At 63.5% G+C, this 47,154-nt stretch carries 54 protein-coding genes; 19 read left to right on the forward strand and 35 right to left on the reverse strand.

The window, feature by feature from the left end:
• Positions 1-40: 40 nt before the first annotated feature.
• From rplT to pheT, 4 genes are all read left to right on the forward strand, one after another.
• Positions 41-445, forward strand: coding sequence for a 50S ribosomal protein L20 (gene rplT, locus VGO04_RS25050; RefSeq protein ID WP_275022268.1), 405 nt, complete (start codon positions 41-43; stop codon positions 443-445).
• 145 nt (positions 446-590) lie between these two features.
• Positions 591-1,358 carry a serine/threonine protein phosphatase gene (locus tag VGO04_RS25055; protein ID WP_327498666.1) on the forward strand — a complete coding sequence of 256 codons (768 nt, stop codon included), beginning with the start codon at positions 591-593 and terminating at the stop codon, positions 1,356-1,358.
• Positions 1,359-1,416: 58 nt separating this feature from the next.
• Positions 1,417-2,499, forward strand: coding sequence for a phenylalanine--tRNA ligase subunit alpha (pheS, locus tag VGO04_RS25060; protein WP_327498667.1), 1,083 nt, complete (start codon positions 1,417-1,419; stop codon positions 2,497-2,499).
• A 31-nt stretch (positions 2,500-2,530) separates the two neighbouring features.
• Positions 2,531-4,957, forward strand: a complete 2,427-nt coding sequence (gene pheT / locus VGO04_RS25065; protein WP_327498668.1) for a phenylalanine--tRNA ligase subunit beta — start codon at positions 2,531-2,533, stop codon at positions 4,955-4,957.
• A gap of 67 nt (positions 4,958-5,024) precedes the next feature.
• Here pheT and VGO04_RS25070 read toward each other — a convergent pair whose 3' ends face one another.
• The 3 genes from VGO04_RS25070 to VGO04_RS25080 form a co-directional block, all read right to left on the reverse strand.
• Complete coding sequence (locus VGO04_RS25070; RefSeq protein WP_327498669.1) at positions 5,025-5,423, reverse strand: VOC family protein; 399 nt, start codon at positions 5,421-5,423, stop codon at positions 5,025-5,027.
• Positions 5,420-5,782 (reverse strand): nuclear transport factor 2 family protein, encoded by a 363-nt coding sequence (locus VGO04_RS25075; protein WP_327498670.1) that lies wholly within the window; start codon positions 5,780-5,782, stop codon positions 5,420-5,422. Before VGO04_RS25075 ends, VGO04_RS25070 begins: the two co-directional genes overlap by 4 nt.
• Positions 5,783-5,882: 100 nt before the next feature.
• A complete protein-coding gene (locus VGO04_RS25080; RefSeq protein WP_327498671.1) occupies positions 5,883-6,878 on the reverse strand; it encodes an aldo/keto reductase in 996 nt (331 codons plus the stop codon).
• A 233-nt stretch (positions 6,879-7,111) separates the two neighbouring features.
• Here VGO04_RS25080 and VGO04_RS25085 point away from each other — a divergent pair, with 233 nt between their 5' ends.
• Positions 7,112-8,002, forward strand: coding sequence for a LysR family transcriptional regulator (locus VGO04_RS25085; RefSeq protein WP_327498672.1), 891 nt, complete (start codon positions 7,112-7,114; stop codon positions 8,000-8,002).
• Between the two features lie 89 nt (positions 8,003-8,091).
• On the forward strand, positions 8,092-8,727 hold the full coding sequence (locus VGO04_RS25090) for a hypothetical protein (protein WP_327498673.1): 636 nt from the start codon (positions 8,092-8,094) through the stop codon (positions 8,725-8,727).
• Here the strand turns inward: VGO04_RS25090 and VGO04_RS25095 are convergent.
• Both VGO04_RS25095 and VGO04_RS25100 read right to left on the reverse strand, forming a co-directional pair.
• Positions 8,679-9,152: a GNAT family N-acetyltransferase gene (locus tag VGO04_RS25095; protein ID WP_327498674.1), complete on the reverse strand. Its 474-nt coding sequence runs from the start codon at positions 9,150-9,152 to the stop codon at positions 8,679-8,681. The two genes, VGO04_RS25090 and VGO04_RS25095, sit on opposite strands and share 49 nt — an antisense overlap.
• A 24-nt stretch (positions 9,153-9,176) precedes the next feature.
• The gene (locus tag VGO04_RS25100) at positions 9,177-10,121 is read right to left on the reverse strand and encodes an aldo/keto reductase (RefSeq protein WP_327498675.1); all 945 of its coding nucleotides are present in this window, start codon (positions 10,119-10,121) and stop codon (positions 9,177-9,179) included.
• 200 nt (positions 10,122-10,321) lie between these two features.
• Between VGO04_RS25100 and VGO04_RS25105 the strand changes: the two genes are divergently transcribed.
• On the forward strand, positions 10,322-11,308 hold the full coding sequence (locus tag VGO04_RS25105; RefSeq protein WP_327498676.1) for a Gfo/Idh/MocA family oxidoreductase: 987 nt from the start codon (positions 10,322-10,324) through the stop codon (positions 11,306-11,308).
• A 69-nt stretch (positions 11,309-11,377) separates the two neighbouring features.
• Here VGO04_RS25105 and VGO04_RS25110 read toward each other — a convergent pair whose 3' ends face one another.
• On the reverse strand, positions 11,378-11,782 hold the full coding sequence (locus tag VGO04_RS25110) for a hypothetical protein (RefSeq protein ID WP_327498677.1): 405 nt from the start codon (positions 11,780-11,782) through the stop codon (positions 11,378-11,380).
• A 128-nt stretch (positions 11,783-11,910) separates the two neighbouring features.
• Here VGO04_RS25110 and VGO04_RS25115 point away from each other — a divergent pair, with 128 nt between their 5' ends.
• A complete protein-coding gene (locus VGO04_RS25115) occupies positions 11,911-12,690 on the forward strand; it encodes a helix-turn-helix domain-containing protein (RefSeq protein WP_327498678.1) in 780 nt (259 codons plus the stop codon).
• A 5-nt stretch (positions 12,691-12,695) separates the two neighbouring features.
• Here the strand turns inward: VGO04_RS25115 and VGO04_RS25120 are convergent, their stop codons facing one another.
• The 4 genes from VGO04_RS25120 to VGO04_RS25135 are packed head-to-tail and all read right to left on the reverse strand — an operon-like array spanning position 12,696 to position 15,033.
• On the reverse strand, positions 12,696-12,905 hold the full coding sequence (locus VGO04_RS25120) for a hypothetical protein (RefSeq protein WP_327498679.1): 210 nt from the start codon (positions 12,903-12,905) through the stop codon (positions 12,696-12,698).
• Positions 12,906-12,925: 20 nt separating this feature from the next.
• Positions 12,926-13,294 (reverse strand): transporter, encoded by a 369-nt coding sequence (locus tag VGO04_RS25125; protein ID WP_327498680.1) that lies wholly within the window; start codon positions 13,292-13,294, stop codon positions 12,926-12,928.
• A 3-nt stretch (positions 13,295-13,297) separates the two neighbouring features.
• Positions 13,298-13,996 carry a class I SAM-dependent methyltransferase gene (locus tag VGO04_RS25130; protein ID WP_327498681.1) on the reverse strand — a complete coding sequence of 233 codons (699 nt, stop codon included), beginning with the start codon at positions 13,994-13,996 and terminating at the stop codon, positions 13,298-13,300.
• A complete protein-coding gene (locus VGO04_RS25135) occupies positions 13,993-15,033 on the reverse strand; it encodes a glycosyltransferase family 2 protein (protein ID WP_327498682.1) in 1,041 nt (346 codons plus the stop codon). The genes VGO04_RS25130 and VGO04_RS25135 overlap by 4 nt, the downstream gene beginning before the upstream one ends.
• Before the next feature lie 170 nt (positions 15,034-15,203).
• Here VGO04_RS25135 and VGO04_RS25140 point away from each other — a divergent pair, with 170 nt between their 5' ends.
• The 3 genes from VGO04_RS25140 (at position 15,204) to VGO04_RS25150 (ending at position 19,430) form a co-directional block, all read left to right on the forward strand.
• Complete coding sequence (locus VGO04_RS25140; RefSeq protein WP_327498683.1) at positions 15,204-17,024, forward strand: hypothetical protein; 1,821 nt, start codon at positions 15,204-15,206, stop codon at positions 17,022-17,024.
• Positions 17,025-17,145: 121 nt separating this feature from the next.
• Positions 17,146-18,753 (forward strand): exodeoxyribonuclease VII large subunit, encoded by a 1,608-nt coding sequence (gene xseA, locus VGO04_RS25145; protein WP_327498684.1) that lies wholly within the window; start codon positions 17,146-17,148, stop codon positions 18,751-18,753.
• 86 nt (positions 18,754-18,839) lie between these two features.
• Positions 18,840-19,430 (forward strand): NAD(P)H-dependent oxidoreductase, encoded by a 591-nt coding sequence (locus tag VGO04_RS25150; protein WP_327498685.1) that lies wholly within the window; start codon positions 18,840-18,842, stop codon positions 19,428-19,430.
• Between the two features lie 6 nt (positions 19,431-19,436).
• On the opposite strand, the gene VGO04_RS25155 is transcribed toward VGO04_RS25150, so the two are convergent.
• Entirely contained in the window at positions 19,437-19,919 is a 483-nt protein-coding gene (locus tag VGO04_RS25155) for a MarR family transcriptional regulator (protein WP_327498686.1), read from the reverse strand.
• 100 nt (positions 19,920-20,019) lie between these two features.
• On the opposite strand from VGO04_RS25155, the gene VGO04_RS25160 reads away from it, so the two are divergent.
• The 3 genes from VGO04_RS25160 to VGO04_RS25170 all read left to right on the forward strand — a co-directional run bounded on the left by VGO04_RS25160 (position 20,020) and on the right by VGO04_RS25170 (position 22,023).
• Positions 20,020-20,898, forward strand: a complete 879-nt coding sequence (locus VGO04_RS25160; RefSeq protein WP_327498687.1) for an EamA family transporter — start codon at positions 20,020-20,022, stop codon at positions 20,896-20,898.
• A 72-nt stretch (positions 20,899-20,970) separates the two neighbouring features.
• A complete protein-coding gene (locus VGO04_RS25165) occupies positions 20,971-21,603 on the forward strand; it encodes a sigma-70 family RNA polymerase sigma factor (protein ID WP_327498688.1) in 633 nt (210 codons plus the stop codon).
• A 21-nt stretch (positions 21,604-21,624) separates the two neighbouring features.
• A complete protein-coding gene (locus VGO04_RS25170; RefSeq protein WP_327498689.1) occupies positions 21,625-22,023 on the forward strand; it encodes a VOC family protein in 399 nt (132 codons plus the stop codon).
• An 80-nt stretch (positions 22,024-22,103) separates the two neighbouring features.
• On the opposite strand, the gene VGO04_RS25175 is transcribed toward VGO04_RS25170, so the two are convergent.
• The 3 genes from VGO04_RS25175 to VGO04_RS25185 all read right to left on the reverse strand — a co-directional run bounded on the left by VGO04_RS25175 (position 22,104) and on the right by VGO04_RS25185 (position 25,088).
• A complete protein-coding gene (locus VGO04_RS25175; RefSeq protein WP_327498690.1) occupies positions 22,104-23,357 on the reverse strand; it encodes an aminopeptidase in 1,254 nt (417 codons plus the stop codon).
• 87 nt (positions 23,358-23,444) lie between these two features.
• Complete coding sequence (locus VGO04_RS25180; RefSeq protein ID WP_327498716.1) at positions 23,445-24,323, reverse strand: MBL fold metallo-hydrolase; 879 nt, start codon at positions 24,321-24,323, stop codon at positions 23,445-23,447.
• Between the two features lie 84 nt (positions 24,324-24,407).
• Positions 24,408-25,088, reverse strand: a complete 681-nt coding sequence (locus VGO04_RS25185; protein WP_327498691.1) for a glutathione S-transferase family protein — start codon at positions 25,086-25,088, stop codon at positions 24,408-24,410.
• Between the two features lie 81 nt (positions 25,089-25,169).
• Here VGO04_RS25185 and VGO04_RS25190 point away from each other — a divergent pair, with 81 nt between their 5' ends.
• Positions 25,170-25,625 (forward strand): MarR family winged helix-turn-helix transcriptional regulator, encoded by a 456-nt coding sequence (locus VGO04_RS25190; protein ID WP_327498692.1) that lies wholly within the window; start codon positions 25,170-25,172, stop codon positions 25,623-25,625.
• 59 nt (positions 25,626-25,684) lie between these two features.
• On the opposite strand, the gene VGO04_RS25195 is transcribed toward VGO04_RS25190, so the two are convergent.
• The 5 genes from VGO04_RS25195 to tatA form a co-directional block, all read right to left on the reverse strand.
• On the reverse strand, positions 25,685-26,272 hold the full coding sequence (locus tag VGO04_RS25195; protein ID WP_327498693.1) for a dual specificity protein phosphatase family protein: 588 nt from the start codon (positions 26,270-26,272) through the stop codon (positions 25,685-25,687).
• Between the two features lie 82 nt (positions 26,273-26,354).
• Entirely contained in the window at positions 26,355-26,828 is a 474-nt protein-coding gene (gene ybaK / locus VGO04_RS25200; RefSeq protein WP_327498694.1) for a Cys-tRNA(Pro) deacylase, read from the reverse strand.
• Positions 26,829-26,859: 31 nt separating this feature from the next.
• The gene (locus VGO04_RS25205; protein WP_327498695.1) at positions 26,860-27,213 is read right to left on the reverse strand and encodes an ArsC family reductase; all 354 of its coding nucleotides are present in this window, start codon (positions 27,211-27,213) and stop codon (positions 26,860-26,862) included.
• Between the two features lie 121 nt (positions 27,214-27,334).
• On the reverse strand, positions 27,335-27,967 hold the full coding sequence (locus VGO04_RS25210) for a YitT family protein (RefSeq protein ID WP_327498696.1): 633 nt from the start codon (positions 27,965-27,967) through the stop codon (positions 27,335-27,337).
• A 7-nt stretch (positions 27,968-27,974) separates the two neighbouring features.
• Positions 27,975-29,144: a tyrosine aminotransferase gene (gene tatA, locus VGO04_RS25215; RefSeq protein WP_327498697.1), complete on the reverse strand. Its 1,170-nt coding sequence runs from the start codon at positions 29,142-29,144 to the stop codon at positions 27,975-27,977.
• 197 nt (positions 29,145-29,341) lie between these two features.
• Here tatA and VGO04_RS25220 point away from each other — a divergent pair, with 197 nt between their 5' ends.
• A complete protein-coding gene (locus tag VGO04_RS25220; protein WP_327498698.1) occupies positions 29,342-29,815 on the forward strand; it encodes an Lrp/AsnC family transcriptional regulator in 474 nt (157 codons plus the stop codon).
• A gap of 15 nt (positions 29,816-29,830) precedes the next feature.
• Here the strand turns inward: VGO04_RS25220 and VGO04_RS25225 are convergent, their stop codons facing one another.
• Positions 29,831-30,889, reverse strand: coding sequence for a succinylglutamate desuccinylase/aspartoacylase family protein (locus VGO04_RS25225; protein WP_327498699.1), 1,059 nt, complete (start codon positions 30,887-30,889; stop codon positions 29,831-29,833).
• Positions 30,890-31,060: 171 nt separating this feature from the next.
• Here VGO04_RS25225 and VGO04_RS25230 point away from each other — a divergent pair, with 171 nt between their 5' ends.
• A complete protein-coding gene (locus tag VGO04_RS25230) occupies positions 31,061-31,687 on the forward strand; it encodes a glutathione S-transferase family protein (protein ID WP_327498700.1) in 627 nt (208 codons plus the stop codon).
• A 54-nt stretch (positions 31,688-31,741) separates the two neighbouring features.
• Here the strand turns inward: VGO04_RS25230 and VGO04_RS25235 are convergent, their stop codons facing one another.
• From VGO04_RS25235 to VGO04_RS25250, 4 genes are all read right to left on the reverse strand, one after another.
• Positions 31,742-32,155, reverse strand: coding sequence for a GFA family protein (locus VGO04_RS25235; RefSeq protein WP_327498701.1), 414 nt, complete (start codon positions 32,153-32,155; stop codon positions 31,742-31,744).
• A 120-nt stretch (positions 32,156-32,275) separates the two neighbouring features.
• Positions 32,276-32,743 carry an SRPBCC domain-containing protein gene (locus tag VGO04_RS25240; protein ID WP_327498702.1) on the reverse strand — a complete coding sequence of 156 codons (468 nt, stop codon included), beginning with the start codon at positions 32,741-32,743 and terminating at the stop codon, positions 32,276-32,278.
• Positions 32,740-33,069, reverse strand: a complete 330-nt coding sequence (locus VGO04_RS25245; RefSeq protein WP_327498717.1) for a metalloregulator ArsR/SmtB family transcription factor — start codon at positions 33,067-33,069, stop codon at positions 32,740-32,742. The genes VGO04_RS25240 and VGO04_RS25245 overlap by 4 nt, the downstream gene beginning before the upstream one ends.
• 125 nt (positions 33,070-33,194) lie before the next feature.
• A complete protein-coding gene (locus VGO04_RS25250; protein ID WP_327498703.1) occupies positions 33,195-33,953 on the reverse strand; it encodes an alpha/beta hydrolase in 759 nt (252 codons plus the stop codon).
• 150 nt (positions 33,954-34,103) lie between these two features.
• On the opposite strand from VGO04_RS25250, the gene VGO04_RS25255 reads away from it, so the two are divergent.
• Positions 34,104-34,550 carry a MarR family transcriptional regulator gene (locus VGO04_RS25255; protein ID WP_327498704.1) on the forward strand — a complete coding sequence of 149 codons (447 nt, stop codon included), beginning with the start codon at positions 34,104-34,106 and terminating at the stop codon, positions 34,548-34,550.
• Positions 34,551-34,624: 74 nt separating this feature from the next.
• Here VGO04_RS25255 and VGO04_RS25260 read toward each other — a convergent pair whose 3' ends face one another.
• The 5 genes from VGO04_RS25260 to VGO04_RS25280 all read right to left on the reverse strand — a co-directional run bounded on the left by VGO04_RS25260 (position 34,625) and on the right by VGO04_RS25280 (position 38,657).
• Entirely contained in the window at positions 34,625-35,368 is a 744-nt protein-coding gene (locus tag VGO04_RS25260; protein ID WP_327498705.1) for a class I SAM-dependent methyltransferase, read from the reverse strand.
• A 12-nt stretch (positions 35,369-35,380) separates the two neighbouring features.
• On the reverse strand, positions 35,381-36,943 hold the full coding sequence (gene guaA, locus VGO04_RS25265) for a glutamine-hydrolyzing GMP synthase (protein WP_327498706.1): 1,563 nt from the start codon (positions 36,941-36,943) through the stop codon (positions 35,381-35,383).
• Between the two features lie 94 nt (positions 36,944-37,037).
• Positions 37,038-37,676: a 5'-methylthioadenosine/S-adenosylhomocysteine nucleosidase gene (locus tag VGO04_RS25270; protein WP_327498707.1), complete on the reverse strand. Its 639-nt coding sequence runs from the start codon at positions 37,674-37,676 to the stop codon at positions 37,038-37,040.
• Positions 37,673-38,125: a PaaI family thioesterase gene (locus VGO04_RS25275; RefSeq protein ID WP_104662563.1), complete on the reverse strand. Its 453-nt coding sequence runs from the start codon at positions 38,123-38,125 to the stop codon at positions 37,673-37,675. Before VGO04_RS25275 ends, VGO04_RS25270 begins: the two co-directional genes overlap by 4 nt.
• Positions 38,126-38,204: 79 nt before the next feature.
• Positions 38,205-38,657, reverse strand: a complete 453-nt coding sequence (locus VGO04_RS25280) for a TspO/MBR family protein (protein ID WP_327498708.1) — start codon at positions 38,655-38,657, stop codon at positions 38,205-38,207.
• An 85-nt stretch (positions 38,658-38,742) separates the two neighbouring features.
• Between VGO04_RS25280 and VGO04_RS25285 the strand changes: the two genes are divergently transcribed.
• Positions 38,743-39,297, forward strand: a complete 555-nt coding sequence (locus VGO04_RS25285) for a GNAT family N-acetyltransferase (protein ID WP_327498709.1) — start codon at positions 38,743-38,745, stop codon at positions 39,295-39,297.
• Positions 39,298-39,309: 12 nt separating this feature from the next.
• On the opposite strand, the gene VGO04_RS25290 is transcribed toward VGO04_RS25285, so the two are convergent.
• From VGO04_RS25290 to VGO04_RS25315, 6 genes are all read right to left on the reverse strand, one after another.
• Entirely contained in the window at positions 39,310-40,395 is a 1,086-nt protein-coding gene (locus VGO04_RS25290; protein ID WP_327498710.1) for a DUF1513 domain-containing protein, read from the reverse strand.
• Positions 40,396-40,467: 72 nt separating this feature from the next.
• The gene (locus tag VGO04_RS25295; RefSeq protein WP_327498711.1) at positions 40,468-41,457 is read right to left on the reverse strand and encodes a magnesium transporter CorA family protein; all 990 of its coding nucleotides are present in this window, start codon (positions 41,455-41,457) and stop codon (positions 40,468-40,470) included.
• A gap of 207 nt (positions 41,458-41,664) precedes the next feature.
• Positions 41,665-42,777, reverse strand: coding sequence for an imelysin family protein (locus tag VGO04_RS25300; RefSeq protein WP_327498712.1), 1,113 nt, complete (start codon positions 42,775-42,777; stop codon positions 41,665-41,667).
• A complete protein-coding gene (locus VGO04_RS25305) occupies positions 42,777-44,306 on the reverse strand; it encodes a di-heme oxidoredictase family protein (protein WP_327498713.1) in 1,530 nt (509 codons plus the stop codon). Before VGO04_RS25305 ends, VGO04_RS25300 begins: the two co-directional genes overlap by 1 nt.
• 48 nt (positions 44,307-44,354) lie before the next feature.
• Positions 44,355-45,635 carry an imelysin family protein gene (locus tag VGO04_RS25310; protein ID WP_327498714.1) on the reverse strand — a complete coding sequence of 427 codons (1,281 nt, stop codon included), beginning with the start codon at positions 45,633-45,635 and terminating at the stop codon, positions 44,355-44,357.
• 189 nt (positions 45,636-45,824) lie between these two features.
• A complete protein-coding gene (locus VGO04_RS25315; protein ID WP_327498715.1) occupies positions 45,825-47,114 on the reverse strand; it encodes an RsmB/NOP family class I SAM-dependent RNA methyltransferase in 1,290 nt (429 codons plus the stop codon).
• Positions 47,115-47,154 lie beyond the last annotated feature (40 nt).

A 47,154-nucleotide genomic window follows, 5' to 3' on the forward strand; every position in this document is an offset into this window, starting at 1 on the left:
AGACTTTCAGGCATATTGGACACGTTAAGGAGATCATGACATGGCACGTGTAAAACGCGGCGTTACCGCCCACGCCAAGCACAAGAAGACGCTGAAGGCAGCCAAGGGCTTCTACGGCCGTCGCAAGAACACCATCCGCGCCGCCAAGGCAGCGGTTGACCGTTCGAAGCAGTACGCTTACCGCGACCGCAAGGTCAACAAGCGCAACTTCCGCGCTCTCTGGATCCAGCGCATCAACGCTGCCGTCCGCGAATTCGGCCTGACCTACGGCCGCTTCATCGACGGCCTGAACAAGGCTGGCATCGAAGTCGACCGCAAGGTTCTGTCCGACATGGCAATCCATGAGCCGGCGGCATTCGGCGCCCTCGTCGAAGCTTCCAAGAAGGCACTCGCCTACCTCAAGGAAGCCGGTACGACCAACGAGTTTGAAAGCGCTGTTCGTTAAGCCAGCGTTTTCCCAAAACCGTACTTAAAATTCGTTGGGAAACCCGCGCTGGCAGGGCTAGCGCGGGTTTTTCTTATTTTGCGGGATGAACGTGCACGACGATCGAAGGGGACCATCGACGGTTCCGGAGCTGGACGACGAACATATGAAGGTTCTGCTGGCAGCGCTCGCTGCCGGCAGGGAACGCGTTGAGTTCTGCCAGCTCAAGGATCGCAGCGTCTGGATCAAGCGCTACCGGCGCTCCGGCCTTCGCCTCAGCAACCGCATTCGAGGTCTCGCCGCGCGGCTGAGTGGGATCGCCATATTGCGGCCCTCTCCGCTGCTCGATGTCGACGGGATGATCGAGCGCGAAGTTCGCCAGATCGAGCATTTCTCTGCTGCCGGCTTCAGGACGCCACAGATCGTCTATCGCGGACCGGCCGTGCTGGTCCTCACCCATCTCGGCCTGCCGGTCAGCAAGCACATGGGCCCGTTGCGCGATAGCGACCCCGAAGCCCATGACCAGTTGCTGGTGCGGTGTGCGGCCGAACTCGGCCGCCTGCATGCCGCCGGCCTCTGCCACGGCCGACCGCATCCGCGCGATTTCGCCATCGACGGCGACGCGTTCGGCTTTCTCGACTTCGAGGAAGTTCCGGCGACGGTTATGCCGCTTGCAACCGCCCAGGCGCGTGACGTCTGGCTGCTGTTCCTGCAGGTGGCGAGCCGCTGCATGAAGCCGGAAACCCCGGCACGCGCCTTTGCCGCGTGGAAGGACGCAGCACCTGAGGATGCTCAAGGGGCGCTCTCGGAAATCATGCCTTTCTTCGTGCGTTTCCTGCCATTGGCGCGCTTTCTGCTGCGCCTGCGGAACGGAAACGACCTGATCCGCTACATTGCCGCGACGACCTATCTTGCGACCGCGACGCAAACTTAATCGCAAAGACTAGAACCGATATAGAACCGAACCCATTCCCGCATCGAGGCAGGACAGAATGAGCGAACTGGAAACACTGGAACGGACACTGCTGGCGGACATCGAAGCCGCCGGCGACGAAGGGTCGATCGAGGCGGTGCGCGTCAACGCGCTCGGCAAGAAGGGCTCGATCTCCGAGCTTCTGAAGACGCTGGGTACCATGACGCCGGAAGAGCGCCAGACCCGCGGCGCGCAGATCAATGCGCTGAAGACCACGGTTGCCGAAGCGATTGCCGCCCGCAAGGCTGCACTGAAGGACCAGGCGATCGCCGAGCGTCTTGCACGCGAGACGGTCGATATCAGCCTGCCGGTGCGCTCCTCGCCCGCCGAACGCGGCCGCATTCACCCGATCAGCCAGATCGTCGACGAGATCACCGCCATCTTCGGCGACATGGGCTTTTCGATCGCCGAAGGCCCTGACATCGAGACCGACTATTATAACTTCACGGCGCTGAACTTCCCCGAGGGTCACCCGGCGCGCGAGATGCACGACACCTTCTTCTTCAATCCGGACGAGAAGGGCGACCGCAAGGTCCTGCGCACGCACACTTCGCCGGTGCAGATCCGCACCATGGAAGCGCAGCAGCCGCCGATCCGCATCATCATCCCCGGCAAGACCTACCGCCAGGATTCCGACGCGACCCATTCGCCGATGTTCCATCAGGTCGAAGGCCTGGTGATCGACAAGACGGCGAACGTCGCCAACATGCGCTGGGTGCTGGAAGAGTTCTGCAAGGCCTTCTTCGAGGTCGACCAGGTGACGATGCGCTTCCGCCCGTCGTTCTTCCCCTTCACCGAGCCGTCCTTCGAGGTCGACATCCAGTGCGACCGCTCCGGCCCGATCGTCAAGTTCGGCGAAGGCACCGACTGGATGGAGATCCTCGGCTGCGGCATGGTGCATCCGAACGTGCTGCGCGCCGGCGGGCTCGACCCGGACGAGTATCAAGGCTTTGCCTGGGGCATGGGTCTCGACCGCATCGCCATGCTGAAATACGGCATGCCGGACCTGCGCGACTTCTTCAACGCCGACGTTCGCTGGATGACCCACTACGGCTTCCGCCCGCTCGACATGCCGACCTTGTTCGGCGGCCTCTCGGCCTGATCGCGTAGAATTATAGGACACAGGTGAAATCATGAAATTCACGCTTTCCTGGCTCAAGGACCACCTTGATACCGACGCCACGCTCGAAGAGATCTGCGCCCGCCTGACGATGATCGGGCTCGAGGTGGAAGACGTCGACGACAAGGCGGCCTTCAAGCCCTTCGTCATTGCCAAGGTCGTCTCGGCCGAACAGCACCCGAATGCCGACAAGCTCCGCGTTCTGATGGTCGACACCGGCAACGGCGCCCCGATCCAGGTGGTCTGCGGCGCCCCGAACGCCCGCGCCGGCCTCGTCGGCGCCTTTGCCGCTCCCGGCACCTATGTGCCCGGGATCGACGTGACGCTTGCCGTCGGCACCATCCGCGGTGTCGAAAGCCGCGGCATGATGTGCTCGGAAAAGGAACTGCAGATCTCCGAGGATCACAACGGCATCATCGACCTTCCGGCCGATGCGCCCGTTGGTACGAGCTACGCGACCTACGCCGGCCTCGACGATCCGATGATCGAGATCAACCTCACGCCGAACCGTCCGGATTGCACCAGCGTCTACGGCATTGCCCGCGACCTTGCGGCCTCCGGTCTCGGCACGCTGAAGGCACGGAAGGTGCCGTCCTTCGCGGTTGAAGGCGACACGCCGGTGAAGCTCACGCTCGACCTCGGCGAAGACACGCATCTCTGCCCGGGCTTTTCGCTGCGGCTGGTGCGTGGCGTCAAGAACGGCCCGTCGCCGAAGTGGATGCAGCAGCGGCTGCTCGCGATCGGCCTGCGCCCGATCAATGCGCTGGTCGACATCACCAACTACATGACCTTCGACCAGGGCCGGCCGATGCACGTCTTCGATGCCGCCAAGGTCAAGGGCAACCTGACGGTTCGCCGCGCCAAGGACGGCGAGACGGTGCTGGCGCTCGACCAGCGCGAATACAAGCTCGGCCCCAACAACGTCGTCATCGCTGACGACAAGGCGATCGAGTCGATCGGCGGCGTCATGGGTGGCGAACACTCCGGTTGCGACGAAAACACCACCGATGTGCTGATCGAGTCGGCGCTCTGGGATCCGATGAACATCGCCAAGACCGGCCGCACGCTCGGCATCATCACCGATGCGCGCTATCGGTTCGAGCGCGGCGTCGATCCGGAATACATGGTGCCCGGACTTGAGCGCACGACCGAACTGGTGCTTGAACTCTGCGGCGGCACGGCGGCGAAGGCCGAAGTGGTCGGCTATTCCGGCTACCAGCCGAAGATCGTCGACTTCCCGGTTTCCGAAGTGAAGCGGCTGACCGGTCTTCAGGTTTCCTCGGAAGAAAGCGTCTCGATCCTGACGAAGCTCGGTTTCGGCGTCGAAGGTTCGGGTGAGCGCTTCAAGGTTTCGGTGCCCTCGTGGCGCCCGGATGTCGATGGCAAGGCCGACCTCGTCGAAGAGGTCATGCGCATCCACGGCGTCGACAACATCGTCGCGTCCCCGCTGCCGAGCCATGGCACTGTCAACGGCAAGATCCTGACGACGCTGCAGATCCGCACCCGCCTTGCCAAGCGCACGCTGGCAAGCCGCGGCATGCTCGAAGCCGTCACCTGGTCGTTCATCTCTGAAGATCAGGCGAAGCTCTTCGGCGGTGGTGCTGCTGCCCTGAAGCTTGCCAACCCGATCGCTGCCGACATGTCCGACATGCGCCCTTCGCTGCTGCCGGGCCTTTTGACCGCTGCTCAGCGCAATGCCGACAAGGGCTTTGGCGACGTCGCGCTCTTCGAAGTGTCGGGCACCTATGAAGGCGACACGCCGGAGGCCCAGCGCCGCGTCGCCGGCGGCATCCGCCGTGGCACGGCCTCGCTCTCCGGCGCCGGTCGCCTGTGGTCGAACGCCGCCAAGGGCGGCGGCAAGCCGGTCGACGTGTTCGACGCCAAGGCCGACGCGATCGCCGTGCTTGAAGCCTGCGGTGTGCCGATGGGCAACGTCCAGTTCGAGCCGGGCGGTCCCGCCTGGTATCACCCTGGCCGCTCCGGCACGATCAAGCTTGGGCCGAAGATCGTGCTCGGCACCTTTGGCGAGTTCCACCCGAAGACGCTCGAAGCGCTCGATGTTTCCGGCGCTTTGTGCGGCTTCGAGATCTATGTCGACGCCATGCCGGAGCCGAAGAAGAAGGCGACCCGCACCAAGCCGGCGCTCGACCTTTCGCCGTTCCAGGCCGTCAAGCGCGACTTCGCTTTCGTCGTCGACAAGACGGTCGAGGCTGGCACCATCCTGCGTGCGGCTTCGGGTGCTGACCGCAAGTTGGTGACCGGCGTCAGCGTCTTCGACGTGTTTGAAGGTGCGTCGCTCGGCGAGGGCAAGAAGTCGATCGCCATCGAAGTGACCATCCAGCCGGTCGAGCGCACGTTGACCGACGAAGACTTCGAAGCGCTCACCGCCAAGATCGTCGCGAACGTGACGAAGACGACCGGTGGCGTGCTGCGCGCCTGATCTGCGCACAAAGACGTTTCATCCAAGAGGAGGGCCGCTGCACCGCAGTGGCCCTTTTTGTTGGACGTCATTCCATGCGCTGCATCAGTTCGATGCGGTTGCCGAAAGGGTCGTTGACGTAACACCGTCGGTATCCGGCAAGCGGCTCGTCCTCGACGATCGCGACACCGCCGGCTTCGAGCCGAAGGATCATCCGGTCGAGATCGTCGACCAGAAAAGCCGGGTGCGCCTTGTGGGCCGGCGCAAAGTCTCGGTCGATACCGAGATGCAGGCGGACGCCAGCCTGCTCGAACCAGCAACCGCCGCGGGCCGCGAGGTTGGCCGGCTTCATGACCTCAGTCAGGCCCAGGAGCACGCCATAGAAGCCGCGTGCCGCGTCTTCGCCGTCATTGGGCATGGCCAGTTGAACATGGTCGATGGCGAGCAGCCGGCCGGTCGGTGTAGCGCCTTTCGTGCCTTCCGTCATGCTTCGTGCAGGTGGTAGATCTTGTTGACGATCACCCAGCGGCCATCGATCTTGACCAGCGACAGATGGTCGGAAAAGCGCTCGCCGGCAAAACTGTCGATGACTTTCACGGTCGCGGCGTCGCCAGTGATGTCGATTTTCTGCACATCCATCTCCGGCTGGGTCCCGGGGGGCGAGGCGCCGGTCTCGACGATCGCCTTGATGAAGCCGTCACGCGTCATCCATTCGAGCGCGCCCTTGTAGTTACCGATGATTGCCGCATCCGGATGAAACGCCTTGCGCAGCGCCCCCTCATTGGCAAAGGCCATGCCGTCCACATAGAGGTGTACAACCGCGCTGATCGCCTGCTCGTCCGACATCCCCGCTCCTCCCCATCTGTTGCTTGATGATCAAAGGTAGTGCGCCCGGCGGGAATTTCGATGGGGTCTCTCCGCCCGCGGGGGGCGGAGAGAGTTTCGTTCAGCGATTGGTAAGGGCCAGCGAGGCGTCCGTGTAGCGCTTGCCTGCGACAAGCCCGGGCGACAACTGCTCTCCAAGGCGGACGCGCTCGTCGGCGCTGAGCACGACATCCGCTGCGGCCGCGTTCTGCTCCAGATGCTCGAGCTTGCGGGCGCCGGGGATCGGAACGATGAAATCGCCCTGGTTGATGACCCAGGCGAGCGCCAGTTGGGCTGCCGTCACGCCTTTTTCCGCTGCGAGCGCTGCGAGTGTTTCGACAAGACGCGCATTGGCATCGAAGTTCTCCGCCTGGAAGCGCGGCAAAGACCGGCGGAAATCGTCGTCGGCCAGATCCTCGGCCTTGCGGATCGCTCCGGTCAGCATGCCGCGCCCGAGCGGGCTGTAAGGCACGAAGCCGATGCCAAGCTCCCGGCAGGTGGCAAGCACGTCCTCTTCCGGGTCGCGGGACCAGAGAGAGTATTCGCTCTGGACGGCGGCGATCGGGTGAACCTTGTGGGCGCGGCGAATGGTGGCCGCACTTGCTTCCGAAAGCCCGATCGCTCGCACCTTGCCCTCGCGCACCAGCTCCGCCATGGCGCCGACGGTGTCTTCGATCGGCACGTCAGGATCGACGCGGTGCTGGTAGTAGAGGTCGATGACATCGGTGCCGAGCCGCTTCAACGAGGCTTCCGCGACCGCCTTTGCGTGTTCCGGCCGGCCGTCGACGCCCCGGATCGCCTGGGTTGAGGGAACACCCGGCTCGATGCGGAAACCGAATTTCGTGGCGATCGTCACCTTGTCGCGGACGGGCCCGAGCGCACTGCCGATGAGCTTTTCGTTTTCGAAGGGACCATAGACCTCGGCCGTATCAAAGAAGGTGACGCCGAGATCGACGGCACGATGGAGGGTGCGGATCGATTGCGCCTCGTCGCTGGCGCCATAGGCGAAGCTCATGCCCATGCAGCCGAGGCCGATGGTGGAGACGGTAAGGTCATTACCGAGTTTGCGGGTCTTCATGTCGTTTCCTTTCGGGGTGATACGCGGCCGAACACCTGGGGAGAGGCAAGACGGTTCGGGGCGTAGCGGTGGCCGAGGCGCATTCCGAATAGCTGCGGTGCGCACGCCGCGTCGGCGTCACACGTCCGGCTCCTCGCTCCGTCCGTGATGTCGCCGATGTTCAAAGAATAGAACTGCTGGGGGCGACCGAAAATCACTGTCAATTCTCACAGGCTGTTCTATCATTTCGATCAATGAACCGAACGCAACTCTCCCAACTTGCGGTGCTTGCCGCCGTTGCCGCCCACGGCAGTTTTCGCGGCGCCGCGCGCGAACTGGGCGTGGCTCCATCGGCCGTCAGTCACGCTGTCGGCGCCCTGGAGGCGAGCCTCGGTATTCGCCTCTTGGCACGCACGACGCGCAGCGTCGCGCCAACGGAGGAGGGAAGCCGCCTCCTGGAACGGCTGGCGCCGGCGCTCGACGAAATCGCCGATGCGCTGGAAGCCGCCGCGGACGCGCGTGAACGGCCGGCCGGGAACCTGCGCATAACCGCGCCGCGTTTTGCGGCCGATATCATCCTTGCACCCCGGCTGGGCGCGTTCCTCGACCTCTATCCCGAGATCGTGCTCGAAATCGCCAACGAGGATGGTTTCACCGACATCGTCGCACAGGGCTTTGACGCGGGCATCCGGCTCGGCGAAAGCCTGGAGGCAGACATGATTGCGGTGAAGGTCGGCCCGGAGCTCGAAAGCGCCGTGGTGGCGTCGCCTGACTACTTCGAACGTTTCGGTCGGCCGCAGCATCCGCGCGATCTTGCCCGACATCGCTGCATCCGAAGACGCTTCTCGAATGGTGCGCTCTATCGCTGGGAGTTCGAGAAGAATGGCGAGGAGCTGACGGTATCGGTCGAGGGGCCGCTGATCCTCGGGGAGGACAGGCCGATCATCAAGGCGGCGATCGGCGGCGCTGGTCTCGCCTATCTGTTCCTTTCCCGTGTCGAGACTTCCATTGCCGAAGGGCGGCTGGTGCGGGTGCTGGAGGACTGGTGCGCGCCCTATGCGGGTCCCTATCTCTATTATCCGAGCCGCCGGCAGATGCGGCCGGCTCTGCGCGCCTTCATCGATTTTTTCCGCCACGCCAGATAGCGCCGCTCTGGAATCGGGTGGCGCTTCAGTCCTTGGAACTGGAACGTCCGTGGTCACAGACTTGCAGCCTTTGTTTTGGGAGAAGAAAAATGAAAAAGCCCGGCTCGATGAAGGGTCTTGAGGATCTCGGGCGGGTGCGGCTGTCCAGAAACTTCTTCATGCGCGAGTTCCTGCATTCGGAGATCGCCGATTTTTACCGGATCCCGAACATTCCCGACGATCCGGATCTGGCGATCGAGGCGGGGCGGCGTCTGTGCGAAGAGCTGCTGGAGCCACTGGAAGCGACCTTCGGCCGCCTCGTCATCCGCTCCGGCTACCGCAACCGTGCCGTCAACGGCTTCGGCAACGCCAACGGTCTCAACTGTTCATCCAATGCGGCGTCGGCCGCCGACCACATCTGGGACATGCGCGATGCCGACGGCTGCATCGGCGCCACCGCCTGCATCGTCATCCCCTGGGCCTGGGATCGCCGCGGCGAGATCGGTGGCTGGCAGTCGATCGCCTGGTGGATCCACGACCATCTGCCTTACGCATCGCTCTGCTTCTTCCCGAAGCTCTGGGCCTTCAATATCCAGTGGCACGAGCGTCCCGTGCGCCGGATATCAAGCTTTATTCAGCCGCGTGGCCTCCTCACGAAGGCCGGCATGGCGAACCAGGGCGGCAGCCATGCCGAGGCCTACGCCGGATTTCCCGACTTGAGAAACGTGCCGAAATTGACCTTGTAGCGCACATGCTCGTCGGTGCCGGAGTAGCGGTCGTAGAGCCGCCGCGCCGTCTGATTGTCGGCCTCCGTGTACCAGTAGAGCCGATCCCAGTCCTTGTCCCGGCAGTGTGCGATCAAATCATCGATCATGGCGCGCGCCGCGCCCCGGCCACGTGCCGCCGGATCGACGTAGAGATCTTCGATGTAGCAGATCGGACGCCGAAAGAAGGTGGCGAGCTGTTCCTGGCAGATGGCAAAACCGACCGTCTCTCCATCGAGGATCGCCAACCGCGCAAAGAGCGGGGCTGACGGATCGATGAGCCGGCGCCAGGTGAGGTCGATGATGTCCTCGGCAAGGTCCGTGCCGGAAAAGGCGACATAACCGGCCCAGAGGCGGCGCCAGGCCGCCTCGTCGCCATCAGCCGCGGCGCGTATCGTCAATGCCATCGTGTTGGTCTGCCTCGGCCGTTCTTAGACATCGTTGAGTTGTCGGATGGCCTCGCCGGACAACTCAAGCTGTGCGGAACGAATGAGGCTCTGCAATTGCGCGAGGCTGGTGGCACTGGCGATCGGCGCCGTAATCCCCTTGCGTGTGCGCACCCAGGCAAGCGCGATCTCGGCTTGAGTTGCACCGGTCTCGGTCGCGATGTCGTCGAGCACGCCGAGGATGCGCATGCCACGCCCGTCGAGATACTTCTCGACGCCGCTGCCGCGTGCCGAGCCCTCGAGGTCCTTGTGCGTTCGGTATTTGCCCGAGAGGAAGCCGCGCGCCAACCCGAAATAGCTGATGACGCCGATCTCCTCGGAAATGCAGAGGTCGCGCAGAGGGCCTTCGAAACCGTCTCGGTCGTAGAGATTGTATTCCGGCTGCAGCACGGCATATCGCGGCAGGCCCAGGTTGGCCGACACGTCGAGCGCTTCGCGCAGTTGCAGCGAGTTGAGGTTGGAGGCGCCGATCGCGCGGATCTTGCCTTCGGACAGCAACTGGTCGTAGGCCGCAAGCGTCTCTTCGTAGGGCGTCTCCGGATCGGGCCAGTGGGAAAGATAGAGATCGATGTAATCAGTCTGCAGACGCTTCAAGGAATCCTCGACCGCCTGCAGGATCCAGCGTCGTGAAAGACCCTTGCGGTCAGGCCCGAGCTCGGAGCCGACCTTGGTGACGATGACGGCCTTGTCGCGCGACCGACCTGACTGTTTCAGCCATTTGCCGATGATCGTCTCGGACTCGCCGCCCTGGTTGCCCGGCGCCCAGGAGGAATAGACGTCGGCCGTGTCGACGGCGTTGAAACCGGCATCGAAGAAGGCATCGAGAAGGGTGAAAGACGTCTTTTCGTCGGCGGTCCAGCCGAAGACGTTGCCGCCGAAGACGAGGGGCGCGATGTTGAGGTTGGTGCGGCCAAGTCTCAGTTTTTCCATGGTTTCGCTCCATTGGACTGGATAGAGGCACTTAAGTCACGGGAGGGTGCGAAGGGAAAGATAGGGCAGAAAAGCTGACATTGTCACCCGCCTTTCGGCATTTTTCTGCTGGTCGCTCCCTCGCGCGCAACTGCAGCCTACCGCTTGCTAGGTACGTACCTCGGCGCTAGTCTCTGCCACCAAATCAGGGGAGCTTCATCATGCTACGTTTCGGAATTCTGTCGACGGCCAGGATCGGCCGCGACCTCGTCGTGCCGGCCATTCAGGACGCTGAAAACTGTGTCGTGTCGGCCGTTGCCAGCCGCGACTTCGAAAAGGCGCGGGCGATGGCCGATCGTTTTTCGGCGCCGCATGCCTTCGGGTCCTACGAGGAGATGCTGGCGTCCGACGTCATCGACGCGGTCTATATTCCGCTGCCGACGTCTCAGCACGTGGAGTGGTCGGTCAAGGCCGCGAATGCCGGAAAACACGTGCTGTGCGAAAAGCCGATCGCGCTGCGGGCTTCCGAAATCGACACGCTGCTCGCAGCCCGCGATCGCAACGGCGTGTTGATTGCCGAGGCCTTCATGGTCACCTACAGCCCGGTGTGGCGCAAGGTGCGTTCGCTCATCGCCGAAGGGGCGATCGGCCGGCTGCGCCACGTCCAGGGCGCCTTCACCTACTTCAACCGCGATCCCAACAATATGCGCAACATCCCGGCACTTGGCGGCGGCGGGCTGCCGGATATCGGCGTCTATCCGACGATCACCACCCGCTTTGTCACAGCCAAGGAGCCGGTACGGGTGCAGGCAAGCACCGATCGCGATCCGGAGTTTGGCACCGACATCTATTCGAGTGTCCGGGCAGACTTCGGCGATTTCGAGCTCAGCTTCTACATCTCCACCCAGCTCGCCGCCCGCCAGGTCATGGTGTTCCACGGCGACAAGGGCTTCATCGAGGTGAAGTCGCCCTTCAATGCCGACCGCTACGGTCGCGAAGAGGTGGAGCTGACAAACCAGAACCATGCCCAGTCGCAGCTCTTCCGTTTCCAGGATGCGCGCCAGTACAAGCTTCAGGCGGAAGCTTTCGCGCGCGCTGCCAAGGGCGAGGCAGAGGAAGTGGTGACGCTCGAAAACTCGCGCCTCAATCAGAAATTCATCGATGCCATCTATCGCGCCAGCGCCAAGGACGGCTGGGAGACGGTCTGACCGCATGGAAAAAAGGGCCCGGCGTCTCATCGCCGGGCCCTTTCCATGTCTTGCCCTGCGGCCGCCGTGTCAGGCAAGCGCTGCCCGTTCCTGCGCCAGGCCGCGCAGCTTGTAGAAGAGGAAGTCGGCAACCGTGATCAGGCCGATGACGATGAAGCAGATGCCGGCAGCCGAGAGCAACGGGTAAGCCGCGACAAGCAAGGCAAGGCTCGCCACCTGCCAGAGCACGTCACCGGTGATGCTGACACGCGCCGCGGCCGCCACCGGACCGCCGTTTCGGGCCGCCGAAAGGTGGAAGATGCCCCAGAAGAGCAGCCCCACCCCGAGCACCTTCAGCATCGCGGGTGTTGCCGCCGGGCTGAAGAGTGCTGCAAGCGGTGCCGCACCGAGGATCAGCACGGCGCCGACGGCAAGCGAATAGACGCCGTCGGCCAGGAAGGTCTTGTTGAGCAGGCTGCGGTTCGAGAAGGTCATGGTCGGCTCCATCCGTTTGTCGATGGCTGGAGATTGCCGGGTCGATGTCATTAAACCAATTACCTCTGAGGTAATGGATTTTACCCGCGGCGCGCGCCACTCTCCGGCAAACGGAGAATCACGGGCACATGCAATTTGGCGAACACTTGAAGGAATGGCGCGGGCATCGGCGCATGAGCCAGCTCGACCTTGCGATCGCCGCCGGCATTTCGGCGCGTCACCTGTCGTTTCTGGAAACCGGCCGCTCCAAGCCGTCGGAAGGCATGATCCTGAGGCTTGCCTCGGTGCTGGACATTCCGGCGCGCGACCAGGGCACGCTGTTTTCGGCAGCCGGCTATCGACCGCGCATGGCGACGCGCGCCGCCGCCGGACTGGAGGCCATGCCGCCGGCCGTCGCCAATGCCATCAGGCTCATCCTGGCACGCCATGACCCGTATCCCGGCCTGGTTCTCGACCACGAATACACGCTGCTCGTCGTCAATCCGGCGCTCGCAAACCTGGCGGTCGCCGCCGACGTGCCTTTCCAGCCGGGCGAAAACTTCCTCGACGCCTTTCTTGGCAACGAGAACGTTCGCGGACTGGTCCTCAACTGGGACGCGGCCGCTGCCGATCTCGTTCAGCGCGTGCGCACCGAGGCCTGGCTCCAAGGCCCGCGCAGCCGGCTCGGCAAGCGCCTGGAAAAGGCCGCGTCCAATCCCGCGGTCGCGCGCGCCATCGAAAATCACCCCGACACGGACCGTCTGCCGGTCCTGCCGATCGATCTCGACATCGGCGGCTTGCGCTTAAGCTTCATAACGACGCTTCAGACCTTCGGCTCGACACAGGACGCCCTTGTGGAGGGCGTGCTGATCGAATCCTTCTTCCCTGCGGACGAACAGACCAGGGCGTTTTTCGAGCGTAAGGGATAGGCCTGTCAGCGGTCACGCTGCAGGCCGATGGCGATCGCGCCGCAAAGGGCGAGCGCCACGCCCATGTTGTAGGCGCCGATGGCCGCAGCCGCCTGGATCCAGTCGCCGCCGATGCCAGCCAGCGCCACCAGCGCGGAGCCTGCGAGCATGCAGACGCGCGCCGATCGGAGGCCGCATATGGCAATGCCAAGTAGGAAGGAAGCGATGACGATCATGCGTTGATCCCTGCTATCCCTCAGGAGTTGATGATGATCATGCCGCTGATGATCAGCGCGGCCCCGACGGCGTAGCGCAGCGTCACCGCCTCGCCGAGGAAAACGGCGGCAAGCAGCGGCACCAGGCAGAACGTCAGCGCCATGAACGAATAGGCAATCGTCAGGGGCACCGACTTGATCGTGAAGATCCAGATGATCGTGCCGATGCCGTAGACGGCCAATGCGATGAGCAGGGTCGGGCTAAGCGCAAGCGCCAGAAGCCCTTTCGCGTTGGCAGCCCCGGTCTTGGCACTGGTCAGCTTGAAGAGGATCTGGCCGGCTGAAATCAGCACCGGCGTGAAAACCAGTCCAAACCAGACCGTGGGCGCGAGATTGAGATTGATCGCCATGCCTCACGCTTCTCTGTCTTCGCAATAGAAGATATCGCGGCCGATATCTACGCATTCGTGCCTGGCCGGAACGGGGTGGACCGCCCGCAGGAAGGAGTGGGTGTAGGGGAAGAAATTGAAGTGCGGATTGAAGGTGTAGCGGTACTCGCGCTCACGCGGCACGACGATGATCAGGCGCCGGCGGGTGATGCGGCGCAGCTCGGCAATCGCCTTGCGGTAGTCGAGGATGTGCTCGATGACGTGGGTGCAGACGACCGTGTCGAACGCACCGTCTTCGAACGGCAACTCCTCGATCATTGCCGCGACATATTCCACGCCCTCGATTTGCGCGGCATCGTCGATGGCGAAGTCGACGCCCGTGAGACGCTTGATTGCCGGGTTGGCTGCGCGGATACGCTTGAGCAGGACACCCGTGCCGCACCCGACATCGCAGACGCTGTCGCCGACAACACTGGTCGCGATCTTGCGTACGCAGGCTTCGGAGTTGTCCGTTCCCTCGTGAACCCGGGGGTGTTTCTTATAAAGGTCCTCGTACTCACCGGCCGACAGGAACGGCGCACGTGCGCGGAACTCTGACAGGTGTGCGATGTGCTTGCCCCAGGCGAGGCTGGCCATGCCGCGAAACAGGCGCGAATCCCTGAGGATCGGCGGGATGACGTCTTCAATGAGGAAGCGAATGCGGTTGGTCGTTTCCCGGTTCATGCGCGGCGTTCCCCGGCAACCCTTGTCATCGGCTGCGCTCCGGCCGTGCTGTCTCCGGTCTCGGCGACCTCCACAGGCGCGGCGCGCGCCGGCGTTGCTATGTAGTGCAGCCGAAGCTGTTCGGTGCGGGCGCGCGAGACCGAATCGAGAATGAGGCCGGCTGTGAACATCACCATGGTCACCAGAAGCAGCGCCAGCGAGAAGACCCAGGTCGGCATGCGGGGAACGAGCCCGGTCGCAAAATATTCAACCAGGACCGGCGTCATGAACGTCGCGCTGGCGGCGAGAAACGCGAGGCTGATGAGACCGAAGAAGGTGAAGGGCCGTGTTTCCTTCATCAGCAACACAAAGGTCCAGAGGATCTTTGCGCCATCCTTGAAGGTTGACAGCTTGGAGTGGGACCCCTCCGGGCGCCTGCCGTAATCGAGTTCGAGTTCGGCGACCGGCAGTTTCAGGCGTGAGGCATGGACCGACATTTCGGTCTCGATCTCAAAGCCGTTGGAGATCGCCGGGAAACTCTTGGCGAAACGTCGCGAAAACACGCGGTATCCGGAGAAGATGTCGTTGAAATCCGTGCCGAACATCGAGCGATAGAGGAGATTGAACATCCTGTTCCCAAGCGCGTGCCCCTGCCTGCCGGCATCGTCGTGAACGCCACGTCGCGTGCCGACAACCATGTCGGCGCGTTCGGTGATCAAGGTGCGCACGAGATCCTCGGCATCGGTCGGGCAATAGGTGCTGTCGCCGTCGGCCATGATGTAGATGTCGGCGTCGATATCGGCGAGCATCCGGCGCACCACGTGCCCCTTGCCCTGCCTGCGTTCGCGCACGACGGTCGCGCCGGCGAGCATTGCCTTCAGCGCCGTGCCGTCCGTCGAGTTGTTGTCGTAGACATAGATGTGCGCGCCCGGCAGCGCCATCTGGAAGCCTTGAACGACCTGCCCGATGGTGGATGCCTCGTTGTAGCAGGGCAAGAGAACGGCGATGTTGAAGCGGTCAAACATCCAGATGGCTCGGTTGCTGTTGGATTGCGCCATCATAGACATCAGGGTGTTAACAAGACCCCAAAGGGCACCGCGTCGGGTGGCCGGCAGGATTGCCTCGCAGCGCTTCCATGAGCTTAGCTTGAAGGTCTCACCATCTACCGGTTTTACGCTTTCTTGATTGCGCACTGGTAGGTTCGAGCCCGAGAAATAGGACGGGAACCATGTCGAGCGGAACGACGGAACTTTCGGAAATCGCGGTGATGGACAGGCAGCGACCGTTCTGGTCGAGCCTGCGTTGGATGGTGCTTGCCTATGGCGCCCCCATGGTCCTCTTCCTCATCGTCCAGTTTCTGCGCGCGCCCGACTATGTCGGTCGCGACAATGACGATGTCATGCGGCTGGTCCAGGTTCGCGACCTTTTGGCCGGCCAGAGCTGGTTCGATCTGACGCAGATCCGCCTGGGCCTCGATGGCGGCACCCTGATGCACTGGTCGCGCCTGATCGACCTGCCGATCGCCGGGCTCATGGTCCTCTTCAGGCCCTTCGTCGGCGCAGTTGAGGCCGAAACGCTGGCGCTGGCGATCTGGCCGATCTTCCTTGCCGTTCCGTTGCTTGCGGCAATGGGCCTCGCCGGTCGCCGTGCCGGCGGCGTGGGTGCCATGCATTTCTCTCTCGGCCTGACGGTCGCCTTCGTCATCACCTCAAACCGGTTTCTTGCGGGGGCGATCGACCATCACAATGTGCAGCTGGTGCTGGCCGCAACCATGTCGGCGATGCTGGTTGACCGGCAGCTGCGCGCCTCAAGCTATGCCTTGGCCGGGGTGGCTGCTGGCCTGGCAATTGCGGTCGGCGCCGAAACGACGCCGTTGGTGGCCGTGGTCTGCGCGATTGTCGCTTGCCAATGGGCCGCGGTCGGCCAGCCCGCCTCGCGTGCAACAATCGCCTTCGGCCTTTCGCTTGCGGCCAGCCTTTCGGCCATCTTCTTCGCAACGGTGCCGCCGCGTCTCTACCTTGCTGCAAGCTGCGACAATCTCTCGATCGCCTTTTATTCGCTGGCGCTCTCTGGTGGCACCCTGCTGGCACTCGCTGCCGCCACGGCAAGCCGTCGCGCACTGGTCGTGCGGCTTATCGCCCTTGGTGCTTGCGGCCTTGGTGTCGTCCTGGTCGCGCTGGCGGTGGCGCCGCAATGCCTTGGCAATCCGCTGGCCGGGCTCGATCCCTTGCTTGTGGAGCTGTGGCTCGACAATGTCATCGAAGCCCGTTCGTTCGCCGCGATTGCCGCGCAGGAGCCGGCGAACTTGGGCGCCTACTACTTCACCGGTGCCTTTGCCTCGGCCATCTGCATCTGGCGCGTCTGGCGCCGCGACCAGGCTGGCCTCAACATCGTCCTCTTCGCACTCGTGTTTTCGAGCCTGGCGATTGCCCTTGTCCAGGTTCGCGGAATGGCTTTCTCCAACCTCTTGGCCATCGTTCCCATCTCGTTGCTGCTCTCTGACCTTCGTGTCCGGTCCAGCGGTGGGACGGCTGGCGTGCGCGCATCCCTTCTCTATGTTGCCGTGCTCGTCATTTCCCTTCCAGCGGCCTGGGCTGTTGCCGGAACGCTTGTCGGCAAAGGGCTCGATCAGTTGGTGAAAGCAGAGCCGGCCCCCTCGAACGGCGAGGCATGCCTGTCGAGTTCCGCGCTTGCCGATCTGGAGCGCCTGCCGCCGTCGCTCATCGTCGGCCCGTCGGACATCGGCGCCACAGTCCTTCGCCGCACCGAGCACCGCGTTCTGAGCGCGCCCTATCACCGTAACGCGGCCGGCATGCTGGAAGAGTTGAAAATCGGCCTGGCGCAGCCGGAGACCGCTGCGGCGATGCTGCGTGCGCTCGGAAACCCGATCCTCGCCTTCTGCGCTGCCGACGTTCAGACGCGAATGGTCGCCATGCGCGCGCCTGAGGGCCTCTTTGCTCAGCTTGCTGCCGGGCGCTTGCCGGCCTTCCTGTCGCCTCTGCCGGTTTCGGCCGGTGCCCCTCTTCAGCTCTATGCGCTGAAGCCCTGAGGTCCGGTCGGCGGCCCTGCATGCCGCTCGCCCGAGAATGCGCCAGCAGCGCTCGCCCTTTGGCGCGTGGAAAGCGCATTCGATGTGCTGGCCTTCGCCACCGGGTGCGGTAAAAGAGGCGATGGCTTCTTTCTTCGATAGCGATTCTCCGAGCAACCTCACCGAGTATTCGGTCAGCGAGCTTTCGGGCTCGATCAAGCGAACGGTCGAGCAGGCTTTCGACCAGGTGCGCGTGCGCGGCGAGATCTCCGGCTATCGTGGCCCGCATTCCTCCGGCCACGCTTATTTCGCGCTCAAGGACGATAAGGCGCGCATCGATGCCGTGATCTGGAAGGGGACCTTCTCGCGTCTGCGCTTCCGGCCTGAAGAAGGCATGGAGGTGATTGCGACCGGCAAGGTCACGACCTTCCCCGGTTCGTCGAAATACCAGATCGTCATCGAGACGATGGAGCCGGCCGGCGCCGGCGCGCTGATGGCGCTGCTCGAAGAGCGCAAGCGCAAACTGGGCGCGGAAGGCCTGTTTGATGCCGGCCGCAAGCGGCCGCTGCCTTACATGCCCAAGGTGATCGGCGTCGTGACCTCGCCGACCGGTGCGGTTATCCGCGATATCCTGCACCGCATCGCCGACCGTTTCCCGGTTCACGTCGTCGTCTGGCCGGTGCGGGTGCAGGGTGACGGTTCGGGCGACGAGGTGGCGGCGGCAATCCGTGGCTTCAACGCCCTCGAACCCGGCGGCCCGATCGCCCGACCGGACGTGCTGATTGTCGCCCGTGGCGGCGGCAGCCTTGAGGATCTCTGGGGCTTCAACGACGAAGTCGTGGTCCGCGCCGCGGCCGCCTCCGACATCCCGCTGATTTCGGCGGTCGGGCACGAGACCGACTGGACGCTGATCGACTACGCCGCCGACCAGCGGGCGCCGACGCCAACCGGAGCTGCGGAAATGGCCGTGCCGGTGAAGGCCGATCTCGAAGCTGGCGTGTCCGGCCTCTCGGCACGCCTCAAGGCGGCGGTCGGGCGGCAAATGGACAATCGCCGCCAATCGGTACGCGCACTGGCGCGGGCGCTGCCGTCGCTCGATCAACTGCTGGCGCTGCCTCGCCGGCGCTTCGACGAGGCGGCACTCGGTCTCGGTCGTGGACTGCAGATGAACACCACCAACAAGCGCCGTCAGTTCGAGCGCGTCTCGGCTGGCCTGCGGGCCGATCTTCTGAAAGGCAAGTTTTCAGAGCGCCGCCAACGCATCGTCGACGCCATGAACAAGGCGGAGCGGATCGTCGAGCGCCAGGTGCATCGCGGCGAGGCGCGGGTGTCGGCTGCCGATGCCGCGCTGCGCGCGCTGCCGTCGCGCCTCATCGGACAGATCCACCGCGCGTCGGATCGTGTCGCCGGGCTCGGCGGCAGGTCGGACGCGGCCATCCGCACCGACGTTCGCCGCCTGCGCAGCGTCATCGTCGCCCAGGATCGTATCCTGCAGTCGCTTTCCTACCGCAACGTGCTGCAGCGCGGCTTTGCCCTGGTGCGCGATGCCGAGGGTGGCCCGGTGCGCGAGGCGTCCGCCGTTGTGCCGGGCATGGCGCTGAGCCTGGAGTTCGCCGATGGCCGCGTTTCGGCCGTCGCGGGCGAAGGCGAGGGCGAGCCTATCGCGCCGACATCGCCACCGCGCAAGAAACCGGTGAAGTCGTCGGAGCCGGTGGCCGGCGACCCGCCGAAACAGGGCAGTCTGTTCTAGGGCCTGCCAAGGCGCCATGCCGCGACGCACAGGCCAGGCCACTGCCAAGGTGAAGACCGTCAATCGACCGATCGTCAGGGAAAACCATGCGCATCCTACTCGTGCTTGCCCACCCGCTCGAAGACAGCTTTGCCGCAAGCGTCGCGCGGGAGGCGCAGTCGACTCTGGAAGCGAGCGGCCACTCCGTCGATCTGCTCGATCTCTACCGCGAAGATTTCGATCCGCGCCTGAGCGTGGCGGAACGCAGCAGCTACTTTTCCGACAACTACAATGACGCTTCAACGGCTGGACTGATCGCCCGACTGCAGGCGGCAGACGGATTGGTTCTGGTCTTTCCGCAATGGTGGTTCAATTTTCCGGCGATCCTCAAGGGCTTCTTCGATCGTGTCTTTGCGCCGGGCGTCGCCTTCGACAACGATCCGGCCGGCGGCCGCATCATCCCGCGCCTTCACAACATCAAGCTCTTCTGGGCGCTGACGACGACGGGTTCACCCTGGTGGGTGGTACACCTCTACATGGGCAACCCGGTAAAGCGGCTTTTGAAGCGCGGTATCGCCGCCTTCTGCGCCAAGGGTCTCAATTTCCGCATGCTGAGCCTGCATGACATGGACCGGGCGACCGACGCCAAGCGCAAGGCGCACTTGGAGCGTGTCCGCCGGCTTGCCTCCAGTCTGTGAACGCGGCTATTCGAACGTCGCGAGATATTTGCGCAGCAGTGCGTTGAGCACCACGCGTTCCTCGGGCGAAAGCTCGGAAACGACGCGATGCTGGTTGGCCACATGCGCGGTCGCGGCCTCGTCGACGCGACGCAAACCCTCCTCCGTGAGCGCGATGATCACGCTGCGGCGGTCCTCGGGATTGGCGATCCGTTCGACGAGTCCCGCCTTTTCCAGCTGGTCGATGCGGTTGGTCATGGTGCCGGAGCTGACCATGGTCGTATCCAGCAGTTCATTGGGCGATAACCGGTAGGGCGGACCGGAACGGCGCAGCGTAGCGAGCACGTCGAAGCTCGACGCATTCAACCCGCGTTCGGAAAACGACTTCTCGATTTCCCGGGAAATATGTGTCGAAACCCGTGAAAGGCGACCGAGCAGGCCCATGGCGGAAACGTCGAGGTCCGGCCGCTCCCGGTTCCATTGGGCCAAAATCCTGTCGACGCGATCCATCTAAACCTCCATCATTTTTCTCAGTATAGAGTATCTTGACGTAGAGATAAACTCTGGTAGGCTCGATTTATCTTGATGTAGAGATTCTTGAGATAAAGATATGAGCGCGAACCGCACCACCGATCTTACCCTGACCGCACTTGCACCGGCCATCTGGGGCAGTACCTACCTCGTCACGACAGAGTTTCTACCGGCCGGATATCCGCTGACGGTCGCGATGTTGCGCGCCCTGCCGGCGGGGCTGCTGCTTTTGCTGATTGTCAGGCGGCTTCCGCAAGGCATCTGGTGGCCGCGCACCTTCATCCTCGGTACGCTCAATTTCTCCTTCTTCTGGGCCATGCTGTTCGTTTCGGCTTACCGGTTGCCGGGCGGCGTCGCCGCCACGGTCGGCGCCGTCCAACCGTTGATTGTCATCCTTTTGTCGCGGGTCTTCCTGGGGTCCCCGATCCGCACGCTCAGCATCGTCGCCGGCCTTGCCGGCATCGTCGGCGTCGGCCTCCTGGTACTGACGCCGGGCGCCACGCTCGATCCGCTCGGCGTTCTCGCGGGTCTCGCCGGCGCCGTATCCATGGCCTTCGGAACGGTGCTGAGCCGCCATTGGGCGCCGCCGGTGCCGCCGCTCACCTTCACCGCCTGGCAGCTGGCGGCGGGCGGCCTGATGCTCGTGCCGGTCGCTCTGTTCGTTGAGCCTTCGCTGCCGCCGCTGACCGCGGCAAACGTGCTGGGTCTTGCCTATCTCGGCCTGATCGGCGCGGCCTTCACCTATCTTCTCTGGTTCCGCGGTCTGTCGCGGCTCGAGCCGTCCGCCGTCTCGCCGCTCGGTTTCCTGAGCCCGGTCGTGGCCATCCTGCTCGGCTGGGGTGTGCTTGGCGAGCAGCTGACACCGGTGCAAGCACTCGGCATCCTCGTCGTCTTTGCCAGCGTCTGGCTCAGCCAGCGCGCGCAAGTGGCGCCCAAGGCAAGTCCCGCTCGCGCTTAAGGCGGGACTTGCAACCGCAGGGCGGGCGCTTCACATTTGCCGGCAACGGCAACTCTGGAAGCGCTGCCCCACATGACCGAGCACCTGACGCCGGCGCACTACTCCGATCTCCTCCGCTTTGCCCGGCGCCAAACCCGTCGCGTCGCCGAAGCGGAGGATTTGCTGCATGAAGCGCTGATTGTCGCGCTGAAGGCGCAGCGGTTCCCGACAGGTGACGATCGCGCCTGGTTCTGCGGCGTCATCCGCAGGCTGGCCGCGATGCAGGCGCGCACCGCCGCGCGGCGTCAGCGCCGCGAGCAGCAGGCGAGCCTTCCGGAGGCGGAAAGTCCGGCGGGTTCGAACGATCCGCTCGTCTTTGCCGCCACCCTGGCGCCCGCGCTCAGGATCGTATTGCTGCTTGCCGTCGCCGGCCACAACAGGCCGGAGATCCGCCACCTCCTCAGAATTTCCGACGAGGCATTACGCCAGCGCATTCTGCACCTGCGCCGCGCCTGGCGCGACGCCGGCAACGGCGAGAGCAGCCTGGAACTCGTCGGACTGCGCTTTCCTCTGGAAAGCGGTCGGATCCGCCAGGCCCTTTTGCCGGTGACGCGCGGTGGCCAAGCGGCATTTGCCAGTCACGATCCGGATGGTCATCTGTTCGCGGTCAGTTTTTCTTCTCACCCGTCTCACAAAACAGCGACCGGCGGCAACAAGCCGGCGTAACCAACACTTAGGGAGCAAGCAATGCTGTCGAAACCGCGTATCGGAGCCGTCTGCTATTACATATCGGACCTCGGCCGGACGGAGGCCTTTTATCGTGACGTGCTTGGCTTGAAGGTCGAGCGCATGGAGGACGATGAGGCCGGCGCCTGGCTGATGGCCAAGATCGAAGACGAGGTTGAGCTGGTGTTCTTCGTCGTGGAAAGCAGGCCCGGCAATTCACCCATCATCGTGTTCGATCTCGCCGAGGGCGGCATCGACGATGTTGTCGCCGGTCTCGCTGAAAAGGGCACCACCATCGTCACGCCGGTGAGCCATGCTCCGGGCGGCTGGTCGGCGGAATTCGCCGATCCGGACGGGCACGTTCTGTCGCTCTACCAGTCGGCCCAGGTTCCGCGGCTGAAGCGCGCTGCTCACGGCTGACGGATACCAAAAAACGGCCGCCGCATCTGCTGCGGCGGCCGAAAGTTCTCCCAAGGGCACTGCTCCTGACGAGCGCGCCTTCAGGCCCACTCGCCCTTGCGCATCACCGGCACGCGGCTGCCGTCGGCGCGCACGCCGTCGATGTCCACCTCGCCCGAACCGATCATCCAGTCGATATGGATCAGGCTCGAATTGCCGCCCTGCGCGCGGATCTGTTCCGGCGTCAGCTTGGTGTCGTCGATGAAGCAGCCGGAATAGCACTGGCCGAGCGCGATGTGGCAGGAGGCGTTTTCGTCAAACAGCGTGTTGTAGAACAGCACGCCGCTGGCCGAGATCGGCGAGGAATGCGGTACCAGCGCCACTTCACCGAGCCGGCGTGCACCTTCGTCGGTGTCGAGCACCTTGTTCAGCACCTCTTCGCCGCGCGACGCCTTCGCCTCGACGATCCGGCCACCTTCGAAGCGTACCTGGATGTTGTCGATCAGCGTGCCCTGGTGCGACAGCGGCTTGGTCGAGGACACATGCCCCTCGACGCGCAGCGCATGCGGCGTCGTGAACACTTCCTCGGTTGGGATGTTGGGGTTGCAGGTTACGCCGTTCTTTGCTTCCGACGCGCCACCGCACCACAGGTGACCATCGGCGAGGCCCACGGTCAGGTCGGTGCCCGGACCCGTGAAGTGCAGGGCGGAAAAACGCTCTCCGTTCAGCCAGGCCGAGCACCGGGCGAGATTGGCATTGTGCTCCTTCCAGGCGGCGACCGGGTCGGCGACATCGACGCGCGAGGCGGCGAAGATGGCGTTGGCGAGCTTCTCGACGGCGACCTCTTCGGGATCGTTCGGGAAGACCAGCTTTGCCCAGGACGGGTTCGGGTAGGAGACGATGTTCCAGTTGATGTCGAAATTGGAGATCTTCTCGAGCGCCGGCTTGTAGGCGATCGAGTTCGCCTTGTTGGCGCGCGCGACCTTTGCCGGATCCTGCGCCGACAGCATCATCGGGTTGTCTCCGGAGATCGCAAGGCGCGCCGCACCCCCGGCAAAGGCTTCGGCCATGCCCTTGAACAGCCAGTCACTCGCCCGGTCGAAGCTCTCGTCCGGCGCGTAGGCGTAGCGTGCGAGCGTCGTGTCTTCGTCGGAATAGAGCGTCGTCACCAGACCGGCACCCGCCTTGTAGGCGTGTTTGGTGAGGAGCCGCACCAGCGGCATCGCTGCGACCGGCGCGGTCATGACCAGGTCCTGGCCGCGCTGAAGCTGCAGGCCGACCTGGATTGCGACTTCCGCAAGCTTTTCGAGTTTCACCGGATCGATGGGGGTGGGTGTGTTGGCAGGATAGGTCATGATCTCACTGTGCTTTTGAACTCGGACGCTGAAGACTTAGTGCGCTTTGCGGCGAAAATGAAGGCCGAGCACCAGCAACGTTTGCAATCAGCGCGCGTCGAGCGCGGCGCGCACTCGCTCGACATTGCTCCGGTGCACCGCTTCATAGGGCTCGAAATAGACGATTGCTCCGGAGGCGATCTCTGCACCCGCGAAATCCTTAAGCGTGCCGACTGGAGCGCCGTTCGACAGGGCGTCGACCAACCTCTCGATATAGGTGCGATTGGCGTCGATCAATTCAGGCCCATAGCCGCCTTTTGCGATGCGCTCGCGCTTGCCGTGGCTGGGCAGGATTTTGGCGATCGGCCATTGCCGCAGACGCTTGAGCTCGGCGATATGCGTCGCTGTCTGGTCGGCTTCGCTGATATAGGTCGCGGTGTCCTCGAGCGTGTCACCGGCAAGTAGCAATCGATCGTCAGGCAGCCACAAAACATTGCCGTCGGCGCTGTGGATGGCGAAGTGGCGCAGCTCCACCCGCCGCGTGCCGATGGCAAGCGCAAGGCTGCTTTCGAACAGTCGATTGGGCATGACGAGGGGATGGATCGGTGGCGTCGCCGCCTCGATCTTCTCGCGGTTTTCGTGAAGCTTTTCCGCCGTCAGCTTGAGCGCGATGATCTCGCAATCGGCAAAGACGGCATTTCCGGCCACATGGTCCTTGTGCCAGTGGCTGAGCACGACGCGGATCGAGGTGACGCCAAGGCTCTCCAGGTGCGCGCGGATCGCCCGCGCATGGTCGAGCGAGATATGGGTGTCGTAGACCAGCGCCTCCCGCCCGTCGACGATGGCATAGGAGGCGACGCCGAGTTCGTAGGCGCCGTCATCAAGCCAGTTTGGCGCCTGCGAATGAAGCCGTACCCCGGCGACGCGCCCGTCGTAATAGGCGTAGACACCGGGGTGGGGTTCCAGGATCGTCAGGGTCGCGGTCATGTCCGTCACGTCGTGCTCCTCCAGCAGGGCTCGGACACTCTCTTAGGCCAGTATCGAGCAAAACTGAAGGACGGCGCTACCAGCCTAATTCTGGCCTGCGCGCAGCAGATAGGCGTCGTGCTCTTCAAGGAAGACCATCAGTCTATCGCCATAGTCGGCCGACACTGCCGCTTTGACGCTCGGTCGTTCGGCGAGCGCTTTGCGCCAGGCGCGGACGCGATCAAGCCCGTCGAAAATCTGATGATCGGCGAGCGTGTCGAACAGGTCGAAATAGCGGAAGATCGGCGCGAACACCGCATCGACCAGGGAGAAGGCGCTGCCGGAGAAATAGGGTCCAGCACCGAGTGCAGCCTCGACGGTCGCGAACTTGGCGGCGATCGCCTTGCGCTTTTCTTCGTAAGTGTTCCTGTCCTTGGCGGTCTCGAAACCCCAGAGATCGGAAAGGATCGACGAGCCAAATTCCATCCAGCCGCGATGGCGCGCGCGTTCCAGCGCATTCTGCGGATGCAGCTTGGGTCCACCCTCGGCTTCTTCGACATATTCGGCGATGACCGAACTCTCGAACAGCACGGCTTCACCGGCCTCCTGCGGGATCTGCAGCAGCGGCACCTTGCCGAGCGGAGAAATCTTCAGGAACCAATCTGGCTTGGCCTTCAGGTCGATATTGGTTCGCTCGAAACGCACGCCCTTTTCGTCGAGCGCGATCGAGGCGCGCTGCACATAGGGGCAGAGATGGTGGCTGACGAGGGTAAGGGTGGCGGTCATCGATGGTCTCCTTAGTTCATGTAGATGCAATTGCATATATGTGGGCTTGCTTCGGCTTTCAAGGTGGATGTAATTGCATCTATGAGCGAACGAGAAAAAGACGGCGGGGAACTGCCCGGACCGGAAACGACCGCAGCCTGGATCGGGCTGATGCGGGCGCGCGAGCGGGTACTTGCTCGCATCGAGGCCGACTTCAAGGCCGCCACCCTGCCACCGCTTGGCTGGTACGATGTGTTGTGGGAACTGGTGCAGGCAGAGGAGGGGCGTCTGCGTCCCTTCGAGATCGAAGCCCGCACACTGCTTGCGCAATACAGCCTGTCACGGCTGATCGACCGTCTGGCCAAGGAAGGGCTGGTTCGCCGCGAAGCCTTCGATGCGGACGGGCGCGGACAATGGGTGGTGGTCACCGAGGCTGGGCGGGCGATGCGCGAGCGCATGTGGCGAACCTATGGTCCGTCGATCGAAACGCATATCGGTGCACGCTTGACCGAGGCTGAGGCAAGGCAGCTCGCGGCGTTGCTGGCGAAGCTGAGGTAGGTCGCATCGAAAGGCCGGCGTCTGCGCGTGGCGATCGCCCCAAAAAGGGCGGCGACCTCTCAGCTGTCGAGCCCGAATGACTTTTCCAGCGCTTCCCAGGTTTCGTCCATGGCGAAGGTGCCCGAGAGATAGGGGAGCGCAATATGACCGTAGAGCGGCGAAAGCTGCCACTCGGCCGTCTCCTCGTCGACGCCGGCGATCTGCTGCAGGTAGATCGTCGAGACGAGGCCGGTTCGGTCGGCGCCGGCCCGGCAGTGGATCAAGAGTGGCTTCGGCGCATCCCTGAGGATCGCCATCAGCGCGTCGGTTTCCTTGCGGTCGATTTCGGCTGAGGCCGACATGGGGAAGTTGATGAGCCGGATACCGTTGCGGTCAGCGGCAGCGACCTCGTCGCGATACCAGCGCTCGTCGGTCTTTTCGCCACGCAGATTGAGAATGGTGCGAATGCCGTAGGTTTTCGAGTAGGCGGCGATCTCGTCCGGTGTCGGCTGCGCCGAGCGATAGACCTCGCCGGCGACCAGGGTGTGGAAGTTGCCGGTCCATTGCAGGCCGACGAGATAGAGGGTCAAGCCGGCAGCAAGCGCAGTCGTGGCGACGGCGACGCGTTTAAACAGACGCTTCGCACGCAAAAGATTTGCAGATGCCATGAAACAACCCCGCGGCCAGCCCGCTCTCTAACTTAGTCTGCAGGAGGCATATAAGTCATCCGTGATATTTTGATGGCAAGGGTCAGGCGATGAGCGGCGCCACGACTGCCTTCAACGCCGCCTGCGCGTCACGCGGTTGAAGCCGCACCTGCAGCCCCCGCTGGCCGCCATTGATATAGACCTGCTGTTCGGCAAGGGCAGCTTCCTCGATGGCCGTCGGCACCAGCTTCTTTTGCCCGAACGGGCTGATGCCGCCGACATGGTAACCGGTCAGCCGTTCGGCATCGGCCGGCTTCATCATCGCCGCCGACTTGCCGCCGAAGGCGCTCGCGAGCTTCTTCATGCTGACCTCCCGGTCGGAGGGCACGACGCAGCAGACCGGCTTGCCGTCGACCTCGGCCATCAGCGTCTTCAGCACCCGGCTCGGATCCTCGCCAAGCGCTTCGGCCGCCTGCAGGCCGACGCGCTCGGCATTGGGGTCGTAGTCGTAGGTGTGGACGCTGAAGGCGACGCCGGCCTTGGTGAGCGCCTGCGTGGCGCGCGTGGTCTTTGACATCGATCTTGCTCCCAGGTTCAGGCGCGCGAAACTACGCAGCGGCGAGCAGGGCCTCGTAGAGATCCGGCTTGAACCCGATCAGCAGATTGCCATCGGCTTCGAGCACGGGGCGCTTGATCATCGAGGGCTGCGAGAGCATTAGAGCGATCGCCTTTTCCTGGTCGAGATCCTGCCTGTCGGCGTCGTCGAGCTTGCGGAAGGTCGTGCCTGAGCGGTTGAGCACCGTTTCCCAACCGGCCTCGTTGCACCAGCGCTCGAGATGCGCGCGGTCGATGCCTTCGGCCTTGTAGTCGTGAAAGCGATAGGCGATGCCCCGGCCATCAAGCCAGGTGCGTGCCTTCTTCATCGTGTCGCAGTTCTTGATGCCGAAAATCGTGACCGTCATGCGATGCCCCTGGGACTGCTCTCGGCAATTCAAGGGATGGGTAAGACCGCCTGGAATCGCGCAATTTCATTCGATTGGCAGGAGTGATAGCGCTCTCGCACGTCCGAGGGAAGTGGCGGCCTCAGGTCACGCCGGCGTAGCGGCCGGGCTTGTGGTTGATCGCCAGCGTCATGTTGACGACGGCCGCGCCGATGACCGACAGCGCGAGATTGGCGGGCGGCAGCACGAAGAAGGCGACGGCAAGAATGGCAAGGTCGACGCCGAGCTGGAAGTAGCCGGCGCGAATGCCGAACTTCTCCTGAAGATAGATCGCCAGGATGTTGATGCCGCCGAGACCGGTGCGATGGCGAAAGAGGATCAGCAGTCCCGTGCCCATCAGTCCGCCGCCGACGATGGCCGCATAGATCGGGTCAAGACGGGTAAACTCCACCCAACCGGCCGTCAGCCGCGAAAACAGCGCGACGAGACTGACGGCAAGGAAGGTGCGCAGCGCAAACATCCAGCCGAGCCGTTTCACCGCCAGGACGTAGAAGGGCAGGTTGACGAGGGAAAAGACCAGCCAGAACTCGGCGCCGGTCGCATATTGCAGGAGCAACGCAAGACCCGACGTGCTGCCCGTCAGGAGCATCGCCTTGCTGTAGATGATGACGCCGAGCGACATGATCAGCGTGCCCGTCAGGATCGCCAGCGCATCCTCGTAGAGGCGATGGCGCTCGGTCGGACTTTCGGACACGTTCATGCTTCGCTCGGCCATCTTGTCCTCAGAGGTTTTTGAACTTGGCGATGACGCCGTCGACTTCCGCCGTCTTCAGGCCGGCGATGTTGATGCGGCCGGAGCCGGGCATGTAGATGCCGTGCTCGTTCCTCAGCCGCATGACGTCGGCCTCGGCGAGAGGCAGCAGCGAGAACATGCCCTCCTGGCCGGCCACGGCGCCAAGCGCCTGCCAGCGGTCGCGCAGGCCTTCTGAAAGCGCGTGGCGGATGTTGCTGATACGCAGCCGCATGGTTTCGAGTTCCTGCTTCCAGTCACGCGTCAGCTCGGCGTCGGAAAGGATCGTGCGCACGATGGCCGCGCCATGATCCGGCGGCATCGAGTAGCTGGTGCGGGCAAGCCCCGCGAGGTTGGAGCGGACCGTGTCGGCCGAGGACGACGAAGTCGTCACCGCGAAGATGGCGCCGGCGCGTTCGCGGTAGAGGCCGAAAGATTTCGAGCAGGAAACCGCAATCAGCGTTTCCGGTACGACGCTGATCAGATGGCGAAGCCCGGCGACGTCCTCATCGAGGCCGCGACCAAAACCCTGATAGGCGAGGTCGACGAGCGGCAACAGGCCGCGTGCGGCCGCGACCGCCGCGATCTCCATCCACTGCGCCTCGGTGATCACCCCGCCGGTCGGGTTGTGGCAGCTGGCATGCAAGAGAACAGCGTCACCGGGCGCAGCGCCCTGTAGCGCGGTCATCATGGTGTCGAAGAGCACCGTCTGCGACGGTACGTCGAAGAACGGATAGCCCGGTGTTTCCAGACCTGCCGCCTTAAAGATGCTTGCATGGTTCGGCCAGCTCGGCAGCCCGATCCAGACGCGCTTGCCGCCCATCTGGCGGATGAGGTCTGCGGCGAGCCGGAGCGCGCCGGAGCCACCGGGCGTCTGCACCCCGGCGACATGACCGCGATTGACCGTGTCGCCGCCGACCAGCGTCCAGAGGTGATCAACGAAGACGAGATCGCCTTCGGGGCCGACATAGGCCTTGCTGTCCTGGGTTTCGAGCAGACGCGTCTCCGCTGCCTTGACGGCGCGGAAGATCGGCGTCGCGCCGGTTTCGTCGCGATAGACGCCGACGCCGAGATCGACCTTTCCGGGGCGCTCGTCCTTGCGGTAGAGCCCGATCAGGGCCAGCAACGGATCATCGGGTTGGCGGGTCAGAGCGTCGAACATGCCGGAATATCCCCCTCGAGTGGCAGCGATGCGATAGCGGTGAGGCGGCCGTTTCTCCGGTCGCCCAGCGGCTTTCTTATTATGTCAGGACCTGCGCAAAATCGACGTCATTTTTGCCACCGCGACAATGTTGGCAGTGGGCCATTTGCGCAAAATCCTGCATATCATTTGCTGAATTGCGCATCTGGAGTTTGGACATGGTCGAGAAAGTTGTGGTGGAGCTGGATCAGGTCGACCGGCGGATCATTCGGCTTCTGGTCGAGGATGCATCGCTCAGCAACAACGAGCTTGCCGCCAGGGTTGGCCTTTCACCGGCGCCGCTGTCGCGCCGTCTCGCCAGACTCTATGCGACGGGCGTCATCCGCCAGACGGTGGTGGTCGATCCGAAGGCAGCCGGTGTCGGCTTCCAGGCGTTTGTCGAGGTGACGCTGGAGCGGACGGCGAGCAAGGTCGGCCAGCGCTTCATCGAGCTCGTCTCGCGCATGCCGGAGGTGGTGGAGTGTCACACGGTCGCCGGCGATTTCGACTTTCTGCTGAAGATCGCGGTGCGGGACGTGGCGGATTACAAGCGCCTGCTCTGGAGCGAATTCGAGCAGGTCGCCGAAATCAAGACGCTGCGCTCGACCATTCTGCTCGACAGCCCGAAAATGACGGCCGCCACGGTGGCGTGACGGCCGACGTGAAGCCTACGCTTCGAGTGAGCCCGGCTTGCGCGTGGCGCTCGACGGCGTTGCGCAGGCGATCTTCATCAGGTCCGAGCGGCGTCGCGCAAGCCGGGTCGAGACGCGCGTGACGATAAGCCCGTCCTGCGGCGCCCGCACTTCGATCGTGCCATTTTCCTGGCCAGGACGCGAAAGAATGGTCACAAGCAGGTCGCCAGCCTTCACCCTTTCGCCGATGTCGCGGTGGAACAGGATTGCGCCTGCTTCGGGCGCGCGGATCATCTCGATATTGTCGAGCGGCGCAACGATGCCCGCGAACGGAGCGGGTGCACCTTCGTCGCCGGAGACAGCGCCGCGGGAGACGAGAAAGCGGAAGACGCCTTCGGCATCCTTGCGGGCGAGGTCGGGATAGACGTCGCGCGTGCCGCGAAGCTCGACCGTGACCGAGAGGCGGCCGGGAAGGCGCGTTTTCTTGTGCCCGGTTTCGTACTTCCAGGCATAGGCAACGGCCTCCTCGAAGGCGGAGCTTTCACCATCCGAAAGGAAGATCGCCTCCATGTCGAGCGCGGCTGCGAGATCGCCCGCCTCCGGCCAGAAGGCGTCGTCGATATAGGCGTATTGCAGCGCCTCGTCGTCGCAATGCAGGTCCAGCATCAGGTCCGCGCCGAGCGCCATGTGGAGCAATTGCCGCTTCAGCCGGTCGGTTGCCGAGTACCGATCCAGGTCCTCGATCAGGCTGTCACGGTCGGTCAGCGAAATCAGCGGAAAGTCGCGGTTGAAGTTGGTGCGCGAGCCGAGATCGAAGCGGCCCTGAAGCTCGCCGAAATGCGATTGCGCAGTGCCGATCGGGTTTGCCTGCGGCACGACGGTGATGTCGCCGAGAATGTCGCCGCTCTTTTCAGCCTGTTGCAGCTTTTCGAGGAGGAAATGCGCAAGCGCCGTGCCCGGCAGTTCGTTGGCATGCAGCGCCGCCTGGACATAGGTCTTCGGCGCGGCAGCGCTTCTGCCCTTGAAGTGGAAAACCGGCAGGCGCCATTCGATGCCGGGCGTGTCGCCGGCGATGATGATTTCGGAAATGTCCATGGGCTCCTCCCGTATCGTTTTGTTGAAGGCGCTTATCGGCATTCCGGCGGTGCTTCGCAAGTCGCTAAGAAGGGGGGTGGAAATCGGGTTGCCCGGATCTCGCTCTCGCGTTGACATCCGGTCTGTGCCTATTGTCGTCTGAAACCGTTAGCACGCACGGGAGGCGGAAAAATGATCCTGATAGGCCAATATGACTCCCCGTTCGTCCGTCGCGTCGGGATTGCCCTTAGCCTTTACGGCATCGCGTTTAAGCATCGCCCCTGGTCGTCCTTCGGCGATGCCGACGCGCTGCGCGCCTACAATCCGTTGACGCGTGTGCCGACCCTGGTGCTCGACGACGGTACGGTTCTCACCGACAGCCACATCATCCTCGATTACCTGGACAGCCTCGTTTCGGATGAAGACGTCATGTACCCTCGATCCGAGCCTGCGCGCCATCGTGCCCTGAGGATTGCGACGCTCGCAATGGGGCTCGGCGACAAGGCCGTCAGTCTGTTTTATGAGAACCGCCTGCACGAGGAAGTTTCCGTCACCTGGGTCGGCCGATGCCGTCGCCAGATCGAGGAAACGCTTGCCGTTCTCGAGGCGAGCCGCGCGGAAAGCCGGGGCGCGTATTGGCTCTCGGATCGCATCGGTCACGTCGATGTCGCCGTTGCGGTCGTGCTCCGCTTCCTGAGCGACGTGCACCCGGATCTGGTGGCGATCGAAAACTATCCCCACCTGACGTCCCATGCCGAGAAGCTGGAAGCACTGCCCGTGTTCCAGTCGATCAGCCAGCCCTTCATCCCGCCGGCCTGAGATTTTCCGCAAGGTTCCGGCAGAGGGCCGGGCACTTCACCGAGGCGTGGTGGTTCAGCTCGGCGGCATTCTCTCGAACTTCGGCAAAGCCGGATCGAGATGATCCCAGTCATGTCCACGCACGGCGTAGGTCACAACCTGAGGCCGGTAGCGGCTTGGATCGTCGAGGCTTGCCGCGCGAACGCTGAAGAACTGGGGCATGGCGGCAAACGTCATGTAGACGGGTGAACCGCAAGTGGGGCAGAAGCCACGGGTTTTCACGTTGCCGCTGTCGGCGACCATGTCCCAATGGGTTGCCGCGCCTTCAAGCTTTACGCCGTCGCGCGGGAACGTCATGTGCGATCCATGCCCCGTGCCGCTCTCGTGCTGGCAGTCGAGGCACTGGCAGTCGTTCGAAAACACCGGCTCTGCGGAAATCTCGTAACGGATCGCACCACAGGCACACCCGCCGCTATAGGGCTTGCTCATTCTTTCCTCCTGTTGGTCAAAGCTCTGCCGGCGGTGTCGCATTGCGCGACGCTCGTCATCGGTCCGGTTGTTTCCAGAATGTGGGCCGCTGGATCGCCTAGCGACGATACGGTTTCGGGCCTAGTTCTCTTCCTCGGCAATCGCGCCGAGGCGCGACAGTACCTTCGGCCAGCCATTGCTCATGTTGCTCAAGGCCGATGCGTTCTTCGGCATGACGAAGCCGGAATGAACGAGGCGAAGGCGGGTTCCGTTATCGACTTTCTCAAGCGTCCAGGTGACGACGGTGTCGAGGCGGGAGCCGTAGCCGACATTGCCTTCGTCTCCGCCCTTCCAGGAGTAGGCGAAGCGTTCGTTCGGGCGAACGTCCAGTACCTGGCAACGGATGGTCCCGTCCCAGGCGCCGGCCGGCGTCGTCTGGAAGGTGAAGTGCTTGCCCTCTACGGCTTCAAAACCTGTCGGCGGCATGATCCAGCGGCCCATCAGCTCGCCATTGGTCAAGGTCTTCCAGATCGTCTCCGGCGCATGCGGAAAGACCTCGTCGATGACGATGTCCTGCGTCTCGAATGTCACGGCTGCTGCTTCGTTCATGGATCAATCTCCTTCAGAAGAGTGCGCAGATTGGCAAAGCGGTCGCGCCAGAAGCTGCCGTAGTGGCTCATCCAGTCGACAAGTGGCGCCAGCCCTTCGGGCTCGGCGCGGTAGTAGACATTGCGTCCCTCCGGCCGCTCGGCGACGAGGCCAGCCTGCTTGAGCGATTTGAGGTGCTGGGAAATCGCGCCCTGCGTCACCCCGCTGCCACGCGTCAGCTCGACCACGGTGATTTCGTCGGCATTGGAGATGCGCTCGAACACGGCCCGCCGGGTCGGATCGGCAAGGGCGCGCATGACGGCGGTGATGGGGGCGGGTTCGATCATCATGCGAAAACAAATAGCATTCACTAATTGATTAGTCAACACTACTGAAAATGACGACAGAGAAAGGGCGGACCACTGGCCCGCCCTCCCGGTAAGCGATCGCGATGCGGATGCCGGGATTATGCCTATTTGCTCGCCTGCGCCGCCTTTTCGATGAGCGCCGCCACGGCCTCCGGCTTCGAGACGTAGACGGCATGGCTGCCGGCGGTCTCGACCACCGTGGAACCGGCGCGTTTTGCCATCTGGCGTTGGGCAGCCGGCGGGATCATGCGGTCGTCGGTCGCAACGAGGTAGAAGCTCGGCTTTTCCTTCCAGGCGGGAGCGGTGACGGTGCCGGCTGCCGCTTCCACCGCCCACGGCACCTGCGAGTCGGCCATGAAGGCTGCAAGCTCCGGGTCGACGTCGGCCGCGAAGGCGGCGGCGAACTTCGCCTTGTCGAGCGCGAGGAAACCGTCGACGGGCGGCAGGATCGGCGGAACCGGAGCGCCGGCCGGCGGGTTGGCGATGAGCGAGGAAACGGACTCGCCCTTATCTGGCGCGAAAGCGGCGATATAGACGACAGACTTCACCTTTTCGTCGGTGCCGGCTTCCGAAACGACCACGCCGCCATAGGAGTGGCCGACGAGCACGACCGGGCCGTCCTGTGCGGCGATCGCGCGCTTGGTGATGGCGACGTCGTCGGCGAGCGAAAGGGTTGGGTTCTGGACGATGGTGACGTTGTAACCGTCCTTCTTGAGGATGTTGTAGACGCCCTGCCAGCCCGAACCGTCAGCAAAGGCGCCATGCACCAGCACGACATTCTTGGCGGCGGGGGCGGCCTGGGCGGGCGTGAGCGCGCTTGCGGAGAGGGCGAAAGCGGCGGCGGCGATGAGGGACTTGAGCATTTCGGGTCTCCTTCGACTTTTTTGTTTTCGCGAAAATAATTATCGCGATAATCATCCTGTACGCCGACTCGGTTTTCTTGTAAAGATACTAATTATCGCGATATTGATTTTCGCGACAGAAAGCGCGCTGCGTTTCCTTAGGAGCCCCAGATGTCCAATGATCCTACGACCGTGCCGCTGGATAGCCAGCTTTGTTTTTCGATCTATTCGGCATCGATCGCCATCAACCGCGTCTACAAGCCGATGCTCGACGCGCTGGGGGTCACCTACACCCAGTATCTTGTCTTGAGCACGCTCTGGGAGAGGGACGGCCTGACGATCTCGGCGATAGCCGATCGGTTGGGCCTTGAGTCGAGCACGATTACGCCGGCCGTCAAGCGGCTTGAAGCCGCCGGTTTCCTTGGCCGCCACCGCAGCGTCACCGACGAGCGACAGGTGGAAGTGCACCTTTCAGCAAAGGGACGCGGCCTGCATGTGAAGACCGGTTGCCTGACAGATGCCCTGCTGAAAAATTCGGGCTTCACCATACCTGAGATGATCGACCTCAACGAGCGGGTTCGGACGTTGCGCGATGGAATGCGTGACGCGGTGAAGTAGCGGCGCCGCGCGGACCGAAGGGCCGGCGTGTCCGGATTTTGAGCGCGAAAAGTCGTGGCGAACCAGAGCTGCGCTTATCTCAGGCTGCCGATCGGGATGATCTCGGGCGCGCAGGTTTCGAACGGCCTGCCGTCCCAGCCGCCGAGCCACTGCTCCACGACGAGCCCGGCCTCGTCCATCATCGCGGTGAGGTCGTCATGAGCCGGAAAGGCGATCTTCGACTGGGCCGCGTAAGTGCGTCCGTCCGCTGCGATCCGGTAGAACGTATCGTACTCCACCACCCCGGTTGCAGGGTCGTGCCTCACGTCGTTCCAGGCGAGAGCCTTGCCAAAGACGGGATGCTCGATGTCACGCTCGGATTCGGCCGGTGTCCATTCCTTCCATTCCTCGACAACGGGATTGCGGCTGTCGAAGATGAAGTGCCCTTCGGGCGAAAGATGCGCGGCGATGGTCTTCAGCGCCGCAAGCTGATCGTCTTTTGTCAGGAATACCTGAAAGGCATGGCCGCTGAGCAGCACCATGTCGAACGTCTCGTCGAGGCGGATGGTCCGCCCGTCACCCTCGACCCAACGGACGCGGTCACCGCCGGGCCTTGACCTGGCGACATCCAGCATCGCGGCTGCCGGATCGACGCCGACGACCCGCTTTCCACTCTCGGCAAGAGCGGCACTCAGTAGGCCGGTGCCGCACCCCAGATCAAGGATCGAGGTGCGGCCTTCGGCCATGGTCGTCAGATATTCGCTGTCGGCGGTCCAGCCGTTCTCGATGTCGTAGAACTCTACAAGAACAGGATCGTTATAGAGCTTGTCCGCTGCCATCGAGGTTCCGGATCATTCCCACTCGATCGTGCCGGGCGGCTTCGAGGTGACGTCGTAGACGACACGGTTGATGCCACGGACCTCGTTGATGATGCGCGTTGCGGCGCGGCCGAGGAATTCCATGTCGTAGTGGTAGAAGTCCGCCGTCATGCCGTCGACAGAGGTGACGGCGCGAAGCGCACAGACGAACTCGTAGGTACGGCCGTCGCCCATGACGCCGACGGTCTGCACCGGCAGCAGTACGGCGAACGCCTGCCAGATGGCATCATAGAGGCCGGCCTTGCGGATTTCGTCGAGATAGATCGCATCGGCTTCGCGGAGAATCTCGAGCTTCTCGCGGCTGATGCCGCCCGGGCAGCGGATGGCAAGGCCCGGACCCGGGAAGGGGTGACGGCCGATGAAGCTGTCGGGCAGGCCGAGCTCGCGGCCGAGCACGCGGACTTCGTCCTTGAACAGTTCGCGCAGCGGCTCGACGAGCTGCATGTTCATGCGCTCGGGCAGGCCGCCGACATTGTGGTGCGACTTGATCGTGACCGACGGGCCGCCGGTAAAGGAGACGCTTTCGATGACATCGGGGTAAAGCGTGCCCTGGGCGAGGAAATCGGCGCCGCCGAGCTTCTTTGCCTCTTCCTCGAACACTTCGATGAACAGGCGGCCGATGATCTTGCGCTTGGTTTCCGGGTCGCTCTGGCCTTCGAGTTCGCCGATGAAGCGGTCGGACGCGTCGACGTGCAGGAGGTGCAGGTTGTAGTGCTCCTCGAACATCGCAACGACGTTCTTCGCCTCGTCCTTGCGCATCAGGCCGTGGTCGACGAGGATGCAGGTCAGCTGGTCGCCGACGGCCTCATGGATGAGGAGGGCTGCAACGGAGCTGTCGACGCCGCCCGAAAGCGCGCAGATGACCTTCTTGTCGCCGACCTGCTTGCGGATCGCCTCGACGGCCTTGGCGCGGTAGGCCGACATCGACCAGTCGCCCTTTATGCCGGCGATCTTGTGCACGAAGTTGGAAATCAGCTTGGCGCCATCGGGCGTGTGCACCACTTCCGGGTGGAACTGCACGGCGTAATACTTGCGCTTCTCGTCGGCGATGAAGGCGAAGGGCGCGTTGGCCGAGGTCGCGACGACCTCGAAGCCTTCGGGGATCGCGGTGACGCGGTCGCCATGCGACATCCAGACCTGGTGGCGCGAGCCGACCGACCAGAGGCCCTCAAACAGCGGGCAGTCTTTCTCGACTTCGAGGAAGGCGCGGCCGAATTCGCGGTGGTGGCCGCTTTCGACCTTGCCGCCGAGCTGGGCGCAGATCGTCTGCTGGCCATAGCAGATGCCGAAGACCGGAAGACCGCTGTCGAAGATCACCTGGGGTGCACGCGGCGAGCCGATGTCGAGCGTCGATGCCGGGCTGCCGGAAAGGATCACGGCCTTCGGCTTCAGGCGCTGGAAGCCTTCTTCAGCCGACTGGAACGGCACGATTTCACAGTAAACACCGGATTCACGTACGCGCCTTGCGATGAGCTGCGTCACCTGGCTGCCGAAATCGACGATAAGGACGGTGTCGGGATGGGCTGTCTGGGTCATTGGAAGCCTTCAAACAAGCTTGATCATGGCGAGCCTTTAATGAAAGCCCGCCACCAGCGCAACGATTCAATTGCACCCCGACAATTCCGGGGTTTCAGAGCCGGATGGCGCCGCTCGAAACCGCATTCTCCAATCGGTCGATCACGCCTGCAAGCTTCTCGTCGATGACATGGAGGTATTCCGTCCAGTCGCTGACGTGCTTCAGCTCCGCCTTGCCGTCGGAGATACCGCGCAGAGCAATCAAGGCAACCCCGAAGGCTTGGCAGGCGCGCAGCACCGCAAAGGTCTCCATCTCGACCATGTCGGCATCGATCGTCTCGTAGGCCGCACCGGAGACGATGTTGGCGCCGGTTGAAAGCCGGGCTTCGCGCACGCCGGGGACCCTCAGCGGCAGCGGCACCACGGCCGGCAGGTCGAGAAACGGGGTTCTGCCCTTCTCGAAGCCGAGCGGCGAAGCGTCCATGTCGCGATAGCCGACGGAGACCGCCTGGTAGACTTCCGTCTGTTCGAGGTTGGCGGCCCCGGCCGAGCCGAGCGAGACAACCAGATCTGGCAGCCCTTCGCGCGCTGCCAGGTCGGCAAGCGTGCGCGTCAGCACGACGGCGGCCTCGACGGGTCCAACGCCGGTCATCAGCGGCTGGATGCGTTCCTTCAGATGCGGCCCGTATTCGGCATCGACCGCCATGACATAGAGGACCCTCTGCCCGGCGATGTCCTTGACTGCAAAACTCATCCCTCGATCCCCTCGCGTCCCCGTACCACCATCATCGTTCCGGTCATCGAGGCGATCAGCTTGGCCGGTCCGTCCGAGCGGATCGCATAGCCGCGCCCGTCGGAAACGATGATCGTCGAGCCGGGCTTGGTCACCTCGCCGCGAAACAGGAAACGTTCGCCGCGCCCAGGCGAAAGCAAGTTGACCTTGAACTCGATCGTCAGGATCGAGGCGTCCGGGTCGATCACCGAATAGGCGGCATAGGTGCCGGCCGAATCCAGTGCCGCCGAGATGACGCCCGCATGCAGGAAGCCGTGCTGTTGCGTCAGCTTGTCGTCGAAGGGCAGCTCGATTTCCACCGTGCCCTGTTCGACCAGCGTCAGTTCGGCGCCGATCGTGCGCATGGCCGCCTGCCGCGCGAAGCTATCGCGGATGCGCTTTCGGAAATCGGGAGGATCACGTTCGTCCATCAGTCGGAAAGGCCTTTTTTAGCGGCACCATTGCCCGCATGCCGCCGGACAGTGGCATGACCGCTATGGCGCGACAAGTTCAATTCATGAGGAAAATCGAGCCGTTGAGCACGGCAGCGAAAGCCACCCACGCGAGATAGGGCAGGAACAGCAGGGCCGAAAGGCGATCCTTGGACCAGCTTGCGACGACAACGCCGGCGACCGCGATCACGAGCGCGAGGATGACGATCAATGCCGACGAGATATCCTGCATGCCGAAGAACAGTGGCGACCAGAGGAAGTTGAGGAACATCTGTGCGAACCACAGTCGCATCGCAGCGGTGCGGCGATGGTCGAGAAACAGCCGCGCGCCGACAATGCCGATCATCACGTAGAGGATCGACCACACCGGAGCGAAAATCCAGTTGGGCGGATTGAAGGTGGGCTTGATGAGCGACTGGTACCATTCGCCGGGGATGTTGTTGTAGCCGATGAGAAGGCCGAACCCGAGAACGGCGGTGATGAAGGCTGCGTAGATAACGGTTCTGTTCATGTCTGCCACAGATAGAACAGAGTTTCAGGCTTTCCAGCATCGCGAGCCGTTTCGAAGCCGCCATGCGGCACCTATATCATGGGACATGAAGACCATCCGACGCATCGACATCCGGCCGGCCGGCCCTGATGACATCATGATGATCGCCTCTGTTATCGTCGAAACCTGGCGATCGACCTTCCGTGGGCTGATTTCCGATGCCTTTCTCGACGCCATGACTGTCGAGGAACAGGCGCTTCGCCATGCCAGGCGGATGCGCGTCGCCGACGTCTTTCATCTGGTCGCGGTCGACATGAGCACGAACAAGGTGATCGGCTTTGCCAACTACGGCAAAGCCCGTTCGATGCCGCCGCGTTTCGATCGCGAACTCTATGCGCTCTATATCCTCGAGGAGTATCAAGGGGCGGGCATCGGTTCGGCGCTGGTGCGCAGCGTTGCAGCCCATTGCCGCGAACTGGGCGGCAAATCGCTGTTTGCCTGGGTGCTTTCCAGCAATCCGAACCGGGCGTTCTACGAGCATCTCGGTGCCGTCGCCGTCGGCAAGGGCCAGGTGAGCCTTGGCGGTGAAAACCACGAGCAGACGGCCTATCGCTGGAGCGATCTGGCAAAGCTCTCGGGTGAGGGGCGCTTCTCGGCCTGAGAGCGTCTCTGCCTATGCCAGGCGAACGATATGCTGATCCCAGGCGACGCGGCTCTGTTCCCGCTTGAAGTGACCGTCATAGGAGGAGACGGCAAAGCCTTGCGCGGCGGCGGCCACACCCGCTGCCTCGGCGACGCGTTCCTCTCTCAGTACCGCGCCCGTGCGCGCATCGAGCGTTACGGCGACGCCGCCTTTCGGTGACGTCAGGCCGATCAGACCTTCGTGGCGGTTGACGGCGATAGCGCCGACATAGTTTGAAAGCGCCTCCGTCGTGCGCTCCGGCAGCGACAGGAATTTCAGGTCTTCGCCCTTGGAGAAGGACCCGACCAGCGGCGGCAGATCGTTGCGCGCGCCCTCATACTGGCAGGCAAACCAGATCTCGCCTTTCGGGCCGATGTCGACATGGCGGGTCGAAAGCCGGCTGAGGTCGTGTGGCAGCCCGTGTTTCTGGACGAGCGCACCGGTCTGCGTATCCACCAGCGTCAGGCTCGGCTCCATGTGGTCGAGATTGAGCTTGGTGCGGCCGAAATCCGGATGGGTCTCGATGCCGCCATTGGCAATGGCAAGCAGCCGACCGTCGGCGGTCAGCGTCATGTCGTGCGGGCCAATGCCATAGGTCGGAAATTCGCCGATGCGGGCAAACCTGTCGCTGCCGTCGTAGATGCCGACCATGCCGCGGTTGGCGGCAAAGTCGTTTTCGGTCGCGTAGAGCAGCTTGCCGTCCGCCGAGAAGCAGCCGTGGCCATAGAAATGGCGCCCCTCGGCGGCGGCGATGACGATGGGGTCGGCCGCGCCGTCGGTCGCAAGGATCATCGCATAGGTGCCCGGACGGCGGGCAAAGGCGACCGCACGGCGGCTGACGTGGGAATAGGCCATGCCGTGCGCGCGGGCCGGAAGCGCCGTCTTGTCGATGATCGCGCCGGCTTCCGTCAGCGTCGCGACTCCGTAGCTTCCGTCGGGTGTCATGAAGGCCGAGGCGAAGACCGCATCCGCTCGCGAGAGAGCGAATGCCCCGTCGGGCGCAAGGCCAGCCACCCAGGCGGCCCCGGCCATCTTCAGAAAACTGCGGCGGTCGATCAGTCCCGTGGCGGCCGTCATGCCATCCTCGCTTGCCTATGGGTATTCACAGTCCCGAACGATGGCGGGACTGTGACTTTGCAGTTTGCAGGCTCAGAGCCAGCCGCGCCGCTTGAAGTAGAAATAGGGCACGATCGCCGAGGCCACCATCAGCATCAGGGCAGCCGGATAGCCGAATTCCCATTGCAACTCCGGCATCACGCCGAAATTCATGCCGTAGATCGAAGCGACCAGTGTCGGCGGCAGGAACACGACGGCGGCGACCGAGAAGATCTTGATGATCTGGTTCTGCTCGAGATTGATGAGGCCGAGCGTCGCGTCGAGCAGGAAGTTGATCTTGTTCGACAGGAACAGGGCGTGATCGCCAAGCGAGGTCGCATCCCTTTGGATCAGCTTGATCCGCTGCCGGCTTTCCTTGCCCGCCTTGCGCGGCCCCATGCCCTCGAGCGCCACGTGATAGGCGACGAGCCGGCCGATGCTGACGAGGCTTTCGCGAATGACCGTCAACAGGTCGCCCTTCTGACCGATCTGCTCGATCAGCGACTGCAGGTCGCGCGTCTTCTTGGTGGCGCTGGCATTGGTCTTGCGGAACACTTCCCGCGAGATTCCGTCGACCTCGCTGCCGGCACGCTCCAGCGCATCCGCCGTGCGGTCGATGATCGCTTCGAGCAATCCCAGCATCACCAGTTCGCCGCTCTCACAGATCTGGCCGTTTGCCTTCTGGATGCGGTTGGAAAAATTCTGGAACGGCTTTGGGTCCGCATGGCGCACGGTGACGAGCGTCGTCCCCTTGAGGATGAAGGTCACCGGCACCTTGACCGGGTAATCGCTGTCGAGCTTGGCGGCCGCCGTCATCGTCATGAACTCGGCGCCGGCCTCCTGGTAAAGGCGGTCGGAGAGCTCGATCTCCTGCATCTCGTCCCGGGTCGGGATCTCGATGCCGAGCTGGCCCTCGACGAGGCGCGTTTCCTCGGTCGACGGATTGTAGAGGTCGTACCAGATCGCCGGCGTCGGCAAGGCGATGCCATCGATCATGTCGACAAGCACGAGGTGGCTGTTCTGGCTTTTGTAGATGCGCAGCATTTTGGGCTCCATAGGGCGAGTCATCCGACCGCCTGAAGCCCTGATCAATCAGGACCGGACGGCCGTGAGCGTGAAGGCTCGACTTCGACTGTCGGGGTTCATTGGGAGTTGGTCCTTGTGGTGAAACGTGCCCGCGAAAGCGGACACGAAGAGCGCTTTGCGCCCAAATGCCGTGATTGTCAACACCCGGTCGGATGGGCCCTTTTGTTAGTCGCCGTCGGCAAAGGAGAAGCCGGCGCCAAGCCCGATCGCGCCGCCGAAATCCTTGTTCAGCCGGTCGAGCAGGTCGTTGGTGTTGAGCGACAGGAAGGCGAGCTTGGCGCGCTTGTCCTTGTCGGCAAGGGCTGCATCGATCGGCCCGTCGATGTTGCCGGCCATCCCGATCACCGACTTGAACACGAAGTCGGCGGAACCCGCCACCGAGCGGCTGTCTTCCGGCAAGAGGCTCTGCATGTCGGCGACGTCGAACAAGGTCTTCAAGCCACGGACATTGCCGGCAATCGAGGCCATCGTGTTGCCGGAGCGCCAGTAGATTGCGAGCTTCGGATGGCCCTTGTCGTCCTTGCCTTCGTAGAACGGTTTCAGCCGCTGGTCCTTCACCGTCTCGACGCCATGGACGAGAATGCCGAGCAGCTCGGTCGCAGCCTCCCGGTTATCGCGGAACTCGGGGTTTTCAGGCCCCGGATGCTTCCAGGCCGCCTGAATGCCATCCGGCTTCTGCCAGGCGGCGAGGAATTCATTGGCGATGTCATCGAGGTTCTTGGTGATCGCCAGGCCATAGCGGCAGCGGAAGTCTCCCGCCTTGCCCGCAAGCGCCTCGGCGCCGGTGCCGTAGAGCACGTATTCGAGCGCACCCAGCCCTTGCGCGGCAACGCTCTTGCCCTTCAGCTTGGCCACGTCGGTGGCGCTTTCGTCCCCCTTGGAGAGGATCGCCTGCACCTGTTTCAGGCCTGTGCTCTTGCGGTCGGGATAGAAGAGGAAGCGTTCGAAGCGGTTCTGTTCGAGCGCCGGACCGAGCCTCACCACCTCGATCGCCGACCACGCGCCGACCAGATCGGAAAACTTGGCTTGGGCGGTCTCAAGCGCCGGCTTCGACGGTGCTGCGCAGAGCTTGGCCGTTGCCTCGCTTGCGGTCGCCGCCTTCTCAGCCAGGTTGCGATAGCCGGGGATGATGAAATCGTCGACGGCCTTGGCCATGACCGTTGGCACGGCCGCCTCGTTGACGACGCGCGGGGAAAGCGCACTTCCCTCCTGCGCCAACGCGGGCAAAGCGATGGTGCTCAAGGCGAATGCGAGGGCAAGCTTGGGTAGGTGGGTCATCACAAAGACTCCAGGAAGGCAAGGAGATCGCGGCGATCGCTTGCGGCAAGGGCGGCAAAGGCGTCGCGGGCCTTCTGCCCCTCGCCGCCGTGCCAGAGGATCGCTTCGGTAAAGTTGCGGGCGCGTCCGTCGTGGAGCAGGAAAGTGTGCCCGCTGACGGTCTTCGTCAAGCCGATGCCCCAGAGCGCTGGCGTGCGCCATTCGCGGCCGGAAGCAACGCCCACCTGCTGTCCATCGGCAAGGCCGTCGCCCATGTCGTGCAGCAGGAAATCGGAATAGGGCCAGATCAGCTGGAAGGATTGCGCCTTGCCGACGGTGTCGCGGCGGGTGACGAATTTCGGCGTGTGGCAACTGGTGCAGCCGGTATCGTAGAAGACCTTCTTGCCACGAAGCGTCTCGGCCAAGCTCGCCTTGCGCCGAGCCGGCACAGCAAGGTTTTCCGAATAGAAAGTTACGAGGTTGAGCACCGGATCGGGTGCCTCGGTGGGCCCGAGACGCGGCTGCACGCCGGTCGGCATGTCGAGACACTTGGTCTGTGCGGCGGTGCAGTCGCCATGCGGCCGATCGGCGTCAGGCGAGGAAATGCCGATATCGGTGGCAAAGGCATCGGCGCTCTGCTGTCGAACGGTGGCGTTCTGCGCCTTCCAGCCGAAGCGTCCCAGCATCAGCTCGCCGGTCTTGGCGTCGCGCGTCAGCGCCGGACGGCCGCTGATGCCGTCGCCGTTTGCATCGTCAGGGTCGGCCAGCGCCAGGATGTCGGCCTCGTGGATCGCCTCGATCAGGCCAAGGCCGATCATCGGCTGCGCCACGCGCGGCGAAAGCGTCGTGGTCGGATCGAGCGGTCCGTAGGCCAGGTCAGCTACGGTGTATGTCGGTCGCCGCAAGGAAGCGGTTTCACCATCGGGGAAAGTGAAGGCTTCTTCTGCGTAGCTGATTTTCAGGTGACCTTCGGCCGCAAGCCCGGGCACGGCGCTGTCCTGAAGCTGGGCGCCATAGACCGGGTCGCCGAAGTTCACCACCTCGTGCGCAGCGATCATCCGACGCTCCTTATCGTCACGCGGCGGCCGCGCCAGGCGGAAGAACATCGAGGTCGTGTCGGTGGAGCCCTCGGGCGGGCGACCGCGCCCGTCCTTCAGGTGACAGCTCTGGCAGGCGCGGGCGTTGTAGAGCGGGCCGAGACCGTCGGAGGCCTGGGTGGAGGAGGGAGAGGAAACCCAGAGCTTGCGGAAGAGCGCATTGCCGAGCTTGAAGCCTTCCTCTTCCTGAAAGGTGAGATTGGCCGAGAACTGCGAAAAACTGTCGGCATTGACGGGCGCGATCGAGGTCGCCGCACCCCCGGACATGGCCTCGAAGGTTTCGGCCTTGGAGAAATCCGTCGTCAACCGCGTCACCGTTGCGACGCGATCGCGATCGGTGCTGCTGAGATCGGTACGTGTTGTCGGAAGGTCGTCGCCGGCAACGGCGGGGAGGGCGGTCGCGAACGCCGGAGCAAGAAGAAGCGCGAGAAGGCGAAATGCGCCAGGTTTCATCAGGGGAGGATCGGGCCGCACCGGTTTCTGGCGGCCCGCCTTTTCAGCTTATTGGAAGACAGCGTTAGGATTGTCCAGGCTGTCGGAACCTTCAAGCTCGATGGTGCCGAGATCCAGCGACGCAATGACGCGCTGAACGGTCTTCGCCTGGGCGATCAGGCCGTCGATCGCCGCCTGAACCGTGGCGTTGCCCTCGGCATTGCCTTCGCCGATCATCTGGTCGTAGGCCTCGGTGGTTTCCGCGCGCTTGGCCATCGCCTGCATCTTCTCGACCGTGGTCGAAAGGTTGCCGGTCATCTCCTTGTCGAGTGCTGCGTCTTTGGCAGCAACAAGCTCGGAGAGCGACGGGCCGGTCATCTTGGTGCCGTCGACGCGGGTGTATTCGCCGGTATAGGCCGACTGGATGCCGATCGCGTCGTGCAGATGCGAGTTGTGCGTGTTGTCGGAGAAGCAATCATGCTCTTCTTCCGGATCATGCAGGAGCAGGCCGAGCTTCATGCGCTCGCCGGCAAGTTCACCGTAGGAGAGCGAGCCCATGCCGGTGAGGATGGCGACGAGACCGGCCTTCGGGTCGGCTTCGACCGCTTTGGTGGCGGCGCCATCCGGCGTCCAGTTACCGACCATTTCCTTGAGGTCGGAAACGAGCAGCTCGGTCGCAGCCTTCAGGTAGGCGGCGCGGCGGTCGCAATTGCCGCCGGTGCAGGCCTTGGCGTCATAGTCGGTGTAGGGGCGGTTGCCAGCGCCGGCCTTGGTGCCGTTCAGGTCCTGACCCCAGAGCAGGAATTCGATCGCATGATAGCCGGTTGCGACGTTGGCCTCGATGCCGCCAGCTTCCTGCAGCGTGCCCGCGAGGAATTCCGGCGTGATGTTGGAGGCGTCGACGTCTTTGCCGTCGATCTTGATCGTCTTGTTGGCAATCACGTTGGCGGTGAAGAGCGCGTTCTCGTCGCTCTCGGTGCCGTAGCTCGGGTCGACATAGTCGATCAGGCCTTCGTCGAGCGGCCAAGCGTTGACCTTGCCTTCCCACTCGTCAACGATGGCGTTGCCGAAGCGGTAGACTTCGGTTTCCTGGTAGGGATTGCGGGCCTTCAGCCAGGCTTGGCGCGCCGCCTTCAGCGTTTCCTCGCTCGGCGTCGCGATCAATGCGTCGACAGCCTTGTCGAGCGCTTCGGCCGTCGTCAGCGCGTCTTCGAACTTGGCATGGGCGACGGCGGTATAGTGCTTCACCACCGCAGCCGCGTCCGTCGCGGCGTGGGCCGGCTGCAGGGCCAGTGCCGACGTTGCCGTCATCAGCGCGAGCGCGGCGCCGCGGAAGAAATTCTTGGTCATGACCCTCTCCTGTTGCTTCTTCGGCGTAGCCGAGCGAGCCCGCGGATGCGGCGTCGTTCAGGCGTCGGGCCCTAAAGAAAAGGCCCCGCCGGGCCTGCTTCTCATGAACCAAAAGCAAACTGGTGTCAAAGTGTATAGTTTAGAACGTTTTCAATCTGATGCGCGTGTTTTGACTGTTGTCAAACGGCGTCAACCCTTGCGTTGCATCAGGCAGAAGAAGAAGCCGTCCGTGCCTGTCGAGGCGGGGGTCAGCGTCACCGTCTTCATGTCCGCAGACCAGGGCTGCGGCTTGTCGGTGCCGAAGAGCGTCGCCCAGATGTCGGCGGCAGACAGGATCTCGAACTCCGGATTGTCCTCGCAGAAGCCGTAGACCTGGGCTTCGTTTTCCTCAGGCAGAACCGAGCAGGTGACGTAGATCAGGTGGCCGCCCGGGCGGACGAACTGCGCTGCACTCGCCAGCGCCTCTTCCTGCTGCGAAATGCGCTCTTCCAGGTTCTTCTGGTTGAGCCGCCACTTCGTATCGGGACGACGGCGCCAGGTTCCGGTTCCGGTGCAGGGCGCATCGACCAGCACGCGGTCGAAACGGCCGGCAAGCGGCGCGAGGCTGTCGGTGGATTCATGCACCTGGACATTGCGGGTGCCCGCGCGCTTCAGCCGCTCGATGATCGGGGCGAGGCGCTTGCGGTCGGTGTCGTAGGCGTGCACCTGGCCCTTGTTGTTCATGGCCGCCGACATGGCGAGCGTCTTGCCGCCACCGCCGGCACAGTAGTCGAGCACCTGTTCGCCTTCCTGCGGAAAGGCGAGGTCTGCCACGATCTGCGAGCCTTCGTCCTGGACCTCGAACCAGCCTTTCTGGAAAGAGAGCTCGGCGGTCACGTTCGGCAGGCGCGAGGCGCCTTCGCCGGCGGGGATGCGGATACCGTTACGGGCGATCGTGGCAGGCTCTGCGCCGCTGCGCTCCAGCGCCTTCAGCACCTTGGCACGCGAGGCCTTGAGCGTATTGGCGCGCAGATCGAGCGTCGGCCGGCCGGCGAGCGCCTTGGCCTCGTCGAGCCAATCGTCGGAGAAGTTCTCTTCGAACGAAGCCTGGACCCACTCGGGGATGTCGCCCTGGATATGGGCGGCGGCGTCTTCGAGACGGCGGGTGGCGAAGGCTTGCGCCATTTCGGCAGATGGCATCTCCGGCGCAAACTTGTCGCCGTCGAGTTCGGCAGCCAGTGTCTCGGGCGAAAAGCCCCACTGGCGATACATCACGGCATGGCCGAGTGCTGCCGCGCTGTCGCTGTCCATCAGGTAGGCGTGGGAGAGTTTCATGCGAAGGGCGTCGTAGACGATGTTGCCGATCGCGGAGCGGTCGCCGGATCCGGCGAAACGGTGGGACAGGCCCCAATCCTTGAGCGCGTCGGCGACCGGGCGCTTCCGCTTTTCGATATCCTCAAGAACCTCAATGGCTCCAGCGAGCCTGCCGCCCAAACGCATCTTCGATCAACTCCTTTTTCGCCGTGGTAACGGCGATGGC

It is taken from the genome of Ensifer sp. (assembly GCF_035999185.1).
Taxonomy (GTDB): Bacteria; Pseudomonadota; Alphaproteobacteria; order Rhizobiales; family Rhizobiaceae; genus Ensifer.

Coding starts and splice junctions, on each gene's coding strand:
- rplT (WP_275022268.1), top strand. CDS start 41: ATGGCACGTGTAAAACGCGGCGTTACCGCCCACGCCAAGCACAAGAAG.
- VGO04_RS25055 (WP_327498666.1), top strand. CDS start 591: ATGAAGGTTCTGCTGGCAGCGCTCGCTGCCGGCAGGGAACGCGTTGAG.
- pheS (WP_327498667.1), top strand. CDS start 1,417: ATGAGCGAACTGGAAACACTGGAACGGACACTGCTGGCGGACATCGAA.
- pheT (WP_327498668.1), top strand. CDS start 2,531: ATGAAATTCACGCTTTCCTGGCTCAAGGACCACCTTGATACCGACGCC.
- VGO04_RS25070 (WP_327498669.1), bottom strand. CDS start 5,423: ATGACGGAAGGCACGAAAGGCGCTACACCGACCGGCCGGCTGCTCGCC.
- VGO04_RS25075 (WP_327498670.1), bottom strand. CDS start 5,782: ATGTCGGACGAGCAGGCGATCAGCGCGGTTGTACACCTCTATGTGGAC.
- VGO04_RS25080 (WP_327498671.1), bottom strand. CDS start 6,878: ATGAAGACCCGCAAACTCGGTAATGACCTTACCGTCTCCACCATCGGC.
- VGO04_RS25085 (WP_327498672.1), top strand. CDS start 7,112: ATGAACCGAACGCAACTCTCCCAACTTGCGGTGCTTGCCGCCGTTGCC.
- VGO04_RS25090 (WP_327498673.1), top strand. CDS start 8,092: ATGAAAAAGCCCGGCTCGATGAAGGGTCTTGAGGATCTCGGGCGGGTG.
- VGO04_RS25095 (WP_327498674.1), bottom strand. CDS start 9,152: ATGGCATTGACGATACGCGCCGCGGCTGATGGCGACGAGGCGGCCTGG.
- VGO04_RS25100 (WP_327498675.1), bottom strand. CDS start 10,121: ATGGAAAAACTGAGACTTGGCCGCACCAACCTCAACATCGCGCCCCTC.
- VGO04_RS25105 (WP_327498676.1), top strand. CDS start 10,322: ATGCTACGTTTCGGAATTCTGTCGACGGCCAGGATCGGCCGCGACCTC.
- VGO04_RS25110 (WP_327498677.1), bottom strand. CDS start 11,782: ATGACCTTCTCGAACCGCAGCCTGCTCAACAAGACCTTCCTGGCCGAC.
- VGO04_RS25115 (WP_327498678.1), top strand. CDS start 11,911: ATGCAATTTGGCGAACACTTGAAGGAATGGCGCGGGCATCGGCGCATG.
- VGO04_RS25120 (WP_327498679.1), bottom strand. CDS start 12,905: ATGATCGTCATCGCTTCCTTCCTACTTGGCATTGCCATATGCGGCCTC.
- VGO04_RS25125 (WP_327498680.1), bottom strand. CDS start 13,294: ATGGCGATCAATCTCAATCTCGCGCCCACGGTCTGGTTTGGACTGGTT.
- VGO04_RS25130 (WP_327498681.1), bottom strand. CDS start 13,996: ATGAACCGGGAAACGACCAACCGCATTCGCTTCCTCATTGAAGACGTC.
- VGO04_RS25135 (WP_327498682.1), bottom strand. CDS start 15,033: ATGGCGCAATCCAACAGCAACCGAGCCATCTGGATGTTTGACCGCTTC.
- VGO04_RS25140 (WP_327498683.1), top strand. CDS start 15,204: ATGTCGAGCGGAACGACGGAACTTTCGGAAATCGCGGTGATGGACAGG.
- xseA (WP_327498684.1), top strand. CDS start 17,146: ATGGCTTCTTTCTTCGATAGCGATTCTCCGAGCAACCTCACCGAGTAT.
- VGO04_RS25150 (WP_327498685.1), top strand. CDS start 18,840: ATGCGCATCCTACTCGTGCTTGCCCACCCGCTCGAAGACAGCTTTGCC.
- VGO04_RS25155 (WP_327498686.1), bottom strand. CDS start 19,919: ATGGATCGCGTCGACAGGATTTTGGCCCAATGGAACCGGGAGCGGCCG.
- VGO04_RS25160 (WP_327498687.1), top strand. CDS start 20,020: ATGAGCGCGAACCGCACCACCGATCTTACCCTGACCGCACTTGCACCG.
- VGO04_RS25165 (WP_327498688.1), top strand. CDS start 20,971: ATGACCGAGCACCTGACGCCGGCGCACTACTCCGATCTCCTCCGCTTT.
- VGO04_RS25170 (WP_327498689.1), top strand. CDS start 21,625: ATGCTGTCGAAACCGCGTATCGGAGCCGTCTGCTATTACATATCGGAC.
- VGO04_RS25175 (WP_327498690.1), bottom strand. CDS start 23,357: ATGACCTATCCTGCCAACACACCCACCCCCATCGATCCGGTGAAACTC.
- VGO04_RS25180 (WP_327498716.1), bottom strand. CDS start 24,323: ATGACCGCGACCCTGACGATCCTGGAACCCCACCCCGGTGTCTACGCC.
- VGO04_RS25185 (WP_327498691.1), bottom strand. CDS start 25,088: ATGACCGCCACCCTTACCCTCGTCAGCCACCATCTCTGCCCCTATGTG.
- VGO04_RS25190 (WP_327498692.1), top strand. CDS start 25,170: ATGAGCGAACGAGAAAAAGACGGCGGGGAACTGCCCGGACCGGAAACG.
- VGO04_RS25195 (WP_327498693.1), bottom strand. CDS start 26,272: ATGGCATCTGCAAATCTTTTGCGTGCGAAGCGTCTGTTTAAACGCGTC.
- ybaK (WP_327498694.1), bottom strand. CDS start 26,828: ATGTCAAAGACCACGCGCGCCACGCAGGCGCTCACCAAGGCCGGCGTC.
- VGO04_RS25205 (WP_327498695.1), bottom strand. CDS start 27,213: ATGACGGTCACGATTTTCGGCATCAAGAACTGCGACACGATGAAGAAG.
- VGO04_RS25210 (WP_327498696.1), bottom strand. CDS start 27,967: ATGGCCGAGCGAAGCATGAACGTGTCCGAAAGTCCGACCGAGCGCCAT.
- tatA (WP_327498697.1), bottom strand. CDS start 29,144: ATGTTCGACGCTCTGACCCGCCAACCCGATGATCCGTTGCTGGCCCTG.
- VGO04_RS25220 (WP_327498698.1), top strand. CDS start 29,342: ATGGTCGAGAAAGTTGTGGTGGAGCTGGATCAGGTCGACCGGCGGATC.
- VGO04_RS25225 (WP_327498699.1), bottom strand. CDS start 30,889: ATGGACATTTCCGAAATCATCATCGCCGGCGACACGCCCGGCATCGAA.
- VGO04_RS25230 (WP_327498700.1), top strand. CDS start 31,061: ATGATCCTGATAGGCCAATATGACTCCCCGTTCGTCCGTCGCGTCGGG.
- VGO04_RS25235 (WP_327498701.1), bottom strand. CDS start 32,155: ATGAGCAAGCCCTATAGCGGCGGGTGTGCCTGTGGTGCGATCCGTTAC.
- VGO04_RS25240 (WP_327498702.1), bottom strand. CDS start 32,743: ATGAACGAAGCAGCAGCCGTGACATTCGAGACGCAGGACATCGTCATC.
- VGO04_RS25245 (WP_327498717.1), bottom strand. CDS start 33,069: ATGATCGAACCCGCCCCCATCACCGCCGTCATGCGCGCCCTTGCCGAT.
- VGO04_RS25250 (WP_327498703.1), bottom strand. CDS start 33,953: ATGCTCAAGTCCCTCATCGCCGCCGCCGCTTTCGCCCTCTCCGCAAGC.
- VGO04_RS25255 (WP_327498704.1), top strand. CDS start 34,104: ATGTCCAATGATCCTACGACCGTGCCGCTGGATAGCCAGCTTTGTTTT.
- VGO04_RS25260 (WP_327498705.1), bottom strand. CDS start 35,368: ATGGCAGCGGACAAGCTCTATAACGATCCTGTTCTTGTAGAGTTCTAC.
- guaA (WP_327498706.1), bottom strand. CDS start 36,943: ATGACCCAGACAGCCCATCCCGACACCGTCCTTATCGTCGATTTCGGC.
- VGO04_RS25270 (WP_327498707.1), bottom strand. CDS start 37,676: ATGAGTTTTGCAGTCAAGGACATCGCCGGGCAGAGGGTCCTCTATGTC.
- VGO04_RS25275 (WP_104662563.1), bottom strand. CDS start 38,125: ATGGACGAACGTGATCCTCCCGATTTCCGAAAGCGCATCCGCGATAGC.
- VGO04_RS25280 (WP_327498708.1), bottom strand. CDS start 38,657: ATGAACAGAACCGTTATCTACGCAGCCTTCATCACCGCCGTTCTCGGG.
- VGO04_RS25285 (WP_327498709.1), top strand. CDS start 38,743: ATGAAGACCATCCGACGCATCGACATCCGGCCGGCCGGCCCTGATGAC.
- VGO04_RS25290 (WP_327498710.1), bottom strand. CDS start 40,395: ATGACGGCCGCCACGGGACTGATCGACCGCCGCAGTTTTCTGAAGATG.
- VGO04_RS25295 (WP_327498711.1), bottom strand. CDS start 41,457: ATGCTGCGCATCTACAAAAGCCAGAACAGCCACCTCGTGCTTGTCGAC.
- VGO04_RS25300 (WP_327498712.1), bottom strand. CDS start 42,777: ATGACCCACCTACCCAAGCTTGCCCTCGCATTCGCCTTGAGCACCATC.
- VGO04_RS25305 (WP_327498713.1), bottom strand. CDS start 44,306: ATGAAACCTGGCGCATTTCGCCTTCTCGCGCTTCTTCTTGCTCCGGCG.
- VGO04_RS25310 (WP_327498714.1), bottom strand. CDS start 45,635: ATGACCAAGAATTTCTTCCGCGGCGCCGCGCTCGCGCTGATGACGGCA.
- VGO04_RS25315 (WP_327498715.1), bottom strand. CDS start 47,114: ATGCGTTTGGGCGGCAGGCTCGCTGGAGCCATTGAGGTTCTTGAGGAT.